The organism is Cupriavidus sp. FW305-F7 (assembly GCF_058782875.1).
The window spans coordinates 1-56409 of sequence record NZ_JBYSYC010000016.1; the positions used below are offsets into that span (position 1 = coordinate 1).

Below are 56409 nucleotides of genomic sequence, written 5' to 3' on the forward strand. Positions count from 1 at the left end.
CAGTTGGCGATCGTCCAAAAACGACGGGGGCGTAAGTGCCCCCGCGTGGTCAAAGCCCTGCCTAAGCGCTACACCGTCCGGTTCCTCAGAAAGGACCTTAACTGAACGGCATTAGGCCCTGGCCGCCCTTTTTTCATCCCATGCCGGCTGGCACGCTCAATGCCCTGGCAGGTAGTAGAACTTGAAGATGAACACCGCCGCGATGATCCACACCATCACGGGCACGCTGCGGGCGCGGCCAGTCAGCAGCTTGAGCGCCGCGTAGCTGATAAAGCCGAACGCAACGCCGTTGGCGACCGAGTACGTGAACGGCATGCCAAGCGCGGTCATCACCGCGGGCACGACTTCGGTGACGTCATTCCAGTCGACCTCCAGCAGCTCGCGCAACATCAGGCAGGACACATACAGCAACGCCGGCGCAGTGGCATAGGCCGGCACCGTGCCGGCCAGCGGCGCGATGAACAACGCCGCGAGAAACAGCACGGCCACCGTCACCGCCGTCAGTCCGGTGCGCCCGCCCGCCTGCACGCCGGACGCGCTTTCGATATACGCCGTGGTGGAAGACGTACCGAGGAACGAGCCCGCCATGATCGCGGTGCTGTCGGACATCAACGCCTTGTTCAGCCGGTCCATTTTCCCGGCCTTGAGCAGGCCCGCGCGGTTGGCCACGCCCATCAGCGTGCCGGTGGCGTCGAACAGTTCCACCAGGAAGAACACCAGCACCACGTTGATGATGCCGATCGACAGCGCGGCGGAGATATCGAGCTTGAACAGCGTCGGGCTGAGCGCCGGCGGCGCGGAGAACACGCCGTGGAAGGTGTTGCCGGCAAACGCAAAGCTCAGCAGCGTGGTCAGCAGGATGCCGATCAGGATCGCGCCCTTCACCCGCAGGTGGTCCAGTGCCACGATCACGAAGAAGCCGATGATCGCCAGCACCGCCGAAGGCTGGTGCAGATCGCCGATGGTCACCAGCGTGGCCGGGCTGGCGGTGACGATGCCGGCGTTCTTCAGCGCGACAATCGCCAGGAACAGGCCGATGCCCGCGGTGATCGCCACGCGGATCGAATGCGGAATGCCGTTGACGATCAACTCGCGCACGCGGAACAGCGTCACCAGCAGGAACAGGCAGCCGGAGATAAAGACCGCGCCGAGCGCCGCCTCCCACGCAAAGCCCATGCCCTTCACCACCGTATAGGCAAAGTACGCGTTCAGGCCCATGCCCGGCGCCATCGCGATCGGGTAGTTCGCGTAGAAACCCATGATCAGCGTGCCGATCGCCGCGGCCAGGCACGTGGCGACGAACACCGCGTCTTTCGGCATGCCCGCATCGCCCAGGATCGACGGGTTGACGAAGATGATGTACGCCATCGTCAGGAAGGTGGTGACGCCGGCGAGAATCTCGGTGCGCACATCGGTCTGGTGTTCGCGCAGCCTGAACAGGCGCTCGATCAGCGAAGGCGCGGCCTGGGGCTGGCCGTGCGGCGGATTGGCGGTTGACGTGCCCGGCTTGGAAGCGGGTTCCGGCATCGACATGACTGGTCTCCTGATATCGTTATCGTGTGCGCAGCGACAAGGACGGCGCGGCCGCCGGTGGCTGGCTTCGGCCTGACGCAGCCTGCGACGCCCCGCTGTGCGGCAGGCGTACTCTGGTGCAGGTCAGCCCCGCTTCGCCATGGCACAGGCGAATAAGCGATATGCAAAAGGCGTGATGATCCCACAGCGCACACCGCGGAAGCCAGCGCCGCAACCGGCGCATTCCGGGGCGTCCCCAGCTTGACGCTTGCGGCAATCCCCCGTATAAAGCCGCCTAGATTCAAGCGACGAGGCAACAGTTCATTCGTTAGCCACCGTCTGGTACTTCGGTTGTCCATGGTGTCCTTTCCTTGAGTTCCCCGTGTCGGATGACGTTTTCGTCATGCGATGTTTTTTGTCCTTTTTCTGGAAAGCAAATCATGCAAACCGGTATCGTCAAGTGGTTCAACGACGCCAAGGGCTTCGGCTTCATCAAGCCGGACGCGGGTGGTGACGACCTCTTCGCCCATTTCTCGGAAATCCGCGCCGACGGCTTCAAGTCGCTGCAGGAAAACCAGCGCGTGCAGTTCGAAGTCAAGAATGGCCCGAAGGGCCTGCAGGCCGCGAACATCACCCCGCTGTAAGCGTTGACTGCCGGCGCGCCCCGTGCGCGCCGAACAGCATAGAACCCCGCCCGATGGCGGGGTTTTTTGTTTTCAGACGCAGGTAGCGCCACTGGCGGCGCTACCTGCGCCACCTTCATCACACCCCGGCCCGCCCCGCTCCCGCCTGCCCCGATCGCCGGCCGGCGCCCCGCTCTTGCTCCCGCCCGCCGATGCGGCCGACAGCCAGCACTCCTGGCCTTGCGCGGCACGCCATCCCGCTCACCACCCTGCCTCTCGCCCCACGCAGAATCGGGTACGCCCTGCTGCGCCGCACGAAGTCCAAGGCTGCCCGTGGACGTCGCAGAAATGGGTACGGTCGGCCTGCCGGGCTAACTCGCGCTGTGCAGCGCCGTACGCAGAAACAGGTACGCCCTGCGGCGGATGTGGCCTTTCCAGAGGCCTTCTGGCACGCAGAAACGGGTACGCCTGGATTTTTCTTTCACATTTGATTCGGTCGATGGCAGCGCTTGTCTGCTCCCGCATTCCGCCGACATATCCACAAAACGGGACCGGGCCGACGACGCAGAAACGGGTACGGCGGATGCTGCAACGCACTAGCCACCTGAAGGCCTGAGGCTGCCCGCACCCAACGCAGAAACAGGTACGCCGGCGGGAGCAGGTGCACAACGTCATGGCACGCAGAAACGGGTACGCCCCCAAAGATGCGAGGCGGATGGCCACCAGGTCGCGCCGCGGCAACCATGGCATGTCTGCGCAGAAACGGGTACGGCACGCACCTTGGCGAGTTTGTCACGTATACATTGAGTGTAAGCGCTAGCTTTTTGTGCAGCGCTCATGTACAATGGAAACTGGGTGGCAATTCCGCTGGCGCAACCCCAGAAGTCTGCGCAGAAACGGGTACGCTGGGCCGAGGAAGTCCGGTGGCAGGCACGCAGAAACAGGTACGCTTCGCCGCGCACAAGACTCCCGAGGCGGGACGCAGAAATGGGTACGCCGCAGAAACAGGTACGCTGCGCCAGCACGGCGGTCGTTTTTCAGGCCAGCGCAGAAACAGGTACGGTTTCAGGCTTCGGAACGCAGAATCGGGTACGCATGGCGTGCAAAGCGCCCGGCGGCAGATCGGCAAGTGAACCTGTTTCTGCGTGGATAACCGGGCCCTGGCGGTGCTTTTCTGGGGAAGGAAGACTCAAAACACCCGTAAACTGCGTATACCCGGCGCTCGCTCGCAGAAACGGGTACGGTTTGTGGGGTAGCCGCTGTGGAAAAGGCTGTGGAACCAGCGAGTTATCCCCGCAGAAACCAGTTCGCGCCACCCGCAGATACAGGTTCGGCTCGCCGCAGATATGGGTTCGGCATTTCGCAGAATCGAGTACGCTTGTCCGCAGAATCGGGTTCGGTGGAGTTGCTTTTTCCCTTAGGAATCAAGGCCCTGAACTTCACGTATACGGTTTACAAGTAGTTAACCCGTATCGGTATCGTTTACTGGTAGTGGATGGCTGGCGAACCGTGGACAACCCTGGCGGGTTGCCCACCGTCCGCCACCATGCGACCAATCGTGAGATCCCCAACTGGCAGAAAACAGGCGAGCAGGGCAAAGGCTTTGCGTACCTGTTTCTGCGTGACAACCTTTGCGGCTTCGAGTACAAAGGCGGGTAATCTGAAGCTCGCCAATATGCCCATCAAACGCTCCCCGGCCACCACGGGGGATCGACGCGTCCTCGACCTGGACGCCGAACCCTCCCGCATCATTGTTCCCGGCAACGAGAACAACCTGGTTCCGTCCGAGAAATTCCAGCGTCTGTTCGACGAAGCGCAGGCCATGGAGCGTGAAGACGCCTGGCAAAGCGGCGAAGTCGGCTTCCTGAGCCGCGCCAGCGTTCAGGTGACGCTGCCCTACCGCGCGCCCAAGGGCGCGCCGCCGGTATGGACCCGCACCAGCGGCAATATCTCGCTGATGATCCAGCCTGGCTACTTCACGCAGCAACGCTCCGAGCGTGCCGCCAACGGCCGCCAGAAGCTGGTGTCCGAGACCGTTTCGCTGGGCTACCCCTATGGCTCCTATCCGCGGCTGATGCTGGCCTGGATCGGCAAGGAGATCATGGCGAAGAAAAAGCGCGGCGAATTCACCGGCACGGTAGAGGACCGGCGCATTTCGCTGGGCAATTCGCTGTCCGAGTTCATGTACAACCTCGGTATTCCGATGGCCACCGGCGGCAAGCGCGGCACCATGACGCTGGTGCGACAGCAGATGATCCGCCTGTTCTCGGCCACCATTGCCATCGTGCAGAACAAGTCGACGCCGAGCCAGAACCAGAACCCCAACCACGAGCCGCTGTCGATCGACCGGGTGGGCTACCTGCTGGCCGACCAACTGTCGACCTGGTGGGACCCGATGCAGCCCGGCCAGGGGTCCATGTTCGAGAGCTTCGTGGTGCTGTCCGAGCCGTTCTTCAACGAGCTGGTCAACCGTCCGGTGCCGGTGGACATGCGCGCCCTGAAAGCGCTGAAGCAGTCGCCGTTCGCGCTGGACGTGTATTCGTGGCTGACCTATCGCTTCTTTACGATCCAGCGCCGCACGGAAATCCCGTGGGAAGCACTGCAGATGCAGTTCGGCACCGAGACCGAAAGCGAGCGCAAGTTCCGCGCGCTGTTCCGCAAAGCCCTGAAGGATGTGCTGGTGGTGTACCCCGGTGCCAAGGTCGATGCGGATTCGTCCAAGGCGCTGATCCTGCAGCCCTCCCGGACCAGCGTACGCAAGCTGGGCTGATCTCCTGACTACCGGCCCGGGCCGCGCCCGCCATTGCGCGCGCTCTCGGGACGGCAGCAGCGGAAGGCCTCCACCATGCCCGCCCCCTGAATGCAGAAAAGGCAAGCATTGAACGCTTGCCTTTTTTGGTTTGCCCGCCGCGGACGGGTCCGCAACGGGCGGGTCAGCCGAGGCTGGTCAGGCCGGCTTGATTGCCGAAGCCTGCAGGCCCTTCGGACCTTGCTTGACTTCAAACGTCACGCGCTGCCCATCCTTCAGGGTCTTGAAGCCCGAGCCCTGGATTTCCGAGAAGTGCGCGAACAGGTCTGCACCACCGTCGTCCGGGGTAATGAAGCCAAAGCCCTTGGTCTCGTTGAACCACTTGACCGTACCGGTTGCCATAGGAATTTCCTTTTCGAAGCAAGTTCTTGTACACAACGCAAACAACCGTTCAAGCACGTTGAGTTCTCGTAGATACCGAACGGAAGCCGACGAGGTTGACACGACTTGACTCGACTGTAGCGCGCATCATAACCACTTTGGATTGCGGTGTCATGTGCGGCGTAATGCGCACTACAGATACTTTAGGCACATTCCGGCCTACTTTTCAAGCAATTTTACGGTCCGGCCTGATTCCGGCTGCCAAATGGCGGCCGGTGCTCCCAGTGGCGGTAACATATATTTTGTAAATTTGAAAAACGGTTGAAGCATCACCTGGTTTTGGCTACAGTTGCGCCTTAAGAATCAACCGCGCTTTCAGCGCTGAAAGAGAGGTCGCAGTGCCAGCCAAAATCATCACAGTCTTTAACCAGAAAGGCGGTTGCGGCAAGACCACGGTCAGCATGCACCTTGCCGGCACGCTCGGCCTGCGCGGCGCCCGCTCGATGCTGGTCGACATGGACGAGCAAGGCACCGCCACCCGATGGGCGGCGCAGGCCAGCGACGAGCGGCCTTTCCCGGCTTCCGTGATCGGCCTGGCGCCCTCGGGCGGCGCCATGCACCGCGAGGTCCGCAAGTTCGTCCAGGATTATGACTATATCGTCGTGGATTGCCCGCCGGCGGTGCATTCGGCAGCGCCATCGAGCGCGCTGCTGATTTCCGATCTTGCCATTATCCCGGTGGTGCCTTCGCCGCCGGATCTGTGGGCTGCGGTAGCGGCCAAGACGCTGGCGCAACACGCCCAGGTCCAGAATGAATCCTTGCTGATCCGCGTGATGGCCAATATGGTCCAGCGCCGCGTCTCGATCGCGCGCCAGGCTATTGAAATCCTTGGCGACGACGGCGACGTACCGTTGTTGAATTCGATGATTGGGTCGCGCTCGGCATTCCGGGAATGCCAGGCGATCGGCTGCACCGTGCATGGCGTTGCCGGCGCACGTGAGGCGGTGCAGGAGGTCGACATGATGGTCGACGAAATACTGTCTTTGATTGAGCACTAGGCATGGCTACCAAACTGAAGAGCCTTAAGGCTGGCATGCTGGCCGGCATGGCGGCCGAAAAGAACCGCAACGAAACGCTGGACCGCTTCGCACGCGCGGAAGCGGCCATTTCCCAGCATCCGAACGGCTTGCTGCAGGGCAGGGGAGCCGATGGCACGCCCGTTTTCAGCGCTGAAAGTCTCGGCGAAGCCGCCAAGGGCCGGCAGCTGATCAGAATCCCGCTGGCGCAACTGCACGACAATCCCCTCAACGCTCGGCGCCTCTACGATCCGGCCGTGGTGCAGGAGCGGGCGGCATCCATCGCCACGCACGGCCAGAAGACACCCGGCCTGGCCGCGCCCGACCCGGCGCGCTCCGGCCATTACATCCTGATCGACGGTCATTACCGCAAGCGAGCCCTGGCCTCCGCCGGCAAGCTCGAGATGGAATGTTTTGTCGAAGACGACCTGAGCGACCTGGACTTCTACCGGCTGTCGTTCATGCTCAACGAGCAACGCTCGGACCAGTCGGCGCTGGACAATGCGATCGCCTGGCGCCAGCTGCTGGACGAGGGCAAGGTCCAGAAGGAAGAGGAAATTTGCGAGCTGACCGGCATCTCGGCCGGCACCGTGAACAAGACGCTGGCGCTGCTGCGCCTGCCCGAGTCCGTGCTGGGCGTGATGCGCGAGCGCCCGAGCGCGATCGGCATCGCCGCGGGCTATGAGCTGACGCTCTACTGCAAGCTGGCGGGCGAGGAGCGCACGCGCGACCTGGCGGCGCGCATCATCAATGACGGCCTGTCGAGCCGCGAGGTTGAAGCCATCCGCAAGCATGCGCAGGAGGGCAAGGCGCGTAAGGTCAAGGAAATCAGCCGGCAATACAAGATCCGGACCGACAGCGGCCAGTTGCTGGGCACCATCAAGGAATGGGACTCGGGACGCGTGATGCTGGACGTGCAGCTGAGCGACCGCAGTGCCCGCGAGGCGCTGGTCGAGGCCCTGAAGGCCCGCTTCGGGCTGGACAAGACGCTGCTCTGAGCCGGACAGGCAAGTCATGATGCTGCGGCGGCAGTACTGCCGCCGCAGAGCTCAGGCGAGCAGGTCGCGCGGCGACCGCGCTCCAAACTCCGGATCACAGGTCTTGCGGTAGCGCTCAAGCATGCTGGACAGCAGGGCGTGAAGGCCGCGCACCGAGTAGCCGGCCTGGGGCAATGCCGCCAGCTTGCGCTGCGCGCGCCGGGTCGGCGGCGCGGCGGGTGGAGCGATCAGCGAGGCGTCTTCGGTGCCCGCGCCATCCCACTGGAGATTGCGGTCACGCCAATGCCGGGCCAGTGCGTGCTGCGTGGCCGGGCCAAAGCCAGGCGTTCCGTCTGGCGCAGCGCTTCCCATACCGTCTTCCCGGCTCCGCACAGGCGGCTGCTTCGGGGCCAGTGAACGCCGCGTGACCGAGGTCAGCCGGTCCAGGCTGAGCCGGTGTTCCCGCAACAGCAGGATTGCCGCATGGGCCGTCCGGTAGCGCTGGCCATCGCCGTCGCCTCCCCGGCGTTCCAGCCATGACAGGAAGGGGGCCAGGCTGGCTGCGGGAACCTGCGTGGCGTCCGGCCGCGCCGCCGCAGTTGCCGCCATTGCTTCGGTACCGTCCGAGACCTGCGCTGGCCAGAGCGCTGCGCCGGGGTACCCGTTGGCATGCATCCAGCGGAAGAGGGCGGCCAGCACCCGCATGCTGTGCCGCACGCTTGCCGGACTAAGCGGGCCGGTGAACGGACGCCATGCGGCCAGGTGGCGCGGTGCGCGCGGTCCGCACCAGCGGCTGGCCGGTTCGGGCTGTGCCAGGAAGCCCAGGTAGGCCCGGCGGTCGTCCAGATCGAGCTGGGACAGGCCCTTGCGACGCTCCAGCGCTGCCCAGAGCAGCAAGCGTTCCGCCTCCTTGCGGTAGGCCGAAAACGTGCTGCCGCTGTCGCCGGCGGCATCGCGCAGCCAGGCCTGGACCACGTCCAGGCCCTGGCTGTACGGGCAACTGGCGTCAAGGTCCAACGCGGGCGACGCGGTCATCCATTCGAGCGGCAACGGCTGGCGCATCCCTGGCCCCAGCCCGCCTTGCTCGACCAAAGTGCGGTTGCCGATATGCGCGCCCAGCAGCGGCTTGCCGTCCGGGTCCCGGAAGGCGGCGCGGTTCTCGCTGAGCCAGCGGTTGACGGCCGCGCCGGCCAGCGCGCCAATGCGCGGGACGGCTCGCCACCAAGCGCCGCCGCGTTGGTTCGCGAGCGCGAAAAGAGTATTAAGCGTCACAATTTCGGCTTTGCGCAGGCGCCGGGCCAAAGCCGGAGCAAACCACAACTCCACGCCATGCTGGGGGCGCGGCGCCGCCGTGCCCAGCCGTTCGAGCTCGGCCAGCGCGTCCACCCGGCGGTCCATGCCGCGGTTGGAGCGGCCGGGGCCGGCCAGCAGCAGTTCGGCCAGGTCTCCCCGGCCATGCAGGTGCGCAAGCTGGACCATCCGGTCGCGCAGGGCAAGCAGGATCCGCAGTGAAGACTCGGCCCCGTCTTCGTCGTCATCGGTTTCGTCGGCCAGGTAGCGGGGCACCACCATGGCCGCCGGCATGCCCTGGACATAGGCGCGCACCGCCGCAAATTCGCTGCGGGTGAGGCTGACCGTCATCATTCCAGGAATCATGGGCACGTATGCGCTGAATGGCTAACTTCTTGATTTATAAGGCACTTGAAGCGAGCGAGAATTCATCGGCCCCAAAATGCATAGCGAAATACAATGCCGATAATTTTATGCGTGTTTTCACTGGAAAGTCATCCCCGCTGGCCTTGTGCGATCCGTATGCTGGCGTCAGGCAGTGCTCGGGGAAAACCCGCCGCAGCGCACCATCACCTTGCATTCGCCCTACGCGTTTCATATGCTGCAGGTCAGGAGTTATAAATACTTAGATCAGACTTCAGTCGCATCTAAGACTGTTTCTACATAAGCGTGTTAACACGCAAAACGGGGCGATCCGGTATCTCCACGGGAAGGACGGACCTGCAGCCAGACGGGAAGGCTGCAAGGCGGTCTGGAGCGATGGCGGATCGTATGGAACTGCAACCGCAAGATAGCGGAGCATTTCCGACAAGCAAGCGCGGATTGTCGCAGGGTCCGTACTTGCCGCAATAATAAGAGAGCGGCCATGGCCACCATCCTCTTGATCGAGCCTCACCCCCTCCTGCGCCTGGGTCTGCGCCATCTGCTGGCCCAAGCACACATTCCTGGTGACCTGATCGATATCGATCCCCTCGCCCCTGTCGATTCGGATTTGTGGCTGTACGATGCCGACCTGCTGATCTATGGTCTGCCTGCCGACCACGCCGGCGGCTGGACCATGCTGGAGGACCTGTGCCAGCGGCTACGCCCGCAGCGCGTGCTGGTCCTGAGCGATCAGGCGGCACCATCGCTGCCGGATGCGGGCTTGCCTGACCCGGTGCGCGGTTGCGTGGCCAAGAGCTGCAGCGCGGATGCGCTCGATGCGGCGGTGCGGCTGGTGCTGGCCGGCGGCGAGTGTTTCCCGGCGCGTGCCCAGGGCAGCCACGCCTGGCAACCGGAACTCGAAGCCGGCCATGCCCCGGTGGCAGGCAGCGCAGGGCAGGGCGAGGCCCGGGTTGTGGCGCTGCGCGCAGGCATCGGCGAAGCCGTGCTCGACCACGCGGTGCCCGCGCCCCAGCGCCATTTCCAGGCGCATGCGACGTACCACGAAACCCCGTCGGCCGGCGCGCACCTGCTGAACATCACCGAACGTCAGTATGAAGTGCTTGCGCTGCTGGCGCGGGGCTATCCCATCAAGACGGTCAGCCGCATGCTGAATATCTCGGTGGCCACCGCGAAGACGCATGCCTGCACGCTGTACCAGCGCCTGCACGTGCGCAACAAAGGCGAAGCCGTCTACGTTGCCCTGCAGAAGGGTGCCACGCTCAACTGGGCCGGGCCCGCCACGCCCGCCAATCCGGTGACCCGCGTGCCGGCGCCCGACCACACCTGCCAGGCTGCATGACTGGTGGCGGCGCGGGGTTCCAAGGGGGGCAGGCGCGGATCAGCGCGTGGCGCCAGAGCGCTCCGGGCCGGCCGCGCCTCATCCTTATTGCGCGCGGCTCTCGGCCAAAAGCATGAGGCAATGGCGGCGGCGGCTTGCTACCTTGTGATGAAAGGCATCTGCAGACACTTTTGCCGGCGGCCGGCGCTGCTCTGATGCCCTGCAAGGCGGGCCGCGCCGCGGCCCGGATCCCGACCGGGTGGCAAGCGCATCTGCGGCCCGGGTCCGCTGCCAGACCGAGTCAATGCCGACCTACCTCATCGCCAGCAATGAAATGATGTGCCGTGTCCTGGCGCGTCGCCTGAACGCACTGGACGTGCCGCAGCCGATCACGTGGCGCACGCCGCAGTGGCTGCATGAATCCATGAGCGCATCGACGCAGGCCTCGTCATCGGAGCCGTCGCCGGACCCGGCCGATATTGCGCTGATCGACTGCAGCGCGCTGGAGGGCGACCCGCGTGCGTTGCTGGACCAGCTGCAGGCACGCCTGGCGCCACGGCGCTGGCTGGTGCTGTCCGATCGCCTCGATGCCACGCTGATGCTGCATGCCGCGCTGCTCGGTGCCAGCGGGTGTCTCCTGCTGCCGGCTCCGCTCGAACTGGTCTGCGCAGCCACCGCGCTGGTCTGGGCCGGCGGCCAGTGCTTTCCGCGCATGGCGCTGTCACTGACGGGCGCCAACGGGACGACCGCCTCCCTCCTTTGAGCGAGCAGACCTACATCCACCGGAGGAGTGCGCATCGCACCCGATTGCCTATGCTTGATTCGCCCGGAGGCAGAAGCCAGCCCAGTTTGCAGGCAGGCCGCCCCGGGGAAGTAAGGGGGTCATATGGAGGCCGGACTGGAATTCCTCGTCGTTCGCGGCTTTGCTGTGCGCGAAGGCAGAGGCAAGTGGGCGTGCTGCTTTGAGATCAGGCTGGCTGCCAGCCTGGACGATGGGTGCCACGCGGGTGCCAATGAGGGCAGCGATGAGCCGCTGCTCTACCGCGGTGAGCTGCACGGGCGTCAGTTTGACTGCGAGCTGGCCGCCGCCGACGCGGCCCGCGCGGCCGGCGAGCGCGAAGCGCGTCTGCGTGTGGAAAGCCTGAGGGCGCTGATCATTGCTCAGCATCGGCATCGCGTGCCGCCGCCACTCGTAGCCTGAGCCTGCAGGCATCCCGCGAGCATCATGCACAGTGGCACCCGGCGGCCTCGCCGGGTGCCACTGTGCCATTCCCTTCGTGATCGCGCAGCTAGTGTCCTGTTCCGTAGATCGCTTACCAAAATGAAATCGTCCAGTTGGCCGTCAGGCTAGGCGCGAGGAGGCGCCATAGCCGTAGCCATGGCAACGACGAGCAACGACGCATGGCGGGCAACTGGGCGATTTCATGGCAAGGCATTTGCGGAACAGGACACTAGCCGGCGAGCCAAAAAAGAAGCCCGCCGACCGGGGGACCATGCGGGCTTTGAAGGCGTGCGGGCCATACTGCCCGCCCACACGTCTCCTTGACGATAACCAATCGGCTCGCCCTCCTCCATCAACCAGAAGCACCATGCGCGCATATTTGCGGCTGAGTGCCCCTGAACTGCCTGCCTGTTTGTGCGCCGTCCAACAGACTGGCCTGAACCGCGCGCGCCAAGATCGCCATTACGGCCAATGGCAGCAAGAATCTGGCTCGGGTTCAGGGGGAGACGGAAATGACTGGTGTCAGCGCTCGGCCTGCCGTATCGCACGTCAGGCACGCGCGCGGGCCCGGCATGGGCCGTCCGTACCCGCTCATGAAACGGCAGGGCAGGCGCGGAGGTCACTAGTGCACGGCGACACCAGGATGCGTGGACGGGGCGGACCGGGGTTGCGCGGCGGCAATCCGGTGTGGTCGCACGTCAACTGCCATATCGACCTTTGGATCGAACTGCTGCACGGGCTGGACCTGCCGCCGGTCGCGGCACTGGCCTGCGCGGTGCGGCAGGACTTCGAGGCCGACCACTTCACGCAGTGCCGCTTTCCGGATGCCGACCTGGAGCGGCTGTACGGCCTCACCGTGCACGCGCTGGCGTTCTACGACTCACTCGAGTCGCACGTCGCGGCACAGACCTCGCGCGGCCATATCGTCGTGATGGAGCTGGACAGCAGCCAGCTGCCGCCACCGCGCGGCGCCGGCTACCTGCGCCATTGCACGCCCACCTGCATTGCCATCGATGTGCTGATCCCGGAGGCCGGCGCGGTCGGCTACTACCACTCCGACGGCTACCACACCGCGACCGGCGAGGACTACGCCGCCATCATTCGCCTGGCACCGGGCGTGCGCAGTGCCGAGGCGCTCCCCTTCATGCATGCCGACGTGGTCCGCCGCAACGGGCACCCGCACGCTGCCGAGACGCTGCTCGAGGCCTCGCTGGCATTGCTGCGCTTTCACCTGAGCAACCGTCCGCGCGAGAACCCCGTCACCCTGTTTCGCGCGGTGTTTCCCCAGCATCTCGAGCGGCTGATGGCGCGCGGCGAGCCGGGCTTTCACCACTACGCGTCGGGCGTGCTGCGCCAGCTGGGCGCCAATTTCGAGCTGCTGGCGCGCTACCTGCGCTGGCTGGTGATGCACGGGCAGGAGGTGCCTGAGAAGGCGGCGCAAGCCTGCTACACCATGGCATCGGAGGCGATGGTGATGCAGTTCCGCCTGATGCGCGCGGTCATCAGCCGCAAGCCGGACCCTTGTGAAGACTGCCTGGACCAGCTCGAAGCCTCATACCTGGCCAGTGTGCCGTTGCTGGCCGCGCATTTCGGCGAGTTCACGCCATGAGCCGGCTGATCGAGCCTGCGGCGGGCAACCGGTGGCCTGCGTGCCGCCTCTGGCGCGCGGCACAGAACCGGTTTGATCCGGCGCCGGCGGCAACCCGGTGCATCCGCCTTTTGCACGATAGCCCGCATCTCATGCCGACAGCGGAGGGCATGCCATGTATCCAGCCTTGCGTGCCTGCCGTGGCTGACTAGCCCGGAACTGCTTCCAGCCGCGGGGCCGCCTCGCCTCGCGCGGCGGCGGCAGACATCGCAGCCGCCGCGGGCGCATGGTGCCTTTGTCAGCGCCCGCTTCACTCTCGCCTTTCCGTCCAACCTCCCGATGGATGACCGTTTCCCAGCCGTTCGCCTACTGTCGGAGCGCGCTGCCATGACGCTAAATAGAGGCACTGGCTTGCAAAGAGCGCCGCATCTGGGTCGGTGGCGCAGCCAGCCGGTTCTCGGATAGCAGTCATGCCGAGCCAGGCCGGCAGAGCATTGTTCCCGCACACGGGATTGGACAGGGGGTACGAAAATGATTACGCATCGATCGGATCTGCATGTCAATCACCTGCTCAGCGCACTGCCGCGCGGCGAGTGGGAGACGCTGGCGCAGCACTTCGAGCTGGTCCGTCTGCGCGCCGGTGAACTCCTGACTGATTCCGGCCAACGCATCGTCCACGTCTATTTCCCGACCACCGCGGTGGTGTCGCTGCTGTCGCTGCTCGAGGACGGCGCGACGGTCGAGATTGCCGCGGTCGGCAACGAAGGGCTGGTCGGCATCCCCGTGGTCACCGGCGGCGACACCATGCCAAGCCGGGTGGAGGTGCGCAGCCCCGGCATGGCCTATCGCATTCCCGCCCGCCTGCTGCGCGGCGAGCTGCCGCGCCTGCCCACGCTGCAGCGCGTGACGCTGCTGTACGTGCAGGCCATGCTTACGCAGATCGCACAGACCGCGGCCTGCAACCGCCACCACTCCCTGAACAAGCAACTGTGCCGCTGGCTGCTGCTTGCCATCGACCGGCTCAGCTCCAATGAGCTGGTGATCACCCAGCAGGTCATCGCCAACATGCTCGGCGTGCGCCGCGAAGGCGTGACCGAAGCAGCCGGCAAGCTGGAAGACCTGGGCCTGATCCACCACAGCCGCGGCCATATCACCGTGCTCGACCGCTGTGGGCTGGAGAAGCATTCTTGCGAGTGCTACAAGCTCGTCAAGCGCGAGTATGACCGCCTGCTGCCCGCGCTGGCCAGCGCCTGAGCGGCACGCTCCGGCGCGCGTGGCCTGCGAAGCGCGGCGTGCATACGCCGCGCCGATCCCATTTGAGGAGCTGTACTCGTGAGCAGACTGTCATATGCCGGTGGCCCGGCAGAGAGCGCCACCCCGCGCCGTGATGCCCAGCCGGGCGTCACGCAGGCGCGCGCGCTGATGGACCACCTCGGCTGGATCGCCGCGGCTGGCGTGGCCGGTGCGGCCGCAGGCTTGCTGGTGGCGCTGTCGGCGCCGCCGCAGTATCGCGCGCAGGCACTGGTGCAGGTCGAGGGGCGCGATGGCGGCATGCGCAGCGTCGCCCAGATGCAGGGCCCGGCGGCCTTCGACGCGGGCCTGCTCAAGAGCCGCGCCGTGGTCGGTCCGGTGGTGGAGCGGCTGCGGCTCGATATCACCGCGCAGCCGCTGCGTGCGCCGCTGGTGGGCGCGCTGGTCCAGCGCTTTTCCACACCCGGCCAGCCGCGCGGCACCTGGCCCGCCAGCCTGGGCTATGCCTGGGGGGGCGAGCGCCTGGTGATCGCCAGCATGACCGTGCCCGAGGCGCTGGTAGACCAGCAGCTCACGCTCGAGGTGCGCGGCGAGGGCCGCTACCGCCTGAGCCAGCAGGACACCGTGCTGCTCGAAGGGCAGGCCGGCGAGACCGCGATGGCCAACGGCATTGTGCTGCGCGTGGACAAGATCGAGGCCGGGCCCGGTACGCGCTTCCAGCTCACGCGGCACGACCTGGCCCGCACCGCCGAGTCCGTGCGCCGCGGGCTCACGGTGGAAAGCGAACGCAGCGAAACCGCGGCGAGCCTGGGCGGCGCGGCCGACCCCCTGACCGCGCCGGGCGGCACCGTACGCGTGAGCTGGGAATACCCGGACCGCCAGCTTGCCGCCCAACTCGTCAACGGGGTGACGCGCGCCTATATCGACGGCCAGACCGACAAGCGCCGCCAGGACGCGGCCGGCACGCTCGCGTTCCTGTCGGGCGAGCTGCCGCGCGTGCAGAGCGAACTCACGCGCGCCGAAGAGGCGCTCACGCGCTACCGCGCGCGCACGGGTTCGCTGCAGCCCAGCCGCGACGCGCAGTCGTTCCTCAGCAACAGCATGGAGTACCAGCGCCAGATCGCAGCGCTCAGGCTTGAGCGCACGCGGCTGCTCCAGCGCTTCACGCCCGAGGCCAACGAGGTCCGCACCGTCGACAGCCAGATCCAGCAGATGACTCGCGAGCGCGCGGAGATCGACGCGCGCATGCAGACCCTGTCGGCCTCAGAGCGCGAATCGGTGGCGCTCACGCGCGACGTCAAGGTGGCCGAGGACATGTACATGTCCTTGCGCAGCAAGGTCGAGCAGCTGTCGCTGATGCTGTCCGACAGCTCCACCCAGATGCGCGTGGTCGATGCCGCAATCGCGCCGGTCACACCGGTCGGTCTCGGCGCGTGGCCGTTCGCTTCCGCCGGCGCCTTGCTCGGCCTGTGCCTGGGCGTGGCCGCGGTCAACCTGCGCCAGCGCATGCGCCCGTCGGTAGCCAGCGCCGCCGATGCCGAAGAGCGCCTGGGCATGGCCATGCTGGGCGATATCGCCTTCAGCAACGAGCAGACCGAGCTGGAACGGCTGGTCGATGCCAAGCGCCGCCTGGGCATCGCCTCCGGCTTTGTGCTGCCGCCCAATGTGCGCCTCGGCTGGCCCGACTCTGTCACCAGCGTGATCGACGCCGCCACGGCGGCCGCCCCCGAGGACGAGCGCGCGCGCGCCGAACGGCTGCTGCGCCAGGGCCTGCACGACCAGTTCCTGCTGGCGCGGCGCGCCCCGCATTCGCTCGCCGTGGAAGGCCTGCGCACGCTGCGGGCGGCGCTGCATTTCGCGTTGCGTGATGCGCCCAACTGCGTGGTTGCGGTGACCAGCCCCGCCGCCGCCGCCGGCAAGACCTTCGCCGCGGTCAACCTGGCGGTGCTGTTCGCTGAAGCCGGCCAGCGCGTGCTGCTTGTCGACGCGGACCTGCGCCGCGGCCGCGTGGCGGACTGGTTCGACCTGCCTGCCGAACCAGGGCTGGCAGAAGTGCTTGCGGGCCGCAGCGCGATCGCCGACGCGGTCAAGCCGAGCGTGGTCAACGGCCTGTTCCTGCTCAGCCGCGGCGCGGTGCCTGCGAATCCGTCCGAGCTGCTGATGCTGCCCGCGCTGGCTGAATCCCTGCGGCTGTGCGCGGGGCGCTTCGACCTGGTGCTGGTGGACACGCCGCCAGTGATGGCGGTGGCCGATGCCACGCTGGTGGCCAACCTGGCCGGTTCCACGCTGGTGGTGGTGCGCGCCGATGTCACGGCGACGGCGCAGGTCGACGAAACACTCAAGCGCCTGGCGCATGCCAATGCGCGGCTGGCCGGCGGCATCCTCAACGGTGTTATGCCCCGGCGCAGCAACCGGGCGGACTTCAACACCATCAATCCCTATCTGGGCATGCCCCTGCCGCCGCCACAGCTCAGGCATCCGGCGCTGGCAAAGTCAGAAGCGCCCGGGCAATCCTGAGCGGCAGGACGTCGGCCGTACCCATTTCTGCGTGCGGTCCGTTAGTGTCCTGCCGCAGGAATGGGCCGCGGCGGCAACGCGATGGCGTGCAAGTCAGGTCAGCGCGCCGGCGCGAGGCCGCTATGGCGCGAGCAGGATATGGGCACCAACGACGTTGTTTGCAGCATCGGCACCGGCGCCCACCTTGATGGTGTAGTTGCCACCGGTCAGGTCCGTCGTGATCGAGTTGTTCATGAACGTGGCTGCCTTGATGATGCCGACCACCGATCTGGAGCCGAAGTTCTTGTGCGGATAGGAAAGCTTGTTGCCTGAGAAGCTGGCAACCCCGGCCCTGATATTGGGAAAATCGTCGCGGTAGTCAGGCCCGTGCGTGCTGATGAAGGTGTTGTTTTCGATCACGACGCTTGCCCCCGCATCGGCCGCCTGGAGCCCGACGCCACTGCTCCTGATGGTGTTTCCCCTGACGATCGTATTCACTGCCTTCATGTCGCCAATGCCTTCCGAGAAAGAGGGATAAACACCGCCGTCGATGGTATCGATCTGATTGTTTTCAATGACGGCTCCGGGCGCCGACAGGATGATCACGTAAGGGTGCTTGTTCCCGGCCCGGCCGACGAATTCCGAATTCCGGATGGTGACGTTCTCGGTGTTGCGGCCATTGTCGCCGCCGACGAACTGCGAGCCTTTGTTGTTCACGAAGCGGCAGGCATCGAAGACCATGTCTCCGGTTCTTGCGGTCACGCCGTCGGCCGGCGTCCCGTCTGGCTCGATATCCACCCCGGCGGCGGGCGCGTGGGTAGGGTAGGCCCCGTCGGTCAGGCCCGTGTTGCGGAATGAGGAGTTTGTGATGCGGAAGGATCTTGCCTGCATGATGCTCATGCCCTGACGGGCATTGTTGTACGAATCCACCGCGTGGATGGTGCCATTGAGATCGGCGGTGAAGTCGCCGCCGATGAACAGGCCATCGCAGGCAAAGTGATGGATCTTCAGGTGGCTGAGTTCATAGTTGGAACTCGCGTGCGTCTGGATGCCGAAGGAAGGCGTTTCACTCAGGGGCTTGCCATTCGCCGAGGGCGGCCGCGACAGCTTGTCGACGTTGCCGTTGAGCTCCAGGCCCGAGATCCTGAAGTTGCTGGCGTTCCTGATCTCGAACCCGAGCTGGTGCCTGGCCGAATACCATGATCGGCCAGAGAAGTGGTCGTTGGTGATGGTGAAGTTCCCCTTGAAGGAAACCACGGACCCGGTGCAGCCGATCAGGCTGAAGTTGCTGGCTTTCAGCAGCCGGATATTCTGGTTATGGTTCGTCCAGGGACCGCGGGTGACGGCGTAGCGATCGATGTAGTAGGTGCCCTTGGGGAAATATACGATCTGGCGCCTGGTAAACCGTTGATTGGAAATATCCGCCGCCATCATCTGGAAGGCCAGATATTCATCCGTGACGCCATCTCCCCTGGCCCCGTAGGAGGTGATGGACCTCACGGTGGCGCCGGGATAAGCCTGTTTCTCGGCGCTCAGGAGGGGGCAGGGATCCGCGCGTCCGGAAGGCTTCGTGGCCGCGGCGTCTGCCGCGCCTGCGCCCGATGGGTTGCCGGAACCTTGCCGGGTCTCATTCGCACTCCCGCTTGTCGCCCGGGATCCGGCCTGCGCGTAGCTCGGAAGCAGCAGGAACGAAGAACAGGCGACAGCGGAGACTGACGGCCAGAGGCGCTTCGATTTCTTTCGCTTGTGCGGAGCAGACATCATGTCCCCCTGAATGACCGCTGGCTGACCCGGCGGTATTTGCCAGTAGCTGTCACGACTTCACATGGCAAGCCCTCCGGTCCGGTAGCGGACGGAGGGCTTGCATGCCGGCGATAGTCCGGAGTCCTACGTATTTCTACTTCGTTGGTCGTGGTCAATGCCGGCTGAGCTTCCTCAGGCCCGCTTTGGCGGCTTGGCGCTGTACTCGCCAAGGTAACGGTATTTGCCGAAGTAGTAATGCGCCCGGTACCAGCGCCCCTCGATGCGCAGGCCGTTGAGCAGCACACCCTTGACGTCCGCCCCGCTCTGTTTGAGGGCCCGATACGATGCCTGCAGTTCGTTCACGGTGGTCTTCTCGGCGAGCGCCACCAGGAAGACCGCCGCAGCCTTGCCCGCCAGGATGCCGGCGTCGGTGGCGGCCAGGATGGGCGGGGTGTCGATCAGGACCAGGTCGTAGCGCTTGGTGAGTGTGTCGAGCAAGTTCTCCATGGCGGGGCTGAGCAGGACATCCGCCGCATGCGGCGGCTCGCTCCCGGTCGAGATGAAGTCCAGGCCGGGCGCGACCTCTCTCTGCACGACCTGTTCGAACGGCGCGCCCAGCAACAGTTCAGTGAGCCCGGGCGTGCGCTGGGCGCCAAAGCGGCGATGCAGCGATCCGCGCCGCAGGTCGGCGTCAATCAGCAGCACACGCCGGCCGCTGGCGGCGATCGCCGAGAAGTTCGCGCAGATAAAGGACTTGCCGACGCCGGGCGCCGGACCCGTGATGACCACGGTCCGGTTCTTGTTGCCGGCCAGCGCGAACTGCAGGGCGGTGCGGAAACTGCGCAGCGTCTCCACGGCGGGATCGTCCGGCTGCTCGCGTACCAGCAAGCCGCCACCGCTTGCGGCGTCCCGCGTCTGCGCTTCCTGCGGGGCGAAGGGGATCGTGGTGTAGACCACCAGGCCCGTCCTGCGCTCGATCTCGTCGGCGTCCGCGACGCCGCCGTTGAAGGCATGGCGCAGCACCACCGCAGCCAGGCCGGCGATCAGGCCGAGCACGACCGCCAGCGTGGCAATCACCTCGCGGTTCGGGCGGATCGGGCCGAGCGGCACTTCCGCCGCGTCGACCAGGCGCGAGTTGCCCACCTTGCTGGCCTTCATCAGCCTGAGCTGCTGCACATCGTTCAGCAGGGACTGCAGCATTTCGGTGCTGACCTTTACGTCGCGCATCAGGCGCAGCACGTTCTGCTCGACGTCAGGCAGCTTCTGGATGCGGCCCGCCAGGCCGTTGATCTGGGCGTTGACGCTGGCGATCTGGGCGTCGATCAGGGAAATGATAGGGTGGTTGGGCATGAAGCGCGCGTCCAGCTCCTGCCGCTTCTGCCGAAGCTCTTGCAGCTTGGTCTGGAGCTGGACCGACTGGTTCAGCATCAGTTTGGATTCCTCGGGCAGGTCAACCGTGCCGCGCTGGTTGCGCATGGCGTTGTAGCGGTTCTCTGAGGTCTCGACCTGCTGCTTGAGCTGAGGCATTTGCTGTTCCAGGAAGGCCAGCGACTTCTCCGCTTCGGCAGCCTTGCGCAGCACGTTCTGTTCGACATACGCGTTGCCGATCTCGTTGAGCGTGGCCGCCACCATCGCAGGGTCGTCGCCTTCCAGCGAGATGCCGATCACGCCGCTTTGCCTGCCGCGCTCGGTGATCACGAGCTTGCCCTGCAGGCGTGCGATGGCGGTGCTGCGTGGCAGCCGGCGCAGTTCGAACCTGGCGCCGGGGCGTGCGTCGAGCTGGCTCACCAGCAGGCGGACGGCGCCGGCCGGCGTGGCGATCGACAGGGGCGCGCCGACCTTGCCGCTGGCCCTGGCGTCGCCGCCATTGAACGACACCGAATAACCGCCGTTGCCGGTCGCGGTCAGGTCGATCCTGCGGTCTTCCATCGATTCCGGCACCTCCAGCTCCTTGACCGCAATCGATTCGCTGCCCCAGGCATAGCCACCCCAGCCGAACAGGCCCGGGTTGGACAGTTCGCGCTTGAAGTGCGCGATGGTCTGCCCGATCAACGGAAAGTAGCGCGGCTGCGCCTCGACATCCAGATGCAGGGATGCCACGGCCTTGCCCACCACCATGCGCGAACGCAGCAGCTCCATTTCCGCCGTAGCCGCCGGCTTGATGTCCAGCACCGGCGATATCGACGTGGCCAGCTTGCTGGCACCTCCGCCATTGCTCTCTTCCACCTGGACCACGATGTCGGTGCGGTAGACCGGCGAGGCCACCATGGCGTAGAGCAGGCCCAGCGTGACGACGAAGATGGCGACGCCGCAGAACGTCCAACGGTAGCGGACCAGAATGTCGAGGTAGGCGGTCAGGTCGACAGACTTGTCCTGGTCTGCGGCTTCCTCGATCGCGTCATCTCGGTTGGTTATCGTTCTCATGTCGCCTCCCTGTGGCTGTCAATCGACGCAATGGCGTGTTCCTGTTCCAGTTGCGACGACCAGGACAAGATTCCCTGCTTGATCATCTCCAGGACAATGCTGAACATCTGCTGCGAACTGCCGTACGGGTCGGGCACGTCGAGATCCATGCCTTCGCAAAGCCGGAACGTCTTGCCGCGCGACTGCGGGAAGCGCTGTTCGAGCGCTTCCCGCTGGAGGCTCTCCATGACCAGTACCAGGTCGGCGGATTCCACCAGGACGCTATCGACCGCGCGTGCCCGGTGGCCGGCGAGGTCGCAACCCTCGTGGGCCAGCAAGCGCACGGCGCGCGGATCGGCCGCGGCGCCGACAGGCGGCGCGAGCCCGGCCGACGTCACGTCGAAACCGGGCAGGGCGCGGTTGAGCAGCACTGCCGCCATCGGGCTGCGGCAGATATTGCCGAGGCAGACAACGAGGATGGTTCTGGGCATGCCTGTTTCACTCACTTGATCCCTGCCGCAGTGCCGATCAGCGACGTGGACGGCAGCAGCAGGCTCATCACGCGGCTCCAGCGAACCAGGTCGCGGGCGTCGACATAGACCACGTCTTTCGGCTCCAGCTCAAAGCCTTCGGCAATGGCCAGCGCCGCCGGCGAAGTGCCGTCCAGGTGGAACACCGAGGGTTCGCCGTTGGGCGCTTTGCGGATGACGAAGATCTGCTCCGCGTTGGCCGTGCCCGGGTTCACGCCACCGGCGTCACCGAGCGCCTCGTTCAGCGTCATGCGGCCATTGCGCATCAGCAGCGATGTCGGTTTCCCCACCTCGCCGGTCACGAAGATCTTGTTGTCCTCGCGCTGCTCCACGCGCACGATGTCACCGGAGCGCAGCATGATGCGGGCCGGATCGGTGCCCCTTGCCAGCAAGGCCGGGATATTGACGTACCAGCTGCGCTCGCCGCGCGTCACGCGTATGCGGCTGTTGTCGCCGGTCAGGTTCAGCACGCCGCCGGCACGGTTGAGCGCCTCGACCAGCGTCATCGGCGCATCGTCGATGGCGAGCATGCCGGGCGTACGCACTTCGCCGTCGACATAGACGCGCTGGCTGCGGAAGCCCAGCACGCGCACGGTCATTTGTGGATTGCGCACCACGCGGGAGAGGATGCGGGCGGTTTCGTCGCGCACCTGGTTGGCGGTCTTGCCAGCGACCTTGAGCGAGCCGGCATAGGGAAACTGGATGTCTCCCTGTGCGCTCACCACGTAGCCGGGCAGGTTGGAGCCACCGGTCGATGCGGGAATTTCGAAGCTCGCGCCGGGGCTGTAGGTCTGGGTTGGGAAGACCAGTTCGGGGTGGTCCCAGACCACCACTGAAATGATGTCGCCCGGGCCGATCCGGTAAGGCTGCGCCGGGGCATACAGCTCTTCGACGCGCTCATTGGCGGGCTTGATCTTGTGGCGCAGTTGGCGCACCAGATCGAGCGTGATCGGCGTCACGGTGGTGGTCGCGTTGGGCCCGACCGCCTTGACCGGTGCGTTGCTGTCGAAAACCATGCCGGGGGAGGCGGCGCATGCCGTCAGCAGTGCACTGGTCAGGAGAGGCAGCAGCGACGCCGCAGGGCCGCGGCGCCGCGGCTGGTTGGAGCGCTGGATGGCACAGCTGTAGATTGATCTCACGGCGATCTCCTCGCGAAGCGGGCAGGCAACCAGGCCGGTACTTCACCCACGATGCATTAATCGTAGGAATGCCGGCTGAAAGTCTCGGTGCGCTGACACACATTGCTTTCAAGCGAGAGCACCGACTACGGCACGACCGAAAGCAGCACGGCACGGACGGCGGTTCCCCTCCTCCATCAGGAGGAGACGGCCATCTGGATGATGGTGCCGCCACGGCCAGGCTGTAGTCTGCGGGAACACACAGCCGGCACGGCTGCATGTCTGGTCAGCGAATGGAGCATAGGCCACGGCCATGGGGGCAGCCCTGACGGGGCGCCCCGCAGTGTGCGGGGGGCAACAGTGAGCGCGGTTGCTGGGGGGCAGAATACTTAGAATCGGTGCAAGCGCCCGGTCAACCGGGTGGCAGCGCCAGGCGCAGCCGCGGCGACTGAGGTTCAGTGCCGGGAGGCGTCATCAGAACGAAGCGGAGACGGTCCTGGCAAGGCGCGCGGCCCCGGACAGCAACAGTTGTACGGCAGGATCGCGCAACGAAGCCAGCGTGCTTTTGATAGGGGTTCCAACGAAGACCGGCAAGACTGGCAGGTGCGCGCGGCACATCCGGCGGCCCTGCCGGCAACGACTTTTCCGATCTTCTTTCCGGAGAGACCTGGCATGCAAATGCAGATCGCCCGCAATGTATTCTGGCTGGTCTTCGAGCGTGGCCTGCAGGTGGTGTTCGGCATCGTGAGCGTGGCCATGATCGCACGCGCCGTCGGCCCCGAAGGCTTTGCCGAGTTCCAGTACGCTCAGTCGCTGGTGCTGATTGCATCGGCGGTCGCCCTGATCTGTGGCAATGAAGTGGTCATCCCGCGCCTGGTTGCGGACCAGGCGCCGGCCGCGCAACACCGGCTGCTGGCCCATGTATTCGGGCTGCGCGAGATTGCCGCCGTGGTGGGCTACCTGCTGCTTGTGGTGGTCGTGGCAATGACGGAAGACGACGAGGTCATTGTCGTGATCGTTTTCATCACTGGCATCCCCATGCTGTTCCGCGAACCCTTCGGCGCGGTCCGGACCTGGCTGCAGGCGCGTACCGACAGCCGCCCTGCCGTGATCTTCAGCATGGTCGGCCTCGCCTTCCGGATGATTGCGGTCTCCGGGCTCTACCTGGCAGGCACGGACTCCGCGCCGGTCTTTGCCTGGGTGGTGGCGGTGGAGTCGCTGTTGTTTGCCGTGCTGCACGCCCGCTACTACCGCAAGCGCAGCCCCCGCGTGGCGGTCGAGCTTGACTGGTCTCTTGCCAGGAAGCTGTTGCGCGACGGCACGGTGTTCTGGGCGAGCATGATCCTGATGCTCTGCGCCAAGCGCATCGATCAACTCCTGCTCAAGCCGCACATTTCCCTGTTCGAGCTTGGTGGCTATGCCGCCTCCATGCAGGTCCTCGACAACTTCATGATGCTCAGCGCGATCGTCGCGAGCTCGGTGGCGCCGTTGATGATCTACGCGCAGCCGACCTTGACGCTGGTACGGCGCAATGTGCTGTACGTCGTCGCCGGCATGGTCTTCATGGGGGTCGCGGGAGGCGCAGTGCTGGCTTACTGCGCGCCCTGGATCATCGCCCTGATCTACGGCGATCACTATGATGCCGCGGCCAGCCTGCTGCGGCTTTCCGCGATGGCATCCGGGCTGGTGTTCGCTGATGCGGCCCTGTCGCTGCTGGTGATCTACCTGCGCAAGCCGAACTGGCTGGTGGAGAAATGGCTGCTGGTGCTGGGCACCATGATCCTGGTGGATCTGATCGCGATCCCCATCCACGGTGCCCGGGGCGCCGTCTATGGCTATATCGCAGGCAATTTGGTAGCGGTGATTGCCGGCATCGGCTTCTTCATCCGCTCCCGTGAGCCGGTCGCAATGGAGCAGGCGGTGTGACCGGCAGGCGCGCCTGAGGCGGCCAACTCTTGCTTGGGGTTTCGACCATGGAATACGCATCTTCCGCGTGGCATGTCATCAGCGCGACGCTCGTGCTGATGCTGGGCGCACCCGTGGCGGTGAGCATGGGCCGCAAGTTCGGCACCCGGCCGAAATGGGGGCTGTTTCTCTATGTCTGGCACACCATTTTCTGCATCTTCTACGCCAAGCTGGTGATGGAGAGCGGCGGAGACGCCGCGGACTACTTCGAGGCGTCGCTGGCGCCGTCACCCGAGTTTGGCATCGGCACGCGCGCCGTGAGCTACTTCACGCATATCTTTTCCATCTACCTCGGCTTCTCGTACGTGGGGGTGTTCTTTGTCTTCAACATCTTCGGGACGATCGGCCTGCTGGCGTTTGACGCGGTGCTGCGCACGGTGACACAGGACAGGAGCCGATTCCTGCGCAGGCTGGCCGTGGTGATCGTGCTGCTGCCGTCGATCAGCTTCTGGAGCGCCGCCATCGGCAAGGATTCGGTCGCCTTCATGGCCACCAGCCTTGCGCTATGGGCAAGCATGTCCATGCCGCGCCGCAGCTGGCTCATGATCATCGCCATCGCCTGCATGTTCCTGATGCGGCCGCACATCGCGGCGATCATGATCCTGTCGCTCGCTGCCTCAATGGTGTTCTCGGCGAAGGTCCCCTGGAAGTGGCGGGCCGCGCTGGTCAGCGTGGCATTGGCCGCCTCCGCGGCTATCGTGCCGTTCACCATCCAATACGCCGGCCTGGAGATGCCGGCGGACGGCGATTCCATCGAGACCTATGTCGAAAAACGCCAGGGCTACAACCAGCATGGCGGGGGCGGCATCGACATCGGCAGCATGTCGCTGCCGATGCAGCTCTTCACCTATGTCTTCCGGCCCCTGCCGTACGAGGCAAACGGCATCTTCGGCCTGGCGGCGTCGCTGGACAACGTGGTGCTGCTGGTGCTCGCGGTGCTCGGTGTGTGGGGGATGATTCGCCGGCGAGGCGATCGCGTGGTACTGAGGAACGCGGCGTTTCTCTGGATCTACAGCGCCGGCACCTGGCTGATCCTGGCGCCGATGACGGCGAACCTGGGCATCTCCGTGCGGCAGAAGTGGATGTTCGTGCCGATGCTGGTCTGCCTGCTGATCTGCAATGTCAGGGAAAGGCAGGTCAGGCGCCGGGCTTCGGCCGCTGAGTACCAGCCGCTCGGTACCAGCCGCTGAGTTTCAGCCGCTGAGTTTCAGCCGCTTGCCGCCACGTCGGCCCGCCTGGCCATCACCATCATCCGCCGCCCACGCAACAATCCGCGCAGATGGGCGGCGTTGCCCCCTTACCCAGCCCTTGATCCAGTGCTCCGTGCGCGCCTGCCTTGCTGATCTGAGGCGGCTGCGTACTCCCTGTCTCGCGAATCAGTGGGTCGCTCTGATACCTCCACCGGCTTTGCCCTGGCACCAAAGCGGCGATTGATATAAATCCGCATCGGCTTCTCGACGACGAAATGCAGCAGGATGGCGATGCCGACCGTCAACGCCAGCAGCAACGCTGCCTGCGCTACCCCCGGCAGGGCGGCAAGGCTCGCCATCTTGCCCCGCGCGAAGGCGAACATGTATTGCGGAATGCGCTGCACGATATAAATGCAGTAGGAGACCTCGCCGAGGAAGACGAGGCTGCGCAGCGACAGCACGCGGGTAAGAGCATCCTTTTCGTAGGAGAGGAAGAACACCAGCCCGGCCGCGCCGGCGACGAACAGGACATCCAGCCCCAGTCCGACGCCGAGCACGCAGACAGCCAGCGACAGCATGCCGCCAGCGGCGAAACCGTTGTGGCGCGGCATCGCTTCGCGCAGCCGGCAGAGCAGCACCCCCAGCAGGAATTCCGGAACCAGCCGTGCCACGCCGCCGCTCAGCGACAGATGGTCGGGCGCGGTGGCTTCCACTGCCGCGAGGGCCGCCAGGGCCAGGCAGCCGGCCATGGCGATGCGGGCCTTGTTCAGGCGTGGCGCTGCCAGCAGGAACAGCGGGAAGAAGACATAGGCAAACCATTCGGCGCTGACCGACCAGCCGACGTCATTCCACCCGCTCGGCCCGGCGTACTGCCACGCGCCCAGCATCAGCGCTTCCGGCACGAAGCTGGACAAGGTGTAGTTGCCCGTGCCGACGGTGTGCGTATGCAGGCCCAGGTCGCGGACGATCACAGCAAGCGCGAAGGCGAGCAGGCAGAAGAGGTAGACCGGGTAGATGCGGGCGATCCGCGCCACGATGAACTTTTTCCACTGCAGCTGCTGCCCCGGCGCCGGATCGTAGTTGTAGGCGAGGATGAAGCCGCTCAGGATAAAGAAGCCGTCGACGCCCAGGTAGCCATGATCGAAGTACGTGCTGGTGAAGCCGATGTTGAAGAGCATGGCGTCCTGCTCGTAGACATGGAAATAGTGCCTGCACAATACCCATAGGGCCAGGAACAGCCGCAGGCTGGTGAGTGGCTTGAATTGTTGCATCGAACGCTCCCGTTTCTGTCAATGCCGAAGCCGGCTGGTGGCCGGTCTGATAGTCGTGGGTCTGCGCCTGTTGCTTCCGTCACCGCCGCACGCCGGCCTCGGCTGGCGATGTACCGCCTGCAGGCGCAGAGTGCTAATCGGCGGGGCTTTTCGCCTCCTGGAACGCCGCCGCCGGAGGATGCGGTAAGACCCCGGTGCGGCTCTCGGCCAGGGGCTGCGGCACGGCGGGCGCATCGAAGGCACGGCTGCCGCCTTCCGCGGCGTGGCACCGGCTGATATGCCGCGCGATGCGGGGCGCGGCATACTTGGCGCCATAGACAAAGCGCAGTACCGGCCCAAAGCTCAGCGCCGACGCCGGTCCGGTGATATAGAGTCCCGGCATGGCGGATTCGAAGTTGCGCGACACGTCCGACCAGCCATCGACGAGCGACAGCGCGCTGACGATTTCCGGCGACAGGAAGGCATGCCTGGCCAGGTCGACCTTGAACCCGGTGGCGGCGACGACGTGGTCGCCGGTGATGGTTGCCGGTCCGTTCTCACCGTTTACCTCCAGCACCACCTCGTCGTTGCGGATCGCGACGTGCCGGACCGTGGTGTTCATCCGGAGCTCGATCTTGCCGGCCACCCGGTCACGCAGCCACCACGCCCCGGAGGGGCCGAACGAGGCCTCGGCGATGCGCTTGCGCGTTCGCTGCCCGACGCCCCGGAACAGGTACGGGAACTCAGACAGGACATAGGGATACCAGCCCTGGGCCAGCCCGCCCTCGGGACGCAGCATGCGCGACAGCAGGCTGCGTCCGACCTCCGGATCTTCGTTCCAGGAAATGATGCCGCCCCGGACCAGCACACGGACATGGGCGCCCAGTTCGTTGAACAGTGCCGCCAGGCCAAGCGCCGACTGCCCGCCGCCGACGATCACGATGCGCTTGCCCCGGGCCCATGCCAGGTTGCCGATCTCACCTGAGTGCAGCACATGCGGCCTGGGCAGCCCCTGCAGCACCTTCGGCGTCTGCTCGAACCCCTTGAGCCCGAGGGCGACCACCACGCGCCGTGCGGCCAGGGCGCTCCCGTCGCTCAGGGACAGGAGGAAGCCGTCGTCCTGGCGGCGCAACTCCGTGACGTCCACCGGGCGGACGTGGCCAACGAGCTGCGACTGGAACCAGAGCCCGTACTCGACAAACCGTTCAAGCGGCAGGCGCATGCCGATGGGGGCATAGGGCAGGTGCATGAGGCGGCAGTAATCCTCCAGCCGGTAGCCGGCGTGGGGCGCGTACAAGTCGGAGGCGAAGGCCTCCGATCGCATCAGCATCCCGGGCGGCATGAAATTGCGCCAGGCCAGCATGGGTTCCCCCAGCACCTGGTGGGGCACGCCGGCGTCGCTGAGGTGGGCCGAGATCGACAGTCCATACGGGCCAGCCCCGATAATCGTAGTGTCTGTGGTCGAGATCATTGCTGTTCCTGTTGGACCTGGTCGCGGCGCGTGGAAGGAAACCAGCCGCTCCAGTGCAGCAGGAAGCGGTCGAGCGGCATGCTCAGGCAGTAGTGTTGGATGGCAGGCAGCGGGTCATCCCAACGGAAATAACCGTCGAAAATTCGCGCGCCGTGGGGCATCAGGCTGCGCGGCGCGGAACGGAGGAAGGTCGCGCGCCAGACCGCGCCGCCGGGCGGGGGCGTGGCCGCCGGCAGGTCGGGCAGGCCCAGTTCATGCCGGTAGGCCGCCAGCGGGATATTGACCCCGCACAGCGTGGCGATCTCCTCCTGCCAGTCGATCCGCCCGACGGTCGGCTCGATCATCACGAAGCGCCGGTGGATCTCGTCCCACTTGTATTCCATGCTGCCCATGCCGTAGAAGCTGGCGCGCTCGGCGAAGGCCAGCGTGATCGGCTCCAGTTCCTCGCTGGCTTCGGGGGCCGCAACGCAGACGGCGGTGCTGCCGATTTCCGGCGGCCAGCAGGCGAGCTTCCTGCCCGTGAACACCGCCGCGGCCTTGCCATCCATGCCGCGGTAGAAGAGCGTGAAATGGATATTGCTCTGCGGGCCTTCGATCCATTCCTGCGCTACGATGCCGCCAGGGGTGCGCAGCATGGCGCGGGCGTGGGCTTGTCCCTCGGCAAGCGATTGCACGCGGATTGCGCGCTCCTTTTCCCCGGTCAGGGCCTGGCGCTTGTCGTCGGGCTTGATCACGGCGGGATAGCGCAGGCCGGACAGCAGGGGCACGTCGAGTTGTCCGTTCATGATGACCGTGCGCGGCACCGGGAAGCCGTTCTCTTCGGCAAAGCAATGGAAGGCCGACTTGCTGCTGAGCATGCGCACGCCTTGCGCCGGCGGCACGCAGAACCGGAACCATTCCGACAGCTCATCCCGGTTTTCCGAGACGCTGTGCACGGCATCCTCGTCGGTCAGGAACAGGACGGGCCGCTGGCCGAGACGCCGGGCCAGCGCAATCAGGTCTTCGGTGAATTCGCGCCCGACCAGGCTTCGAATGATGTGCCGGCGCGCATGGCGGGACCAGGACGCCGGCGTGGTGTGCCCGGTGTCTGCCAGGAGGACGGGAATCCCCTTGCCCGCCAATGACCGCACTAATCCAAGCCCGCCGAGTTCGCCGCCGACGACTACCGCCGCGGTTGTCTCTGCCGGATCCAGCGTGCTTTTCATCATGATTTCCGGGAAGTGTTAGGCGCTGCACTGAGGCCGGAAGGGGCCAGAAAAAGGGCAGGAAGGGGGTGCCTGGCGAGGTCCGCACGGTCTGCCCGTCGCGTCGATACCGGTGCCCGGCATGCGCACAAGTCGACGAATGCAATCTAGATCGATGCACATGGCTTATCCGTACGAGGACACACACACCGTTTGAAACATCCAGCACGGTCCTGCCGTCCTGTCGACACGGGTGCCGGCAATGCGCACCGGGTCGGCACTGGCAAGCTACCGCGACGCAAACGGGTGATCCGTACGGGGGCACACACATGCCGGCTTTTCCAACACTCGCGCACGGCAGCCGGCGTCACCACAGGCCGGCTACCTACCGAAGGATGATTGCGGCTCCGCCCTAAGGCTAATGTCGGGGCGCTGCATCCCGGCGCCAAATACCAGGAGCCATTGCACCCGATCGCCAGGGAGGAAGACATGTCCTGTCTGTTGCCAGAGACCGCCGCGCGGGAGAGCCTGGTCATCATGGTCACTACAACCGAGCCCGCAGGCTGGGAGCGGTTGGTGGTGCAGCGTCTGCAAGCCTCGGGCACGTGCCGAGTGGTCGAGCGCGCGCTTGGCGCCATGAACGCGCTGGAGGAAGCGAGCGGCACTGCCGATCGGGCGAAGGCGCTGCAGGCGGGCGGGCCGGTGACCGCCATCGTCGACCTGACCGGCAGGCTCGATACCGGCTGGAGCCGCCACGCCGCAGAGGGCGTGTGGCGCCTGTGCGACGCGCGCGGCCTTGCCCCGGGCGACCCGCACCACGGCCTGGAGACCCACGCCAGCGGTGCCGGCATCCGCCTGCACCTGGTGGCCTGGACGCCCTCGCATGCGGTCATGGTCGATACCGCGTCCGGCTATGCCGAACCCTGCGAGAAGGTTCGCCCCGAACGGCTTGCCGTCATGGGTGCGTCGCTGCTTGACGGCGCCCTGCGCGAGATCCGCGCCCTGGGTGGACTGTCGGGGCGCCAGGCGTGGACGGGGTGCCATGGCCGCGTGCCGGCATGGCGGCGCCTGCTCTGGCGCCTGCGCGCCCTCGGCAGTCACGCCATCATCCAGCTCAAGGGATTCGTGCTGGTGGAGGAATGGATGGTGGGCATCGTCGAGATGGCGTTTGCCGACGCCGTGCGCGCGCAGCGCCTGCCGGTGCGCTGGCTCGGCACTCGCATGCCGTCGTACTGCTGGGCCGATCCTTTCGGCGTGCCCGGCAGTCCGGACGAGATCTATTGCGAGGAAGTCGACTTGCGGCAGAACATTGGCCGCATCGTCAGGCTCAAGCTGGACGCGCACGAGGCGCCGTCCAGCGCGGGGCAGGTCGATCTCGGGCTGCCGGGGCACCTGTCGTTCCCGTATCTGTTTCGCCATGACGGGGCGCTGTACTGCGTGGCGGAGTCTTCGCAGAGCCGGCGCTGCGTGCTGAACCGGCAGGAGGAAGGCGGGCGCTGGCAGCAGGTCGCGGTGCTGCTGGAGGACGTGGCCGCAGTCGACCCGACCATCTTCGCGCATGAAGGCCGTTTCTGGCTGTTGTACACCGACGTCGCGATGGGGCAGTTCGACAACGTATGCCTGTGCTATGCGGATAACCTGCTCGGCCCCTGGCAGCCGCACCCGCAGAACCCGGTCAAGTTCGACCACGGCTCGGCGCGCGCGGCCGGCTCGGTCATGCGGGAAGCAGACGGGCTGCTGCGAGTGGCGCAGGTCTGCAAGACCGGCTACGGGCAGGCCATCGCCGTCAACCGCATCGTGCACTGCACGCCCGAGTTCTATCGGGAGGAGACGGTGGGGGTCATCAGCCCGGCGGGGGATCGTGTCAACCCGCACGGCTTGCACACCTTGTCGGCGTGGGGCGGGCGCGTCGTGGTGGACGGCAAGCGCCATGGTTTCAATGGCGGCGTGCTGTGGCACAGGATCGTGTCGCGCGCCGCCCGCGCCTTGCGCCTGCCGCTGCCTACTCGAACCCCATCTCGCGCAGCATCACGGCGTTGACCTTGCGCACGTCGTACTTGGACTCGGCGATCTGACGCGAGCGCTGGCCCATGCGCACGACTTGCTCCCAGTCCTCGATCAGCTGCATCATGGCCTGCTCCAGCGCGCCCACGGACTTGACCGGCACCAGCAGGCCGTTGTCGCCGTCAACCACCGTCTCGCGGCAGCCTGGCGCATCGGTGGTGATGATGGGACGGCCCATCGCCATGGCTTCCAGCACAGAGCGCGGCGTGCCTTCACCGTAGGAAGGCAGCACGTAGACGTTGCAGCCGGCAATGGCGGGGCGCACGTCGGACAGGCGGCCGAGGAAGTCGACGGTTCCGTCCGCGACCCATGCGTCCAGCTCGTCCTGGGCGATGGCGTCGGGGCTGGCATCGATCCAGCCCACCAGGCTGAAGCGCGCACCGGCGCCCCGCGCCCGGATTCTTCGCGCGGCCTCGGCATACTCGCGCACGCCCTTGTCGCCCAGCAGGCGGGCGATCAGCAGGAAGCGCGGGCCGTCGTCGGGCAGGGGCGCGACCTCGAAGCTCGCCACGTCCACGCCGGAACCATTGACAATGCACGAACGCTTGCCGGCCGGCAGGATTTCCGCGCGGCGGAACAGCGCCTCGTCATCGGGATTCTGGAAAAAGGTCGTATGGGCGCGGCTGAGCGCCAGCGCGTAGAGCCGCTGCACCACCGCGCGCAGCCGGCTTCTGCCGCTGTCCTCGCGAAAGGCATAGCCCAGCCCGGTGATCAGCGCAAAGCGGCGCGGCACGCGCGCCAGCCAGCCCGCCAGCATGCCGTAGATCACCGGCTTGATGGTGTAGCTCATCACGCAGGCGGGCCTGACCCGCCGCATCAGCCGATGCAGGGCGAGCAGCGTGCGCGCGTCGGCCAGCGGGTTCATCCCGGTACGCTGGAGCGGGACGTGATGCACGACCACGCCACGCGATTCCAGCGCGGCGCGCACCTGGTGCCCCGCTGGCAGGTCGGGCGCGGCGATATGCACCTCCAGGCCCTTTTGCTGCAGCGCTGCGATGAGCGGGCCGCGAAACGCGATCAGTGACTCGGCATAGCTGGCGATCATCAGGAAACGCATGCGGGACTCCTTTCCTGTGCGGTCTGGTGCGCGAGCCATGCCTGGAACATCAGCACGCACCAGAGCTGATGCTGCCAGTTGCGCCGCCCGGAAAGATGCTCGGCCCAGCGCTTGCGTATCGGCTCCGTGTTCAGGTAGCCCTCGCGCCGCAGGCGCCGGGGATCGATCAGGTCCTCGGCCCAGTCGCGCAGCGGCCCGCGCAGCCACGCGTCGATCGGAATGCCGAAGCCCATCTTGGGCCGCTCGATCAGCGTGCGCGGCACATAGCGGTCCAGCACCTGGCGCAGCACCCATTTGGTGGTATAGCCCCGTGCTTCCCTGCGCAACTTGTACGCCAGCGGCAGGCGCCACGCGAATTCGACCACGCGGTGGTCGAGGAACGGTATGCGGGTCTCAAGGCTGTGATGCATGGCTGCGCGGTCGACCTTGGCCAGGATGTCGTTGGGCAGGTAGCTCAGCATGTCCAGCGCCATCATCCGCTCCACGTCGGTCAAGGCGCTGAAGGCCTGCGCGCTGCCGTCCAGCACCGTGGCCGCCTCCGCGCCGCCGACGACGAGCATCTCCGGGTGGGGCCAGTGGGACACCATGCCGCGGTACAGCTCGGCCGACGAGCGCGCCGCCATGACGCCGGCGCCCTTGTGGATCTTCTCGCCCACATTGGCCCAGCGCGAGGCGACGGGGAACGCGGCTGCGATCCGGTTGATGCGGTCTGGCGGGCATCGTGTCAGGCTCCATGCCGCAGCTGCCCGTAGCGGGGCGGGAATGCGCGAGAGCCGGGGCCACAACTCGGCCGTGATCTGGTAGCGGTTATAGCCGCCGAACAGTTCGTCGCCCGCGTCGCCGGAAAGCGAAACGGTGACATGCCGCCGCGCCAGCTCGCTGACCAGCAGCGTCGGAATCTGCGAAGAGTCGGCGAATGGTTCGTCGTAGATCCGGGGCAGGCCGGGGATGACCGCCATCGCATGTTCGGGCGTGACGTACAGCTCGGTATGGCTCGTGCCAAGATGCCGCGCCACCGCCTTCGCGTGTGGGGCTTCGCTGTAGTCGGAATTATGAAAGCCAATGGAGAAGGTGCGGATAGGCTGCGACGATTGCGACTGCATCAATGCCACCACCGTCGAGGAATCGATCCCGCCGGACAGGAAGGCACCGAGCGGGACGTCCGCCATCATCTGGCGGCTTACCGCATCACGCAACAGCATCTCCAGCTGGTCCACGGCTTCGTCCGGGCTCCCGGCGAAAGGATGCTGAACGCCGTCAAGCGCGGCCTCGGCACCGGACCAGTAGGGCCGCAGCACGGGCTCAGGCGCCCCCAGCGAGACCGTCAGCAGATGCGCCGGCGGCAGCTTGGCGACATTGTGGTAGATCGAATGGCTGCCGCTCACATTGTTGTGGCGCATATACAGGCACAGCGCGTCGCGGTTGATGCGGCCCTCGAACGCCGGGTGCGGGCGCAGCGCCTTGAGTTCCGACCCGAACAGGAAGGCACGGCCCCTGCCGGTTGCCTGCCAGCCGTAGTAGAGCGGCTTTTCGCCGAGCCGGTCGCGCGCCAGTGTCAGCGTGCAGGTCCGCCGGTCCCACAGCGCAAACGCAAACATGCCCACGGCGCGCCGGACCGTGGCCTCGGCGCCCCAGGCGTCGATGCCGGCAAGCAGCGTTTCGGTGTCGGAGTGGCCGCGCCACCGGGGCGCGACGCCGGCACGCTCCAGCTCGGCGCGGATGTCCAGGTGGTTGTAGATCTCGCCGTTGAAGGCAATGACATGGCGGCCGCTGGCGGCGGTCATGGGCTGGTGTCCGGCCGCGGACAGATCGACGATCGCCAGGCGGCGGTGGGCCAGCCCGAACGGCTGGTCCGGATCGCACCAGGTGTCGCCATGGTCCGGTCCGCGGTGGCGGATCTGGTTGGCCATGTCGGCGAGCAAGTCCGCCCGGTCGGCGAGGGTGGCGGGCAAGCCGCCAAGAAATCCTGCAATTCCGCACATGGCTATGTCCCGGTTGTGCTCAGGCGTTCAGTGCCTGCTGCATCTGCACGTACCAAGGCATCGCCTCGGCCAGCCCGTCGCGGACGCGGTGGGTGGGCAGGTATCCCAGCAGGCGTTGTGCCTTGCCGATGTCGGCCTGGCTGTGGCGCACGTCTCCGGCCCGGAAGCCGCGATAGACCGGCTCGGTGCCGGCGGCGACGCCGTAGGGCCGCAGCCCGTCGCGAAGCAGCTCGAACAATGTGGCCAACGTGGTGCGGTCGCCGACCGCCACGTTGTAGACCTGGCTGTCCCCCTCGCAGTGGTCGCTGGCGGCGGCGAGCAGGTTGGCCTGCACGGCGTTCGCGACGTAGCAGAAATCGCGGCTGGTTTCTCCGTCGCCGTTGATGTAGACGGCCTCGTGCCGTAGCAGGGCTGCGATCCATTTGGGAATCACCGCCGCATAGGCACCATTGGGATCCTGGCGCGGCCCGAACACGTTGAAGTAGCGCAGCCCAGTGGCATGCACGCCGTAGCATCGGTGGAAGACGTCGGCATACAGCTCGTTGGCGTACTTGGTGACCGCGTAGGGGCTCAGCGGCTTGCCGATGCGGTCTTCCACTTTCGGCAGGCCCGGGTGGTCGCCGTAGGTGCTGCTGCTCGCCGCATAGACGAAGGTACTGACCTGCGCGTCGCGGGCGGCGACCAGCAGGTTCAGGAATCCGCTGATATTGACGCTGTGAGTCGCGATTGGGTCTTCCAGGCTGCGCGGCACGGAGCCGAGCGCCGCCTGGTGCAGCACGAAGTCCACCGGGTACAGGCCGTTGGCTGCGCCCTCGCGCCCGGGCGCGCAAAAGCGCATGGCGCTGCGGCAGTGCTCGAGGTTGCGGATATCGCCTTCGATAAAGCGGAAATTGGCCCACTGCCGGGGCGACACCAGCGCCTCGACCTCGATGAGGTTGCGGCGGTGCCCGGTGGAGAAGTTGTCCAGGCCGACCACGCGCTGGTCGAGGCGCAACAGCGTTTCCAGCAGGTTGCTGCCGATGAATCCGGCGACGCCGGTGACAAGCCACGTGCGCGGCGTGGCGGCCAGGCGGGCCTTGAGGTGCGCGTAGGCGTTCTCTTGCATGGGGACGGTGGTTCCGTTGCGCCGCTTCCGGCGGGTTTTCCGTGCGTGACCGCAAGGCGGCTACAGGCGTGCGTCGATTTCGCTCCTCGGCAGGATGCCCTTGACGTCGAACAGCACCGCATGCGCCTTGCCGAGAGCCTTGATCGCCCGCACGCCCATGGTGACGAACTGGTGGTGCGCGACCGCCAGCACGATGGCGTCGTACTGGTCGTTGCGCGGGGCCTCGCGCAGGCAGGACAGGCCGTATTCGTGCTCGGCGTCTTCGATATTGATCCACGGGTCGTAGACATCGACCTGAGCGTTGTAGCTGCGCAGCGTGGTCACGATGTCCACGGCCTTGGTGTTGCGCACGTCCGGGCAGTTCTCCTTGAACGTCAGGCCGAGCACCAGCACGCGGCTGTCGAGCACCGGAATGCCCCGGCGCAGCATCAGCTTCACCACCTCGTCGGCAACGTGGATCGCCATCTTGTCGTTGATGCGCCGGCCTGCCAGGATGACCTGCGGGTGATAGCCGACCTCCTGCGCCTTGTGCGTCAGATAGTAGGGATCGACCCCGATGCAGTGCCCGCCGACCAGGCCCGGGCGGAACGGCAGGAAATTCCACTTGGTGCCGGCGGCCCGCAGCACTTCGAGCGTGTCGATGCCCAGCTTGTGGAACAGCAGGCTGAGTTCGTTCATCAGCGCGATGTTGACATCGCGCTGGGTGTTCTCGATGACCTTGGCCGCCTCCGCCACGCGGATGCTGCTGGCGCGGTGCGTGCCGGCCACGATGATCCTGCCGTAGAGCTTGTCGATGGCCTCGCTCGCCTCGGGCGTGCTGCCGCTGGTGACCTTGCGGATATCCGGCAGCCGGTGCTCCTTGTCGCCGGGGTTGATGCGCTCCGGGCTGTAGCCGCAGAAGAAGTCCACGTTGAACTTCAGGCCGCTGTGCCTCTCCAGCACCGGCACGCAGATTTCCTCGGTGGCGCCCGGGTAGACGGTCGATTCGTAGATCACCACGGCGCCCGGCGCCATCGCCCTGCCCACGGTCTCGCTCGCCAGGATCAGCGGCGTCAGGTCGGGGCGCTTGGCCCGGTCCACCGGTGTGGGCACGGTCACGATAAAGACCTGGCAGTCCCTCAGCGCTTCGGGATCGTTGCTGTAGCGCAGGTGGTGCGCGCTGCGCAGCTCGTCCGGGCTGACCTCCAGCGTGGCGTCGTGGCCGGCGCGCAGTGCTTCGATGCGTGCGGCATTGACGTCGAAGCCCAGCACGGGCTGCTGCTTGCCGAACTCCACCGCGAGCGGCAGGCCGACATAGCCCAGCCCTATGATGGCGACTTGTGCGTGACTGAGTTCCATGACCGTGATCTTCCGAGTAGTCGAGCCTGTCGTCGTCGGCATGGAAAGGCAGACTCGTTGAAATTATCGTGCGCGGGCGGCGTGCCGTGCGCGGCGGTTCGTGTCTTGACGTACACAAGCCCGCAGCCGTGCGGCAGTGGTGGCCCGCGTCATGCCATGCCGATTTCGCTGGTGGTGGTTTCTCCGGATGTGCCGGACAGCAGGCGTTCCCAGTGCGTGCCGATTTCGCCCGGCGTGAACCTTTGTGCGTGACGGCGGCCCGCTTCGGACAGGCGGGCCGCCAGTTCGGGACTGGTGATGACCGCCGCGATCCCACGCGCCAGCGCGGCGGGGTCGTCGACCGGACTGAGCTGGGCGTTTTCTCCGTGAGTGAGCATGGCCTTCACCCCGGTCTCGCAGTTGGTGGCGACCACCGGCAGGCCATATGCCATCGCCTCCAGCAACACCAGCGAAAAGCCTTCAAAGCGGGAACTGAGGCACAAGAGAGAGGCGTCGCGGTACACCGACTCGATATCGCTGCGTGCCGGTTCGATGTGTACGCAGTCCTGCAGGCAGAGCCGGTCGCGCAGCTGTGTCAGGGATTCGAGCAACTCGCCGTTGCCCACGATCCGCAGCCGCCAGTCCGGAAACGTCGTGGCGATGGGCACCCACGCTTGCAGCAGCACGTCGAAGCCTTTGACGTCGGCCAGGCGCCCCACGGCAACAGCGGTGCGGGACGTGCGCGCAGCCGGCTCGGCGGGGATGGGGAAGGTCAGGATATTGGGGATGACGTCGATATTGGTGCAATGCAGGCTGCGTACCCATTTCTCGCGGTCCAGCTCGGTCAGCACCACGATCCGCTCGCAGGTGCGTGCGGCGAGGCGGCGCGCGATGCTGCGCAGCGGCAGGCCCAGGTCCTGGTCGAAGTTGCAATGCTCCCAGGCAATGCGGCGCATGCCCAGCCCCAGGCATGCCGGCAGGGTGAACAGCGTCAGCAAGGGGTCGACTTCCACCAGCACCGCAATCTTGTGCTGCCGGAGGTAGCGCCGCAGGCGCGCGATGGTGGGCAGGAATTGCGAACGGAAGGAAGGGCGCCGATCGAACAGGGCGTCGTGCCGGACCGCCGGATCGAGCCGGAAGCAGCTGCGGGGATCGCACAGGCTGAGGATGTGGATGTCGTGGCCGCGCCGCGCCAGCTCGTTCGCCACCGTGGCGGCCATGCGCTCGGCCCCGCCGAATACGTTCAGCGTGCCGGTCAGGAAGCAGATCGCCGGCGCCGCCGTCGCGTCGGCGTCCTGGTGCCGGCCCGGGCTACTGGTAGCGCGCGGCCGCATCGGTGGCCTCCACGTGTGGCGCCGCGCCGGCGCTGGCGAGCCTTGCATACAGGCGCAGCCACTCGCGGGCAATGACCTCGATGTTGAATGCCGCCGCGATATGCTGGTGCCGCGCCGCTTCGTCGACAGGCTCACCGCGCCCGTGCGCGACCGCGTCGCGAATGGCGCGCGCCAATGCCGCGGTATCGCCACGAGGGACCAGGGTGCCGATGGTGCCGAGCATGGCCGGGACGCCCGAGGCATCCGTGGCGACCACCGGGCATCCGCACGCCAACGCTTCGCCCACGACCAGCGGCATCCCTTCGATCAGGGACGACAGCACGAACAGATCCGCCGCATTCAGCAGCGCCGGCACGTCCGCCCGCTGGCCCAGCAGACGCACGCGCCCGCTCAGCCCGTACTGTGCGATGCGCTGCGCCAGGGCATCGCGCAGCGGCCCGTCGCCAGCGATCATCAGCAACGTGCCGGGCCCGGGGCACGCCTGCGCGAAGGCATCGATGAGGTCGGCCTGGGCCTTGTCCGGCACCAGCCGGCCAACGTTGAGGACGAACCGGTCGCCCGGGCCCAGGCCGAGCCCGGCACGGGTGGCGGCGCGCTGTTCAGCGCTGGGCCGGTAGCGGGTGGTATCGAAGCCGTTGGGCATGTAGATGATGCGCGTCTCAGGGGCCGCCCGCACCTCGATCATGCGCTGCCGGCCTTCGTTGCTGACCTGGGTGGTGAGATCGGCCCAGCGGTCGGTGAGGCGGTACGCCAGCATGCGCCAGGTGCTGCCCTCCATGTAGTTGTGCGCCGTGCAGATCGTGGCGGGGACCGGGCACACGCGTGTCAGCAGGCGCGCGACCAGGTTGGCGTGAACCAAGTGGGCATGGATGACGTCGGGGCGCCAGCGCAGCACGAACCGCCGGACCTGCATGAGGGTGGCCAGCAATGCCAGCGGGGTCTTGCGTATCGCCAGCATCAGGGTCTCGACGCCTTCCGGAAGCTTCACCTCGCAGCCCGGCATCAGGCTGATCACTGAGACCGCGTGTCCCAGCGACAGGTACTGGCGCGCGAGCGCGGCCACCTGCTGTTCCGCGCCCCCCATCTGCAGGCAGGTGATGAGCAGGGTGATCCGCATTGGCCCGGCTGGCTTTCCGGATTGGCTCTGGTCCATCCTGTCTCCTCGGCATGGTTGATGCGGTCCCAGGCACGCTACCGCTGCCGGAGCGCGGCATCTGTTCGGCGTCGAACGCAGGCGCTTGCCCCCTGCGCCATGACGGCCGGCGAGGTTCTGTGGTGTACGACACGTTCCCGCGCGCTCGGGTGGTTCACAGGGACGGGCGAATCGGATTTCATATCTCCTGTACATGGCACAGGCGGCGGGAATCGATCATGAAGCGCGTTCTGGATGTTGTCCTCACGTCGGTGGCGCTGGTGGTGCTGGCGCTGCCCTTGCTGGTCGTGATGGGGCTGGTTCGCTGGAAGCTTGGCGGTCCGGTCTTCTTCCGGCAGACGCGGGCAGGCCTCGACGGCAAGCCCTTCGAAGTCATCAAGTTCCGCACCATGACGGATGAGCGCGGTCCCGATGGCGAACTGCTGCCCGACGCGCAACGGATCACGCCGTTCGGCTGGATGATCCGGCGCACCAGCATCGACGAACTGCCGGAGCTCTGGTGCGTCCTGAAGGGCGAGATGAGCCTGGTCGGGCCGCGCCCGCTGCCCACGTTCTACCTGCCCCTCTACTCGCCAGAACAGGCGCGGCGGCTGCTGGTCCTGCCGGGCATCACGGGCTGGGCGCAGGTCAACGGGCGCAATTCGCTGAGCTGGGAGGAGAAGTTCCGGCTGGACGTCTGGTACGTGGATCACCAGTCGTTCTGGCTCGATCTCAGGATCCTGTGGCGAACCATCGGCACGGTGCTGGCCAAGGAAGACATCAGTGCCGCCGGCGAAGTCTCGGCGACCCGCTTCTGCGGGAGCAAGGAGGCGCCATAGACGCCATGGGCGCCGTGGCTCGCACCGCAACCCTTGGGGAATTGCCAATGCTCGATACCGGATTCTCGCCCTGGCCCAGCTTCAGCCGCGAAGAGGCGCAGGCAGTGCAGCGCGTGCTGCTCTCGAACCGTGTCAACTACTGGACCGGCACCGAGTGCCGCGACTTCGAAAAGGAGTTCGCGGCATGGTGCGGCGCCGAGTACGCCGTCACCCTGGCGAACGGAACGCTGGCGCTCGATGTGGCGCTGCATGCGCTGGACATCGGGCCGGGCGACGAGGTGGTCGTCGCGCCCCGCACCTTCCTGGCCAGCGTTTCATGCGTCGTCAATGCGGGGGCGAAGCCGGTGTTCGCGGACGTCGATCCGGACAGCGGCAACCTCAGCGCCCACACCATCGCGGCCGCGCTGACGCCGCGCACGCGCGCCGTCATCTGCGTGCACCTGGCCGGTATGCCGTGCGACATGGACCCCATCATGGCGCTGGCGCGCGAGCACGGCTTCAAGGTGATCGAGGACTGCGCGCAGGCGCACGGCGCCGTCTACAAGGGACGCATGGTCGGCACCATCGGCCATATCGGGGCCTGGTCCTTCTGCCAGGACAAGATCATGACCACAGGGGGCGAGGGAGGCATGGTCACCACCGACGATCGCGAGCTGTGGTCGCACATGTGGTCATACAAGGATCACGGCAAGAGCTGGGAGGCCATGCATGGCCGCGCGCATCCACCAGGCTTCCGCTGGGTCCACGACGCCTTCGGCACCAACTGGCGCATGACCGAGATGCAGGCCGCGATCGGCCGCATCCAGTTGCGGCGCATGGCTGACTGGCACGAACGGCGCACCGCCAACGCCATGGCGCTGGCAGATGCGCTTGGTGCTTGCGATGCTCTGCACGTGCCGCTGCCGCCAGCCGGGATCGAGCATGCCTGGTACAAGTTCTATGCGTTCGTGCAGCCCAGGGGCCTCGCCGAGGGCTGGAGCCGCGACAGCATCATGGCTGCCATCAATGCCGCCGGCGTGCCCTGTTATGCGGGCATCTGTGCCGAGGTCTACCTCGAGAAGGCCTTCGACGGCACCGGATTGCGCCCGCCTGCACGGCTGCCGGCAGCGCGCGCGCTGGGCGAGACCAGCCTGATGTTCCTTGTGCATCCCACGCTCACGGATGATGAAGTGCGCATGACCGGGCAGGTGGTGCGCAGCGTGATGCAACAGGCAACGCGCGTGGCGGCTTGATGGCGACTTTCCTGTGGAACCACTACCTCTATTTCGGCGAAAGCCGCGTGGCATTGCCGCTGGTGGCCTGGGTCGCGGTCTGCTTCGTCGTGGCCGGGCAAGGCTGGCGCGCGCTGCGCTGGGCGGTATCGTTCGGCGTCGGCGGCGCATTGCTGATGGCGGCCAAGTCCGCGTTCAGCTACGCCGGCTGGTCCCTTCCGACCATCGGCGTCTACAGCGTCAGCGGGCACGCCATGCTGACCGCAGCGGTGTACCCGGTGCTGCTGATGCTGCTGGGTTCCGTGCTGGGCAGGCAGATGGCATGGCTCGGACTGGCGACTGGGGTGGGGCTGGCCTTGTTCATGCCCGTGGTGCTGGTGACGGATTTTCACCATACGATCGGTGAGTCGCTCATCGGGCTGGGGGTCGGGTTTGCCGTTGCCGGGGTGACCCTGTGGCGCTGGCGGCCGGTTGGCTTTCTGCACGTCGGCGCGGCCGTGGCATTGCTGGTGCCGGTGGCGCTGCTGTTCGACCCGCGCGACGCCGTCGAAGACTTGCAGGGCGCGTTGCGCAGCCGCGTCATGCTCTGGACGGGAGCGACCGGCGAATACTGGCGCAGCATCGACCCGGATCCGGCAACGGGAAGGCGGGTCATCTCCGTCGGGTTTTGGAGTGAGAGAGACACGTCAGGGCAGGTCCCCCATCGGCGCCGGCATCACAGCGCATGGCCGTCGTATGAAGTTCTCATTGAGCGCGCTGGACGGCACCCATGAAATCTGCCACGGAATTCGGCTCATTCTTCCCGCTCGACCCCGCCGTCCCCCTGGGCGGTGAGGCCTGGCTGCGCCCGGGCGACCTGCTGACCGGCACCGGCCGCGATGCGCTGCGCGCGATGGTGGCGCACGGGCGCTCGCACGGATGGCGGCGGCTCTATGCGCCCAGCTACTACTGCCATGCGGTGCTGGACGACATCGCCCGCGACATCGACGTGCGCATGTATCCGCATGCTCCGTTCGGCGGCCCGGCGCAGCTTGCGCTGGGCGACGACGAGGCCGCGATCGTTCCGGAATACTTTGGCCTGCAGGCCGAGGTGGAGGTGCAGGGCGGCAGCGTCCTGCTCGACCGCTCCCACGACCTGCTCGCCACCTGGTCCTACGCGCGGGCGCCGGACTATGTGTTTGCGTCGCTGCGCAAGACCCTGCCGGTGCCCGACGGGGGACTGGTGCGGCCGCCGCCCGGGCAGCCGTTTGCACGTTCGCTTGCGCCCACGCCGGCACATGTGCGCGCCGCCGCCAGCATGGCCGCAGCCATGGCGATGAAGGCGGCGTACCTGGCCGGCGCGCAGGTCGCCAAGGCGGCCTACCTGGCGCTGGCCGCCGAGGCCGAGGGCAATCTGCGCAGCGATGCCGAAATCTCCGGGCCATCGGCGCTGACGCGCGTGCTGGCGCCGGCCGTCGATCTTGGCTGGATGCGGCAGCGGCGGCAGGAGAACCTGGCGCTGCTGGCCCGCTGTTTCGCCGGCCCGCACGCCGCCCTGCCCGCCGGCATGCAATGGCGGGAAACGCCGGCCTTTGGCATCCTGCTGTGCGCCGATGCGCCGCAGCGCGAGCGCGTCCGGCAACGGCTGATCGGCGCGGATGTCTATCCGGCGGTGCTCTGGCCCATGACCTGGCCCGGCGTCCCCGAGGACAACCACCGCCTGTGCGGGCGCATACTGGTCCTTCATGCCGACTACCGCTACGGCCTGCACGACATCGGGCGCCTCGGCGAGATCATCTTGCAGATCGCCGCCAGCATTGCCGCAAATCCCGATACTTCCGACGAGGACCGACGATGATGAAGATCAATCTGCTGGAGACCTCCAGCGCCGAGTGGCTCGACGTGCTGCAGCGTTGCCGGCACGACAGCCACCATATGCCGGGATGGCTGCGGGCGGCGCAACATGAAGGCAGTGGCAAGGCGTTTGCCATCCACGTCATGGATGACGGCCATGAACTGTTCGTGCCGCTGCTGAACCGCGACATCAACGGCAAGGACTGGGATGCAAGTTCGCCCTACGGGTTTGCCGGCCCGCTCGTCAGCGACGACGCGCCGGACGCGTTCATTGACACCGCCTTGTCCGAGGCCCTGGAACTGCTGCGCGGGCGCGGCTGTGTTTCATGCTTCATCCGGCTGAATCCGATTGTCAACGCGCCATGGCGCAGCGCCGTCGGCACGCTGGTCGATCATGGCATGACGATCTCGATCGACCTCTCGAAGAGCGAGGCCGAGCATTGGCACGACACCTCGCACGGGCACAGACTGGAGATCTCCAAGGCCATGCGCGCGGGGGTCACGGTGCGGCTGGACGAGACCCTGGAAACGCTGCCGCATTTCATCCGTCTCTACAACGCATCGATGGACCGGCTGCGTGCTTCCGACTACTACTTCTTCGACGACGCTTACCACTACACGCTGGCCCGGGAGCTCGGCGACCGGCTGCGGCTGTTCGTGGCGGAGGAGGATGGCGTCATCATCGGCGGCGCGACCGTCACGGTGTCTGACGGCACCGGCATTCTTCAAGGCCACTTGATGGGCATCGACGCACGCTACCGGCACCGTCAGCCCAGCAAGATCATGCTGCACGCCATCCGGCAGTGGGGACGGGAGCAAGGCCACCGCTATTACCACCTCGGCGGAGGCCTCGGCGGCTCGGCCGAGGATTCGCTGTTCCGCTTCAAGCGCGGGTTTTCGCCGGACACCCATGTATTCCGCACGCAGCGGGTGGTAGTGGATCCCGGCAAGTACCTGGCGCTGTGCGACGGCACGCCCTCGGTGCTTGAGGATCTGAGCGGATACTTCCCTGCCTATCGACGGTAGGCCCGGCAGGGCCCGGGCACGGATGACGAACGACAGCCGCCCTTTGAGGCGGCTGTCGTGTCTGGCAAGCAGCGCTCGGGGGATGGCGAATCAGAGCTTGCCCGGGCTCGAGAGCGACACCGGCTTCGCTTCGCTGGCCAGCTCGGGCTGGCCCAGCGCGTGGGACGCGACCCGGCGCAGCACGACCTGGCGCGGCACCCTGGCGTCGTCCGGCGTGTCCTGGATGGCCTGGCCGCTTTCGGCGGGCACGGCAGCAGGCACCGGCTTGCGGCTGGCGTCGTCGAGCGAGGTATACGGGGCGTATTCCGGCACGATCGCCTGCACCATCGTCTGGATCTTCAGTTCGTCGCGGGCGTCGCAGGCCGCGTAGAGCCGGGTCAGCATCTCCCGCAGCTCCGCCTCCTCCAGGCTTGGCTCCTGGGAGCACATGATGCGTTCGTGGTCGCTGGGCGTGACATTGCCGCCGATCAGCAGCTCCTCGTAGAGCTTCTCGCCCGGGCGCAGGCCGACGAACTTGACCTCGATGTCCCCGTTCGGGTTCTTGGGGGTGCGCTCCACCAGCCCGGCCATCTCGATCATGGTCCGGGCCAGATCCACGATCCGCACCGGCTGCCCCATGTCCAGCACGAACACCTCGCCGCCGCGGGCCATCGCGCCCGCCTGGATCACCAGCTGCGAGGCTTCGGGGATCAGCATGAAGAAGCGGATGACATCGGGGTGGGTGATCGTGATCGGCCCGCCCGCTTCAATCTGGCTGCGAAACAGGGGAACCACGGAGCCGGAAGACCCCAGCACATTGCCGAAGCGGACCATCGCGAAGACCGTGCGGGTGCCGGGCCGTGCCGCCGCGGCCTGGAAGATCAGCTCCGCGATGCGCTTGCTCGCGCCCATCACGTTGGTGGGGCGGACGGCCTTGTCGGTCGAGATCAGCACACAGGTCTGCACGCCAAAGCGGTCAGCCATGTTGGCGATGGTGAGCGAGCCCAGTACGTTGTTGCGAATGCCCTCGGGCATGTTGCTCTCGACCAGGGGCACGTGCTTGTAGGCCGCGGCGTGATAGATGGTATCGACCTGCTGGCCCTGCATGGCGGCGGCCACGGCATTGGCGTCGCACACCGAGCCGATGCGCGCCAGCAATGGCACCCCGGGGAAGTTCCGGCGCAGGTCCTGCTCCACCATGTACAGCGCCCATTCGGAATGGTCGAACAGGATCAGCTTGCGCGGCTGCTGCGTGGCAACCTGGCGGCACAACTCGCTGCCGATGGAGCCGCCCGCGCCGGTCACCATGACGACCTTGCGGTGCGTGCACTTGGCGAACAGCGCCTCGCGCGGCGGCACGGCTGGCCGGCCAAGCAGGTCCTCGACCTTGACCTCGCGGATCGACTGCATGGTGATCTTGCGGTCCACCAGCTCGAGCAGCGTGGGCAGGGTGCGCACGCTCACGGCGTATCGATGCAGCTTGTCCAGGATGCGCTTGCGCCGGTCCGGCGACAGCGAAGGCACCGCCAGCACCACTTCGTCGATGCCCAGCCGCTGCAGCTGCTCCCGCATGCGCGAGGTATGGAACACCGGCAGGTCGGTGAAGGTGTGGTTGTCCAGCGAAAGGTCGTCGTCGAAGAAGCACACGGCCTCATGGTCGACGCTGGCGCGCATGGCGTTGGCGAGCTGGAAGCCGGCCTCGCCGGCGCCAAAGATGCCCACGCGCCGGGTCGGGCGCCCGCGGGCGCTGCGCCACAGCTCAGTGCGCCGCAGCATGGCGCGGATCAGGAAGCGCGAGATCACGACGTAGGCGAAGGCGATGAACCAGTAGATCAGCAGGCCGGCGCGCGGCAGCCGGCTGTCATTCATGAGAAAGGACACGGCGTAGGTCAGCCCGACCATGGCTGCCATGCTGATGCCGGCGGCCCACAGCACCTTGAGGTCGATGTAGCGCAGCACGGTCCGGTACAGGCCGCTGAACGAAAACACCGGGATCGTGCACGCCGCGATGAACAGCGGCGGCAGCAGGCCGTACTGGACGATCAGCTCCTGATTGCCGGAGCGCAGCAGCAGGGCCAGCGCGAAGCACAGGGGCAGGGCCAGCAGGTCGACCGTCATCATCAGCACGATCTTCTGGCGGCGCGAAAGGGATAGCAGGCGCAGGGAGCGCGGGGCTGTCATGCCCGGAACTCCTGCAACACCACCGCTGCCATTGTCACTGCTACCCGCATGGCCCACAGGCTCTGGCTGGCGGGAACCGCTCGATGCATCCATATCGGTGTGTCCATTGCACGGCTCTTCTGCCCGGAAGGCGCCGGCGTCAGCCTGCGACTGGCTGTGATGCCATGGGTCGCCGTGGGTTCACGCATCACCGTGTGCCGGCGTGAATCCGCTTTCCTGCAAAGCTATCGTTTCTGCGTGGTGTGGCGCAATCGGGCTACGTGCGCTGCCGAACGTGGAATGGCGATGGGCCAGGGCACGCAGAAACGGGTACGCATGCCATTGCCGCCAGCTGGTGTCGTCATCGATCGCGCCATGGCAGGCTGGCGCAGAGGGAGCACGGGGAAAGGGCGTTATTGCCGCGGCGCAGGCGCTGCAATGCGGGTACGTGCGTTGCAGCACAGGCGCTGGCGAGGGAGCGCAGAAATGGGTACGCTCCCCGGGCCTGCGTGGCGGTCAGTCGCGCGGCAGTGGCGCGCTGAGGCCGGTCCCTGACCCCTGGCGCCCGGCTGGTCGCGGGCCGCGTAGCAGCTGCCACAGGCAAGTCGCCGTGTCATAGAAGGTGCCGGCGCCGCGCAGGCCGGCTGCGCGCAGGTGGTGCGCAAGGTCGTGCGGCAGGGCCAACAGCAGGAACAATGCCGTCTTCAGCGGGTGCTCCGGGCCATGGTCATAGCGCCGGCAGGCCACATACAGCCGTGAGGCGTCGCTGGCGGGGCACGGCCGGTCGGCCGACACCGATGGCAGGCGCTGGTTGACTGCGCTCGGGACCATCTCAATGCGGTAGCCGAATTCCTGCACCGCGCGTGCGGCCAGTTCCAGGTCGTCGTAGCCGACGGCAAGGTGCTCGTCGAACGACAGGTTCTCGAACAGCTCGCGCGGGAACACCGCGCTGTGCAACAGCACCGAGCACAGGCGCTCGCCGCGGCGGTAGTCCAGTGTCGGGTAGCCCAGGAACGCCGGCTTGCGCGGAGCGCCGCGCCGCCCCTGGCAGACCTCGGTCCCGGTCAGGATGAGCGGCGTCGCGCAGCCGGCGGTGGCCCGCCGGAGATGGTCGTCGGCTACGGACTCGGTCATCTGCTGCAGGAAGGTTGCGCCCAGCAGGGTCTGGTCATCCAGGAACAGTACGTGCGAGCCGGTGGCCGCGCGCAGGGCGCGGTTGCGGTTGGCGGCCCTGGAGCGGCGCGGGCCTTCCAGGTAGGTGATGTCCGGATAGTCCCGGCGCATCATCTCGCGCGTGTCGTAGCCGCTGCTGTCGTCGGTGACGATGAGCTGGTGCGGCGGCATGGTGGAATCAGCGACCGATTGCAGCGTGTGCCGCAGCTGCTCGGGATGGTCGCACGTGGAGATGCACACCGAAACGGTGGGCAGGAAAGAGCTTGCCGGCATGGTGACCCCTCCAATGTTCGGCAGATGGCAGACGCCTGCGCCGGCCCGTCTGGTGCGGGCGCGGCGCAGGGTCCTGAATTACAGCACCGGGCTGGCGGCCTGGAACGCGGCGTCGCTGGTGCGGGATGCAACCACCGGGCGCGCGTTGCTGCCGCGCGTGAGGCGTTCATCGCCGCTGACCCACTCGAGCGTCGCGCCACGCTGCAGGGCGGCATAGACGGCCTCGCCCTTGTTGCGTACCTTCAGGCGCTGGTACAGCGTGCAGGCGTGGCTCTTGACCGTGGCCACCGAGATATTGAGCATGCGGCTGACGGTCTTGATCGGGTAGCCGCGTGCCAGCAGCACCAGCACCTCGTACTGGCGCGGCGTGATCTTCAGCATTTCGGCTTCGTCGTAGCTGGGCTCTTCCTCGACCAGCGGCGCTGGGCTGGTGGAAGCCGGGGCCGACAGCGGCTGCCCCGGCCGCAGGCAGGTGAGGTCGCGCACCGCCACGGTGGTGCGCGCGGCTCCGGGCGTGCCGGCGCATGCCACCAGCGACAGTTGCTCGCCTGTGAGCGCGTGCGCAGGGTTCAGCGGCAGCGGCGCGGCCGAGGCCAGCGACTGCACCGCCGGCATGGCCGAGCGCGACGCCGACGGCATGGAGCCGGTCTCGGCCGAGAACAGCAGCCCCTGCACGCCTGACACCGCCAGCCGGATGGCCGCCTCGATCACCGCAAGCGAAGCGGATTTCGGCAGGCAGCCGCATACGCCGCGTGCGCTGTCCGCGTTGGGCACATGCAATGGCAAGATGTCCGCCAGGATCAGGATGCGGTGCGGCGACAGGGCTTCGCGGGCCTGTTCGAGTTGCGGCCAGCCAGACCCCACATCGGCGGGCATGCCGAATACCAGCAGGTCGGCATTGTGGTGCCGGGAATCCAGCCTGGCGATGTCCGCAGGCGCAATGGCGGCAACCTGGGCGGACTCCTGGATGTTCTCGAGCATCTGCAGCAGCCCGAGCCGGAGCAGTGGATGCTCCTCGATCAGCAACGCATTCATTGTCTTCACTCCCCGTTACTCGGGAGCGGACTGCGGGGCGCTTTGCGTATGGAGGGGCATTGCAGGACAGCAGTCACCCGCGGCGACTGGCTGCTTGTCTGACCCCCATGCTTCCATGCTCCCGCAGTCCCGTTCTTCTGGATGGAACTTGTCGGCGGCTGGAAGGTTGACCCGAACCCGGACCCGAAAGATTCTCGCTCCTAAATCGGCTTAAATTCATCTTATGGGCTGGTTGAATGGAATGCAAGCAGGCCGGTCTGGGACGAGTAGGGGTGGGAATGAAAGGACATACATAATCCTTTCAAAAATCACCCAAATGCGCCGGTCCAGGTTCCGCAAACGCCGCGCTGGCGCGGGGTCCAGGAGGTTTCATGGATGTGACATCCGGATTTAATTTGGTTGCAGCACTGAAACAGATAGCATTATTGACACCCCTCGTAAGTAGTGTTCTTAACCCCATCGTGGGGTATCGGTAATATATCTGCGGCGGATTGCTCCAATCATGAAACGCCGCTTTCATATGTGTTTTCGAAATAGGCCTGCCTGATTTTCAGGCAGGTCGGGCGCATGGCCTAATGCTTCTGGATGAGAGACGTCTCCCACCTCGGGATGAGCCCTGCGGCGTCGGCTGCACCGGCCTGCACCGGGCTTGCCACCGCCTGCCGGGAGGGCAGGGCGGCGGGCCCGGGGCCGGCCGGCAGGTCCGCCCGCGGAGGCGTCAGCGGGCCCAGTGGCCGGGGCGCATGACCCAGCCGTGCGGGCCGCGCACCCAGCGCTCGGGCACATAGCGGTAGCCTGGACGCTGCGCCTGCCAGTAGCCGCCACGCCAGTCGTAGCGCCCGCCGGTGGCGGCCCAGTGGCCCGGCACCCAGACCTGGCCGCGGCGCGCGGCGGGGTGCGGTTCATAGCGCGGCGGCGGGGGCGGATGGCCATAGCCGTGGGCGACCACCACCGGCTGGGCCTCGGCGGGGGCGGTCAGTCCGAAGACGCCGCCCGTGGCGAGGACGGCTGCGGCAAGCAGGAGCTGGCGTTTCATGTGGATTCTCCTTGGGGCGGTTGGAAGTGGCTGGATCGATCAATAGCGGTCGTAGTGGTGGTAGCGCGGCGGCGGCCCGCCGCGCGGTGGCACTACGATGCAGGCGGACAGCAGTGCGGCCGTGGTGGACAGCAGCACCACCAGCGAGAGGGCGCGTTTCATATGGACTCCTGGCGGGTTCGCGTTGGACACGGCTTCAATGTAGCGAGCCGGCCCCGCACTGCGCGCTTGCACTTGTAAGGCTGTCTCACATGGGCTTGTCCCGCTGGCGCAGGCCTGCGCCGAGCGCGCGGCATCCCGGAAGCCCTTGCGTATCAAGGCATTGCGCGCATGGCGGCAGGCCCATGGCGTGGTGTTCGCGTGCCGGGTCGGAGGTAATGTGACGTTACACCGGAAATAATTCTCGCAAGGCAATGGGCCCCGGCGCGGGCGTTGCACGCTTTGTGGGCGGTCTGGCTGGGCACGCAGAAACGGGTACGCCGCGATGGTGCGCGATGCCTCGGCATGGCCCGGTGAAGGGCGTACTGGTAGCGTCACGGCGCCATCGTGGTGCCGTCACGGGACTTCAGGCGCGCATTTCAGTGGGGCGGAAATGGCATGAAGCTTGCGCCATGGGCTATACCAGTCGGAAGTGGCCTCGTGTGCTTGAAGGAGGCGTCATGCCGGTCATGCTCATCGTGCTTGCCCTGCAATGGCTGCAGGGGTTGTCGCCGCCCGCCGCGGCGTTGTTCGCGCTGCCTCAGGAGATGGCGCCCGTGGACGCCGCGGCCATCATCGAACCCGCGCTGACACGCTGACATGGGCTGACGCCGGGGTGGTATGACCACCCTGCCGCCGTGGCAGTCCGAGTGGTTCCATCCAACCTACCACTGTCATGGAGTCAGCATGAACCGCAGCGACGTCACCGACCTCATCATCGAAGCCAAGGTCACCCGCGGCATTACCTGGGCGCAGGTGGCCGAGCGCGTCGGCCGCAGCAAGGAATGGACAACCGCGGCGTGCCTGGGCCAGATGGCATTCGACGCCGCCGGCGCGCGCGCGGTGATGGAGGCGTTCGGGCTGCCGCCCGAGGCCGAGCCCTGGCTGCGCGAGGTGCCGTACAAGGGCTCGCTGCCGACGCAGGTGCCGGCCGATCCGCTGATCTACCGCTTCTACGAACTCATCAGCGTGTACGGCACCACGTTCAAGGCGCTGATCCATGAAGAGTTTGGCGACGGCATAATGAGCGCGATCGACTTCCGCATGGACCTGCAGCGCGAGCCCGATCCCAACGGGGACCGGGTGCGCATCGAGATGTCGGGCAAGTTCCTGCCCTACAAGACTTACTGAGGGGCGACTGCGCGCACGGGCGGCAGCGCAAAGGACACGTCATAGCGCGCCGGGTCCAGGCGCATGGTCAGCACGCCCACCAGCGCGGCGCAGGCCAGGTGGTACCACCAGCCGGCGGCGAAGTCGCCGGTGCGTTCGTGCAGCATGGCGGTGATCCAGGGCGCCAGCGACGCCAGCAGGAAGCCGCCGCCCTGCATCAGGGCGCTCAGCGCGCCGGCGCTGTCGGGGTCCGGCAGGTGGTCCAGCGCCACCACCAGGTACAAGGCAAAGCAGCCGCCCAGGCCGGCGCCGCCGATCACGGCCCACGCGTGCGGCGCGGCGTCGGGCCACAGCGCCAGTCCGCCGAAGCCCGCCACCTGCATGGCCAGCGCCAGCGCCATCCAGGCGCGGCGGTCCAGGCTGCGTGCGGCCAGCACCGGCAGCAGCAGTGCCGCGGCGGCCTGCGCCACCGCCATCAGCGCCACCAGCGACCCGCTCGCCGAAGCGCTCCAGCCGTGGTCCTGGTAGAACGGCGCAAGCCACGCCACCAGCGACGCATAGCCGCCGTTCATGACGCCAAAGCAAGCCATCAGCAGCCAGGTGCGCGGACGCCGCAACAGCGCGCGAGTTGCCCCCGCCGGGCGGCTTGCCGGTACCCCGGGGCCGCGCGCCGCGGCGCGCGGCAGCGCCACCCAGGCCAGCGCCAAGGCTGCCAGCGCGGGCATGGCCCACAGCGCCAGCGCATCGCGCCAGCTGCCGGCCAGCGCCGTCACGTAGGGCGACAGCTGCGCGCCGAGCGCGCCGCCGCCCATCAGTGCGGCGGAGTACAGCCCCATCACCGGCGCCACGCGCCCCGGGAATTCCTGCTTGACCAGGCCCGGGCAGGCGGCCTGCACCACGGCCACGCCCAGCCCGCACAGCGCGGCCGAGGCGATCAGCCAGGTGCCGTCCGCCACGCCCAGCCGCAGCGCACAGCCGGCACCCAGCAAGGCCAGCGCGCCCAGCACCGCAGCGCGCGCACCCAGCCGTTCGCGGATGGCCGGCCCGAAGAAGGCGCCCACACCCATCAGCAGCATCGGCAGCAAGGTCAGCCAGGCCATGCCCTGGTAGCTGAGGCCGGTGCCGGTGCGGATGGCCGGGGCCAGCGGCCCCACCGCGGTCAGGAACGGCCGCAGGTTCAGGCCGATGCCGGCGACCGCGGCCAGCACCAGCCAGCGCGGGGTGGTGCGGATGTTGCGGACCGCGCTGCCGTTGGCGCCGCGCGCGCCCTCAGCCACGGGGCGCGCGCGGGCCGTAGAGCTGCGCCGCAGAGAGATCGACCGGCACCCGCGTGAGCGGCAGTGGCGGCGAGTTCAGCGACAGGCGCAGCGCCTGGTAGGCGGCGTCGCTCGACATGCCGTAGGGCGCCGCATCTTGGTTGTCGAAGGCGTAGTAGACCGCCTGCACGCCGGCCATGGTCATCGCCGCCAGACACATCGGGCAGGGGTGGCCGCTGGCGTAGATCACGCTGCCGCGCAGGTCGGGACGGCCCAGCTTGCGTGCGGCGGCGCGCACCGCCTCCATCTCGGCATGGGTGGTGGGGTCGTGGCTGTGGACGATGTCGTTGACGCCGGTGGCGACGGCCTCGCCGTCGAGCACCAGCACCGCGCCGAAGGGGCGCGCGCCACGGTCACGGTTGGCCGCTGCAAGGCGAATCGCCTCGCGCATGAATTCCTGGTGAGTGGTCATGGTTGGCAAAGAAGTGAGTGCATGCTCTCGAACAGGGCGGCATGGGTCTTTGAGGGGCGTTCCCGGCGGCTGCAGGGCGCGGGCCGGGGCAGCGTGCCAACTGTACGCGGGGGCTTGGTAATTGGGAAATTAAATGATGAAATCGCCGGCAGTGGAAAAATCAATGGATAAACCGGCCATGCACGACCCTCGCCTCGATCCCGTGCTGCTGCAGAGCTTTGTCGCGGTGGCGGAAAGCGGCAGTTTTACCCGCGCCGCGCAGCGCGTGCACCTGACCCAGTCTACGGTCAGCCAGCAGGTGCGCCGGCTGGAAGACCAGCTCGGCTGCGTGCTGCTGGACCGCGGCGGCCGCTATGTCACCACCACGCCCGAGGGCGAGCGCCTGCTGGGCTACGCGCGCCGCCTCCAGCAGCTGATGGCCGAGGCGGTGGGGCAGCTGCGCCAGAGCGCTGGCCAGGGCGAGATCCGCATCGGCGTGCCCGAGGACTTTGCTGCGCGGCCGCTGACGCCGGTGCTGGCCGGGTTTGCCGATGACTGGCCGGGCATGCGGCTGGAGGTGACCAGCGGCATGAGCCATGAGCTGTGGCAGCGCTTCCAGGACCGGGAACTGGACCTGGTGCTGGTCAAGCAGCGGGTCGGGCAGGCGCCGGGGCTGGCCAGCTGGCCCGAGCCCCTGTGCTGGATCGACAGCCGCGGCCGCCCGGCGGTGGCGCGCGACCCGGTACCGCTGGTGGCATTTCCGGTGGGCGGGCTGTACCGCGGCGAGATGACGCACGCGCTCGACGCCGGCGGACGGCGCTGGCGCGTGGCCTTTGTCAGTGCCAGCCTGGCCAGCATCCTGGCCGCGGTGGCCGACGGCCTGGGCGTGACGCTGCTGCCGCGGCGCCTGGCCACGGCCCAGCACCAGGTGCTGGAGGACCACGGCTGGCCCGCCGCGGTGCCCGACGTCGAGCTCAGCCTGCACGCGCAGCCGGATCTGCCGGCCGCGGCGCGCGACATGGCCGCACGGCTGGCCGCGCTATGCGAGACCGTGATGGGACCGGGCGAGCCGCCGGATCAGCCGAAGAACTCGTTGTAGTAGCGGGTGCAGGTGCCGGCCGGGCGGAAGGTGTAGGGCAGCTCGGCCATCGCCGCGGCTTCCAGCGAGCCGAACGGGATGTCGGGCGCGGCCAGGGGGCCGGCTTCGGGGGCGGATTGGTGGTCGGGGCGCGCAAGCTGGGCGCGGGGGTTGGATGGCGAAGTCATGTCAGGCTCATTCTCAAGGGCCGGGCACTGCACCCGGAAATTGCGGATCGGCGTTGTCAACGCGTGCAGCCATCCTAATGCTGCAGCGCGGCGCAGTCAGCCACCCCAGCCTGAACACACTGTTGCGCAATCGGGCCCAATCGGGGCGACTTGCCCGGCGTTGCCCGCGCCTGGGTGCCGCCGGCGACTTGTGCCAACGCCGTGCGCGGCAGGGTCTATATTTGGCTGAGGGTTGCCTGCGCCGCTTGCGTTGCGGCCAGCGCGGCCCGAGTGCCGCTGACCTTTCGGAGCGTGCCATGTCGATGCCACCATGCTTTGCCGATCGCCGCGAGGCTGGCCTGTACCTGGGCCGCCGCCTGGCTGAGCTGGGTTTCGGCGCCGCACAACTGGGCCAGCCCGCGCTGGTGCTGGCGCTGCCGCGCGGCGGGGTGCCGGTCGCGTTCGAGGTGGTGCGCGCGCTCGACGCGCAGCTGGATGTGCTGCTGGTGCGCAAGATCGGCGCTGCCGGCTATCCCGAGCTGGCGCTGGGCGCGGTGGTGGAGGGCGATGCCGGCGGCGGCGGCCCGCACACGGTGGTCAATGACGATCCCTGGGCGCGGCGCGCCGTGGAAAGCGGCAGCTTCGATGCCGAGCGCGGCCGCCAGCTCGACGAGATCGCGCGGCGCCAGCAGCGCTATCGCGGCGGTGCGCCGGTGCCGGCGCGCGCCGGGCGCACGGTGATCGTGGTCGATGACGGCGTGGCCACCGGCGCCACCATGCGCGCCGCGCTTGAAAGCGTGCGCATGGCCGGGGCGGCGCGCGTGGTGGCGGCCACGCCGGTGGGGTCGGGGGAGGGGCTGGCTAGCCTGTCGGCCGCGGCCGACGAGGTGATCTGCCTGAACACGCCACCCAGTTTCGGCGCGGTTGGCGCGTTCTACCTGGATTTCTCCCAGACCAGCGACGAAGAGGCGCTGGCCCTGCTGCGCGCGGCGGCGGCGCCGCCTGCGCGCTGAGGTTCGCTCAGCCCTGGTCCGCCTGGCCCTTGCCCAGGCGCGCCTTCAGGTGCGGCACCAGCCCGCCGGCGGCCAGGATCGCGCGCAGGAAGTCAGGGATGGGCTCGCACGCGACCAGGCTACCGTCGTCCAGGCGCAGTTGTGCCGACGCCAGGTCCAGCACCGCGTGCGCGCCGTCGGCCAGGCGGCTGGTGTCGGCGCAGACCAGCACCGGCAGGCCCAGGTTGATGGCATTGCGATAGAACAGCCCGCCGAAGGACTGCGCCACCACGGCGCCCACGCCCAGTTCGCGCAGTGCCTGGGGCGCCTGCTCGCGCGAGGAGCCGATGCCGAAGTTGGCACCCGCCACCAGCACGTCGCCGGCGCGCACGCTGCCGGGAAACTCCGGGCGCAGCGAGGCCAGGCAATGCCGGGCCAGCACCGGCAGTGGCGATTTCATCAGCACGGCGGGGGCCATGGCATCGGTGTCGATGTTGTCGCCGAAGCGCCAGAGGCGGCCAGCGGGGGCGGGGGCGATAGCAGAGGTCATGCAAGAAGTCTGTCCCGCCAGGCGGGCACTAAGTCAGGCCCGCAGCGTTACTCCAGCAGGGTGCGGGGATCGGTAATGCGGCCGGTGACGGCGCTGGCGGCCACGGTCATCGGCGAGCCCAGCCACACGGCGCTGCCGACGTCGCCCATGCGCCCGGAGAAATTGCGCGCCGTCGACGCAATCGCGCGGCTGCCCGCCGGGAAGCGCGCCGCGCCATAGCCGGCGCAGGCGCCGCAGGCGTTGGGAAGCAACGTGGCGCCGGCGTCAGTCAGGATGCCAAGCGTGCCCTCCTGCTCGGCCAGCAGCTGGTCGCGGCGCGAGGCCGGCGCC

48 protein-coding genes (1 of these 48 only partly in view) are annotated in these 56409 nt (G+C 67.1%); 22 read left to right on the forward strand and 26 right to left on the reverse strand.

Annotated features, from left to right (window positions below; all coding sequences use genetic code 11):
* Positions 1-156: 156 nt before the first annotated feature.
* The gene (locus AC3WL8_RS16580; RefSeq protein ID WP_153954305.1) at positions 157-1533 is read right to left on the reverse strand and encodes an NCS2 family permease; all 1377 of its coding nucleotides are present in this window, start codon (positions 1531-1533) and stop codon (positions 157-159) included.
* A gap of 419 nt (positions 1534-1952) precedes the next feature.
* On the opposite strand from AC3WL8_RS16580, the gene AC3WL8_RS16585 reads away from it, so the two are divergent.
* The gene (locus AC3WL8_RS16585; protein ID WP_010811149.1) at positions 1953-2156 is read left to right on the forward strand and encodes a cold-shock protein; all 204 of its coding nucleotides are present in this window, start codon (positions 1953-1955) and stop codon (positions 2154-2156) included.
* Positions 2157-3810: 1654 nt separating this feature from the next.
* Positions 3811-4905, forward strand: a complete 1095-nt coding sequence (locus AC3WL8_RS16590) for a replication protein RepA (protein WP_013951727.1) — start codon at positions 3811-3813, stop codon at positions 4903-4905.
* A gap of 177 nt (positions 4906-5082) precedes the next feature.
* Here the strand turns inward: AC3WL8_RS16590 and AC3WL8_RS16595 are convergent, their stop codons facing one another.
* A complete protein-coding gene (locus tag AC3WL8_RS16595; protein WP_006159056.1) occupies positions 5083-5286 on the reverse strand; it encodes a cold-shock protein in 204 nt (67 codons plus the stop codon).
* A 377-nt stretch (positions 5287-5663) separates the two neighbouring features.
* Between AC3WL8_RS16595 and AC3WL8_RS16600 the strand changes: the two genes are divergently transcribed.
* Both AC3WL8_RS16600 and AC3WL8_RS16605 read left to right on the forward strand, forming a co-directional pair.
* A complete protein-coding gene (locus tag AC3WL8_RS16600) occupies positions 5664-6323 on the forward strand; it encodes an AAA family ATPase (RefSeq protein ID WP_010811147.1) in 660 nt (219 codons plus the stop codon).
* 2 nt (positions 6324-6325) lie between these two features.
* Positions 6326-7339, forward strand: coding sequence for a ParB/RepB/Spo0J family partition protein (locus AC3WL8_RS16605; RefSeq protein ID WP_013951728.1), 1014 nt, complete (start codon positions 6326-6328; stop codon positions 7337-7339).
* A 51-nt stretch (positions 7340-7390) separates the two neighbouring features.
* On the opposite strand, the gene AC3WL8_RS16610 is transcribed toward AC3WL8_RS16605, so the two are convergent.
* A complete protein-coding gene (locus AC3WL8_RS16610; protein WP_492378459.1) occupies positions 7391-8974 on the reverse strand; it encodes a phage integrase family protein in 1584 nt (527 codons plus the stop codon).
* 499 nt (positions 8975-9473) lie between these two features.
* Here AC3WL8_RS16610 and AC3WL8_RS16615 point away from each other — a divergent pair, with 499 nt between their 5' ends.
* The 6 genes from AC3WL8_RS16615 (at position 9474) to AC3WL8_RS16640 (ending at position 16888) form a co-directional block, all read left to right on the forward strand.
* On the forward strand, positions 9474-10331 hold the full coding sequence (locus AC3WL8_RS16615) for a helix-turn-helix transcriptional regulator (protein ID WP_013951730.1): 858 nt from the start codon (positions 9474-9476) through the stop codon (positions 10329-10331).
* 283 nt (positions 10332-10614) lie between these two features.
* Positions 10615-11073 (forward strand): response regulator transcription factor, encoded by a 459-nt coding sequence (locus tag AC3WL8_RS16620; RefSeq protein ID WP_013951731.1) that lies wholly within the window; start codon positions 10615-10617, stop codon positions 11071-11073.
* Between the two features lie 123 nt (positions 11074-11196).
* A complete protein-coding gene (locus AC3WL8_RS16625; RefSeq protein WP_013951732.1) occupies positions 11197-11511 on the forward strand; it encodes a hypothetical protein in 315 nt (104 codons plus the stop codon).
* A gap of 664 nt (positions 11512-12175) precedes the next feature.
* Complete coding sequence (locus AC3WL8_RS16630; protein ID WP_013951733.1) at positions 12176-13141, forward strand: DUF1839 family protein; 966 nt, start codon at positions 12176-12178, stop codon at positions 13139-13141.
* Positions 13142-13651: 510 nt separating this feature from the next.
* Positions 13652-14374, forward strand: a complete 723-nt coding sequence (locus AC3WL8_RS16635; protein ID WP_013951734.1) for a Crp/Fnr family transcriptional regulator — start codon at positions 13652-13654, stop codon at positions 14372-14374.
* A 78-nt stretch (positions 14375-14452) separates the two neighbouring features.
* A complete protein-coding gene (locus AC3WL8_RS16640; RefSeq protein WP_211979517.1) occupies positions 14453-16888 on the forward strand; it encodes a polysaccharide biosynthesis tyrosine autokinase in 2436 nt (811 codons plus the stop codon).
* A 120-nt stretch (positions 16889-17008) separates the two neighbouring features.
* Here the strand turns inward: AC3WL8_RS16640 and AC3WL8_RS16645 are convergent, their stop codons facing one another.
* The 4 genes from AC3WL8_RS16645 to AC3WL8_RS16660 form a co-directional block, all read right to left on the reverse strand.
* Positions 17009-18631: a glycosyl hydrolase family 28-related protein gene (locus tag AC3WL8_RS16645; RefSeq protein ID WP_436224513.1), complete on the reverse strand. Its 1623-nt coding sequence runs from the start codon at positions 18629-18631 to the stop codon at positions 17009-17011.
* A 171-nt stretch (positions 18632-18802) separates the two neighbouring features.
* Positions 18803-21034 (reverse strand): polysaccharide biosynthesis tyrosine autokinase, encoded by a 2232-nt coding sequence (locus AC3WL8_RS16650; protein WP_211979518.1) that lies wholly within the window; start codon positions 21032-21034, stop codon positions 18803-18805.
* Entirely contained in the window at positions 21031-21504 is a 474-nt protein-coding gene (locus AC3WL8_RS16655; RefSeq protein WP_013951738.1) for a low molecular weight protein-tyrosine-phosphatase, read from the reverse strand. Before AC3WL8_RS16655 ends, AC3WL8_RS16650 begins: the two co-directional genes overlap by 4 nt.
* Before the next feature lie 11 nt (positions 21505-21515).
* Complete coding sequence (locus AC3WL8_RS16660; RefSeq protein ID WP_211979519.1) at positions 21516-22682, reverse strand: polysaccharide biosynthesis/export family protein; 1167 nt, start codon at positions 22680-22682, stop codon at positions 21516-21518.
* A gap of 651 nt (positions 22683-23333) precedes the next feature.
* Between AC3WL8_RS16660 and AC3WL8_RS16665 the strand changes: the two genes are divergently transcribed.
* Both AC3WL8_RS16665 and AC3WL8_RS16670 read left to right on the forward strand, forming a co-directional pair.
* The gene (locus AC3WL8_RS16665) at positions 23334-24587 is read left to right on the forward strand and encodes an oligosaccharide flippase family protein (protein ID WP_013951740.1); all 1254 of its coding nucleotides are present in this window, start codon (positions 23334-23336) and stop codon (positions 24585-24587) included.
* A 47-nt stretch (positions 24588-24634) separates the two neighbouring features.
* On the forward strand, positions 24635-25816 hold the full coding sequence (locus AC3WL8_RS16670) for a hypothetical protein (RefSeq protein ID WP_153954309.1): 1182 nt from the start codon (positions 24635-24637) through the stop codon (positions 25814-25816).
* Positions 25817-25923: 107 nt separating this feature from the next.
* On the opposite strand, the gene AC3WL8_RS16675 is transcribed toward AC3WL8_RS16670, so the two are convergent.
* From AC3WL8_RS16675 to AC3WL8_RS16685, 3 genes are all read right to left on the reverse strand, one after another.
* Positions 25924-27087: an acyltransferase family protein gene (locus tag AC3WL8_RS16675; RefSeq protein ID WP_013951742.1), complete on the reverse strand. Its 1164-nt coding sequence runs from the start codon at positions 27085-27087 to the stop codon at positions 25924-25926.
* Positions 27088-27220: 133 nt separating this feature from the next.
* Positions 27221-28537: an NAD(P)-binding domain-containing protein gene (locus AC3WL8_RS16680; RefSeq protein WP_492378460.1), complete on the reverse strand. Its 1317-nt coding sequence runs from the start codon at positions 28535-28537 to the stop codon at positions 27221-27223.
* A complete protein-coding gene (locus tag AC3WL8_RS16685; RefSeq protein WP_153954311.1) occupies positions 28534-29745 on the reverse strand; it encodes a carboxylate--amine ligase in 1212 nt (403 codons plus the stop codon). The genes AC3WL8_RS16680 and AC3WL8_RS16685 overlap by 4 nt, the downstream gene beginning before the upstream one ends.
* Before the next feature lie 465 nt (positions 29746-30210).
* Here AC3WL8_RS16685 and AC3WL8_RS16690 point away from each other — a divergent pair, with 465 nt between their 5' ends.
* Positions 30211-31761 carry a glucosamine inositolphosphorylceramide transferase family protein gene (locus AC3WL8_RS16690; protein ID WP_492378461.1) on the forward strand — a complete coding sequence of 517 codons (1551 nt, stop codon included), beginning with the start codon at positions 30211-30213 and terminating at the stop codon, positions 31759-31761.
* On the opposite strand, the gene AC3WL8_RS16695 is transcribed toward AC3WL8_RS16690, so the two are convergent.
* The 6 genes from AC3WL8_RS16695 to AC3WL8_RS16720 all read right to left on the reverse strand — a co-directional run bounded on the left by AC3WL8_RS16695 (position 31724) and on the right by AC3WL8_RS16720 (position 39733).
* Complete coding sequence (locus tag AC3WL8_RS16695; protein WP_013951746.1) at positions 31724-32842, reverse strand: glycosyltransferase family 4 protein; 1119 nt, start codon at positions 32840-32842, stop codon at positions 31724-31726. The genes AC3WL8_RS16690 and AC3WL8_RS16695 overlap by 38 nt on opposite strands.
* Entirely contained in the window at positions 32830-34824 is a 1995-nt protein-coding gene (asnB, locus tag AC3WL8_RS16700; RefSeq protein ID WP_492378462.1) for an asparagine synthase (glutamine-hydrolyzing), read from the reverse strand. Before asnB ends, AC3WL8_RS16695 begins: the two co-directional genes overlap by 13 nt.
* Positions 34825-34843: 19 nt before the next feature.
* On the reverse strand, positions 34844-35929 hold the full coding sequence (locus tag AC3WL8_RS16705) for an NAD-dependent epimerase/dehydratase family protein (protein ID WP_013951748.1): 1086 nt from the start codon (positions 35927-35929) through the stop codon (positions 34844-34846).
* 60 nt (positions 35930-35989) lie between these two features.
* Positions 35990-37267, reverse strand: a complete 1278-nt coding sequence (locus AC3WL8_RS16710; RefSeq protein WP_041228496.1) for a nucleotide sugar dehydrogenase — start codon at positions 37265-37267, stop codon at positions 35990-35992.
* Between the two features lie 149 nt (positions 37268-37416).
* Positions 37417-38580 carry a glycosyltransferase family 4 protein gene (locus tag AC3WL8_RS16715; RefSeq protein WP_153954317.1) on the reverse strand — a complete coding sequence of 388 codons (1164 nt, stop codon included), beginning with the start codon at positions 38578-38580 and terminating at the stop codon, positions 37417-37419.
* Positions 38558-39733, reverse strand: a complete 1176-nt coding sequence (locus tag AC3WL8_RS16720) for a glycosyltransferase (protein ID WP_153954318.1) — start codon at positions 39731-39733, stop codon at positions 38558-38560. The genes AC3WL8_RS16715 and AC3WL8_RS16720 overlap by 23 nt, the downstream gene beginning before the upstream one ends.
* A 218-nt stretch (positions 39734-39951) precedes the next feature.
* Between AC3WL8_RS16720 and AC3WL8_RS16725 the strand changes: the two genes are divergently transcribed.
* From AC3WL8_RS16725 to AC3WL8_RS16745, 5 genes are read left to right on the forward strand one after another with little or no spacing between them, the layout of a single operon-like run.
* Complete coding sequence (locus tag AC3WL8_RS16725; RefSeq protein ID WP_013951752.1) at positions 39952-40551, forward strand: sugar transferase; 600 nt, start codon at positions 39952-39954, stop codon at positions 40549-40551.
* A 47-nt stretch (positions 40552-40598) separates the two neighbouring features.
* Positions 40599-41783 carry a DegT/DnrJ/EryC1/StrS family aminotransferase gene (locus AC3WL8_RS16730; RefSeq protein WP_013951753.1) on the forward strand — a complete coding sequence of 395 codons (1185 nt, stop codon included), beginning with the start codon at positions 40599-40601 and terminating at the stop codon, positions 41781-41783.
* Positions 41783-42535 (forward strand): phosphatase, encoded by a 753-nt coding sequence (locus AC3WL8_RS16735; RefSeq protein ID WP_153954319.1) that lies wholly within the window; start codon positions 41783-41785, stop codon positions 42533-42535. The genes AC3WL8_RS16730 and AC3WL8_RS16735 overlap by 1 nt, the downstream gene beginning before the upstream one ends.
* Positions 42532-43599, forward strand: a complete 1068-nt coding sequence (locus AC3WL8_RS16740; RefSeq protein WP_153954320.1) for a hypothetical protein — start codon at positions 42532-42534, stop codon at positions 43597-43599. The genes AC3WL8_RS16735 and AC3WL8_RS16740 overlap by 4 nt, the downstream gene beginning before the upstream one ends.
* Complete coding sequence (locus AC3WL8_RS16745; RefSeq protein WP_492378463.1) at positions 43596-44621, forward strand: GNAT family N-acetyltransferase; 1026 nt, start codon at positions 43596-43598, stop codon at positions 44619-44621. The genes AC3WL8_RS16740 and AC3WL8_RS16745 overlap by 4 nt, the downstream gene beginning before the upstream one ends.
* A 90-nt stretch (positions 44622-44711) precedes the next feature.
* Here AC3WL8_RS16745 and AC3WL8_RS16750 read toward each other — a convergent pair whose 3' ends face one another.
* The 5 genes from AC3WL8_RS16750 to AC3WL8_RS16770 form a co-directional block, all read right to left on the reverse strand.
* Positions 44712-46781 (reverse strand): polysaccharide biosynthesis protein, encoded by a 2070-nt coding sequence (locus AC3WL8_RS16750; protein ID WP_013951757.1) that lies wholly within the window; start codon positions 46779-46781, stop codon positions 44712-44714.
* A 495-nt stretch (positions 46782-47276) separates the two neighbouring features.
* Positions 47277-48206: a glycosyltransferase family 2 protein gene (locus tag AC3WL8_RS16755; protein WP_013951758.1), complete on the reverse strand. Its 930-nt coding sequence runs from the start codon at positions 48204-48206 to the stop codon at positions 47277-47279.
* Positions 48207-48284: 78 nt separating this feature from the next.
* Complete coding sequence (locus AC3WL8_RS16760; protein WP_013951759.1) at positions 48285-49241, reverse strand: LuxR C-terminal-related transcriptional regulator; 957 nt, start codon at positions 49239-49241, stop codon at positions 48285-48287.
* 718 nt (positions 49242-49959) lie between these two features.
* Positions 49960-50277, reverse strand: coding sequence for a YXWGXW repeat-containing protein (locus AC3WL8_RS16765; RefSeq protein ID WP_153954323.1), 318 nt, complete (start codon positions 50275-50277; stop codon positions 49960-49962).
* A 39-nt stretch (positions 50278-50316) separates the two neighbouring features.
* Positions 50317-50439, reverse strand: coding sequence for a hypothetical protein (locus tag AC3WL8_RS16770; protein WP_013951761.1), 123 nt, complete (start codon positions 50437-50439; stop codon positions 50317-50319).
* Between the two features lie 497 nt (positions 50440-50936).
* Between AC3WL8_RS16770 and AC3WL8_RS16775 the strand changes: the two genes are divergently transcribed.
* On the forward strand, positions 50937-51074 hold the full coding sequence (locus AC3WL8_RS16775; protein WP_013951762.1) for a hypothetical protein: 138 nt from the start codon (positions 50937-50939) through the stop codon (positions 51072-51074).
* Positions 51075-51162: 88 nt separating this feature from the next.
* Positions 51163-51606 carry a cyanase gene (cynS, locus tag AC3WL8_RS16780; protein ID WP_041228499.1) on the forward strand — a complete coding sequence of 148 codons (444 nt, stop codon included), beginning with the start codon at positions 51163-51165 and terminating at the stop codon, positions 51604-51606.
* On the opposite strand, the gene AC3WL8_RS16785 is transcribed toward cynS, so the two are convergent.
* Both AC3WL8_RS16785 and AC3WL8_RS16790 read right to left on the reverse strand, forming a co-directional pair.
* Positions 51600-52862: a cyanate transporter gene (locus AC3WL8_RS16785; protein WP_013951764.1), complete on the reverse strand. Its 1263-nt coding sequence runs from the start codon at positions 52860-52862 to the stop codon at positions 51600-51602. The two genes, cynS and AC3WL8_RS16785, sit on opposite strands and share 7 nt — an antisense overlap.
* Positions 52855-53313 (reverse strand): nucleoside deaminase, encoded by a 459-nt coding sequence (locus AC3WL8_RS16790; RefSeq protein WP_080569576.1) that lies wholly within the window; start codon positions 53311-53313, stop codon positions 52855-52857. The genes AC3WL8_RS16785 and AC3WL8_RS16790 overlap by 8 nt, the downstream gene beginning before the upstream one ends.
* Before the next feature lie 178 nt (positions 53314-53491).
* Between AC3WL8_RS16790 and AC3WL8_RS16795 the strand changes: the two genes are divergently transcribed.
* Positions 53492-54391 carry a LysR family transcriptional regulator gene (locus tag AC3WL8_RS16795; protein ID WP_492378464.1) on the forward strand — a complete coding sequence of 300 codons (900 nt, stop codon included), beginning with the start codon at positions 53492-53494 and terminating at the stop codon, positions 54389-54391.
* Here AC3WL8_RS16795 and AC3WL8_RS16800 read toward each other — a convergent pair.
* Positions 54370-54558, reverse strand: coding sequence for a hypothetical protein (locus tag AC3WL8_RS16800; protein ID WP_041228500.1), 189 nt, complete (start codon positions 54556-54558; stop codon positions 54370-54372). The two genes, AC3WL8_RS16795 and AC3WL8_RS16800, sit on opposite strands and share 22 nt — an antisense overlap.
* A 296-nt stretch (positions 54559-54854) precedes the next feature.
* On the opposite strand from AC3WL8_RS16800, the gene AC3WL8_RS16805 reads away from it, so the two are divergent.
* Entirely contained in the window at positions 54855-55550 is a 696-nt protein-coding gene (locus tag AC3WL8_RS16805; protein ID WP_436224488.1) for a phosphoribosyltransferase, read from the forward strand.
* A gap of 7 nt (positions 55551-55557) precedes the next feature.
* Here the strand turns inward: AC3WL8_RS16805 and AC3WL8_RS16810 are convergent, their stop codons facing one another.
* Both AC3WL8_RS16810 and AC3WL8_RS16815 read right to left on the reverse strand, forming a co-directional pair.
* Positions 55558-56079: a LeuD/DmdB family oxidoreductase small subunit gene (locus tag AC3WL8_RS16810; RefSeq protein WP_013951769.1), complete on the reverse strand. Its 522-nt coding sequence runs from the start codon at positions 56077-56079 to the stop codon at positions 55558-55560.
* A gap of 47 nt (positions 56080-56126) precedes the next feature.
* On the reverse strand, positions 56127-56409 hold the end of the coding sequence (locus AC3WL8_RS16815; RefSeq protein ID WP_013951770.1) for a 3-isopropylmalate dehydratase large subunit. 1004 nt of this gene lie beyond the right edge of the window; the window shows 283 of its 1287 coding nt (coding positions 1005-1287); the start codon falls outside the window, past its right edge — the gene reads right to left on this strand; it ends in the stop codon at positions 56127-56129.

Excerpts from the sequence above, each read along its gene's own strand:
- AC3WL8_RS16755 (WP_013951758.1), bottom strand. The coding sequence starts at position 48,206 with ATGCCGGCAAGCTCTTTCCTGCCCACCGTTTCGGTGTGCATCTCCACG.
- AC3WL8_RS16750 (WP_013951757.1), bottom strand. The coding sequence starts at position 46,781 with ATGACAGCCCCGCGCTCCCTGCGCCTGCTATCCCTTTCGCGCCGCCAG.
- AC3WL8_RS16595 (WP_006159056.1), bottom strand. The coding sequence starts at position 5,286 with ATGGCAACCGGTACGGTCAAGTGGTTCAACGAGACCAAGGGCTTTGGC.
- AC3WL8_RS16615 (WP_013951730.1), top strand. The coding sequence starts at position 9,474 with ATGGCCACCATCCTCTTGATCGAGCCTCACCCCCTCCTGCGCCTGGGT.
- AC3WL8_RS16685 (WP_153954311.1), bottom strand. The coding sequence starts at position 29,745 with ATGATGAAAAGCACGCTGGATCCGGCAGAGACAACCGCGGCGGTAGTC.
- AC3WL8_RS16680 (WP_492378460.1), bottom strand. The coding sequence starts at position 28,537 with ATGATCTCGACCACAGACACTACGATTATCGGGGCTGGCCCGTATGGA.
- AC3WL8_RS16625 (WP_013951732.1), top strand. The coding sequence starts at position 11,197 with ATGGAGGCCGGACTGGAATTCCTCGTCGTTCGCGGCTTTGCTGTGCGC.
- AC3WL8_RS16650 (WP_211979518.1), bottom strand. The coding sequence starts at position 21,034 with ATGAGAACGATAACCAACCGAGATGACGCGATCGAGGAAGCCGCAGAC.
- AC3WL8_RS16620 (WP_013951731.1), top strand. The coding sequence starts at position 10,615 with ATGCCGACCTACCTCATCGCCAGCAATGAAATGATGTGCCGTGTCCTG.
- AC3WL8_RS16655 (WP_013951738.1), bottom strand. The coding sequence starts at position 21,504 with ATGCCCAGAACCATCCTCGTTGTCTGCCTCGGCAATATCTGCCGCAGC.
- AC3WL8_RS16670 (WP_153954309.1), top strand. The coding sequence starts at position 24,635 with ATGGAATACGCATCTTCCGCGTGGCATGTCATCAGCGCGACGCTCGTG.
- cynS (WP_041228499.1), top strand. The coding sequence starts at position 51,163 with ATGAACCGCAGCGACGTCACCGACCTCATCATCGAAGCCAAGGTCACC.
- AC3WL8_RS16715 (WP_153954317.1), bottom strand. The coding sequence starts at position 38,580 with ATGCGGCCGCGCGCTACCAGTAGCCCGGGCCGGCACCAGGACGCCGAC.
- AC3WL8_RS16740 (WP_153954320.1), top strand. The coding sequence starts at position 42,532 with ATGAAATCTGCCACGGAATTCGGCTCATTCTTCCCGCTCGACCCCGCC.
- AC3WL8_RS16770 (WP_013951761.1), bottom strand. The coding sequence starts at position 50,439 with ATGAAACGCGCCCTCTCGCTGGTGGTGCTGCTGTCCACCACGGCCGCA.
- AC3WL8_RS16730 (WP_013951753.1), top strand. The coding sequence starts at position 40,599 with ATGCTCGATACCGGATTCTCGCCCTGGCCCAGCTTCAGCCGCGAAGAG.
- AC3WL8_RS16580 (WP_153954305.1), bottom strand. The coding sequence starts at position 1,533 with ATGTCGATGCCGGAACCCGCTTCCAAGCCGGGCACGTCAACCGCCAAT.
- AC3WL8_RS16765 (WP_153954323.1), bottom strand. The coding sequence starts at position 50,277 with ATGAAACGCCAGCTCCTGCTTGCCGCAGCCGTCCTCGCCACGGGCGGC.
- AC3WL8_RS16725 (WP_013951752.1), top strand. The coding sequence starts at position 39,952 with ATGAAGCGCGTTCTGGATGTTGTCCTCACGTCGGTGGCGCTGGTGGTG.
- AC3WL8_RS16695 (WP_013951746.1), bottom strand. The coding sequence starts at position 32,842 with ATGCGTTTCCTGATGATCGCCAGCTATGCCGAGTCACTGATCGCGTTT.
- asnB (WP_492378462.1), bottom strand. The coding sequence starts at position 34,824 with ATGTGCGGAATTGCAGGATTTCTTGGCGGCTTGCCCGCCACCCTCGCC.
- AC3WL8_RS16635 (WP_013951734.1), top strand. The coding sequence starts at position 13,652 with ATGATTACGCATCGATCGGATCTGCATGTCAATCACCTGCTCAGCGCA.
- AC3WL8_RS16805 (WP_436224488.1), top strand. The coding sequence starts at position 54,855 with ATGTCGATGCCACCATGCTTTGCCGATCGCCGCGAGGCTGGCCTGTAC.
- AC3WL8_RS16690 (WP_492378461.1), top strand. The coding sequence starts at position 30,211 with ATGTCCTGTCTGTTGCCAGAGACCGCCGCGCGGGAGAGCCTGGTCATC.
- AC3WL8_RS16790 (WP_080569576.1), bottom strand. The coding sequence starts at position 53,313 with ATGACCACTCACCAGGAATTCATGCGCGAGGCGATTCGCCTTGCAGCG.
- AC3WL8_RS16775 (WP_013951762.1), top strand. The coding sequence starts at position 50,937 with ATGCCGGTCATGCTCATCGTGCTTGCCCTGCAATGGCTGCAGGGGTTG.
- AC3WL8_RS16705 (WP_013951748.1), bottom strand. The coding sequence starts at position 35,929 with ATGCAAGAGAACGCCTACGCGCACCTCAAGGCCCGCCTGGCCGCCACG.
- AC3WL8_RS16590 (WP_013951727.1), top strand. The coding sequence starts at position 3,811 with ATGCCCATCAAACGCTCCCCGGCCACCACGGGGGATCGACGCGTCCTC.
- AC3WL8_RS16675 (WP_013951742.1), bottom strand. The coding sequence starts at position 27,087 with ATGCAACAATTCAAGCCACTCACCAGCCTGCGGCTGTTCCTGGCCCTA.
- AC3WL8_RS16795 (WP_492378464.1), top strand. The coding sequence starts at position 53,492 with ATGCACGACCCTCGCCTCGATCCCGTGCTGCTGCAGAGCTTTGTCGCG.
- AC3WL8_RS16810 (WP_013951769.1), bottom strand. The coding sequence starts at position 56,079 with ATGACCTCTGCTATCGCCCCCGCCCCCGCTGGCCGCCTCTGGCGCTTC.
- AC3WL8_RS16760 (WP_013951759.1), bottom strand. The coding sequence starts at position 49,241 with ATGAATGCGTTGCTGATCGAGGAGCATCCACTGCTCCGGCTCGGGCTG.
- AC3WL8_RS16645 (WP_436224513.1), bottom strand. The coding sequence starts at position 18,631 with ATGATGTCTGCTCCGCACAAGCGAAAGAAATCGAAGCGCCTCTGGCCG.
- AC3WL8_RS16585 (WP_010811149.1), top strand. The coding sequence starts at position 1,953 with ATGCAAACCGGTATCGTCAAGTGGTTCAACGACGCCAAGGGCTTCGGC.
- AC3WL8_RS16610 (WP_492378459.1), bottom strand. The coding sequence starts at position 8,974 with ATGATTCCTGGAATGATGACGGTCAGCCTCACCCGCAGCGAATTTGCG.
- AC3WL8_RS16710 (WP_041228496.1), bottom strand. The coding sequence starts at position 37,267 with ATGGAACTCAGTCACGCACAAGTCGCCATCATAGGGCTGGGCTATGTC.
- AC3WL8_RS16745 (WP_492378463.1), top strand. The coding sequence starts at position 43,596 with ATGATGAAGATCAATCTGCTGGAGACCTCCAGCGCCGAGTGGCTCGAC.
- AC3WL8_RS16605 (WP_013951728.1), top strand. The coding sequence starts at position 6,326 with ATGGCTACCAAACTGAAGAGCCTTAAGGCTGGCATGCTGGCCGGCATG.
- AC3WL8_RS16630 (WP_013951733.1), top strand. The coding sequence starts at position 12,176 with ATGCGTGGACGGGGCGGACCGGGGTTGCGCGGCGGCAATCCGGTGTGG.
- AC3WL8_RS16720 (WP_153954318.1), bottom strand. The coding sequence starts at position 39,733 with ATGGACCAGAGCCAATCCGGAAAGCCAGCCGGGCCAATGCGGATCACC.
- AC3WL8_RS16800 (WP_041228500.1), bottom strand. The coding sequence starts at position 54,558 with ATGACTTCGCCATCCAACCCCCGCGCCCAGCTTGCGCGCCCCGACCAC.
- AC3WL8_RS16735 (WP_153954319.1), top strand. The coding sequence starts at position 41,783 with ATGGCGACTTTCCTGTGGAACCACTACCTCTATTTCGGCGAAAGCCGC.
- AC3WL8_RS16665 (WP_013951740.1), top strand. The coding sequence starts at position 23,334 with ATGCAAATGCAGATCGCCCGCAATGTATTCTGGCTGGTCTTCGAGCGT.